General features: G+C 57.3%; 52 protein-coding genes, 8 tRNA genes and 1 pseudogene (1 of these 61 running past the window's edge). 23 read left to right on the plus strand and 38 right to left on the minus strand.

The window, feature by feature from the left end:
- Nucleotides 1-225: pseudogene (locus tag ACOTX7_RS05685) on the plus strand (secretion protein HlyD); the annotation flags it as partial.
- A 66-nt stretch (nt 226-291) separates the two neighbouring features.
- Here the strand turns inward: ACOTX7_RS05685 and ACOTX7_RS05690 are convergent.
- Together ACOTX7_RS05690 and ACOTX7_RS05695 are read right to left on the minus strand one after the other, a co-directional pair.
- On the minus strand, nt 292-1,473 hold the full coding sequence (locus ACOTX7_RS05690; protein WP_205921581.1) for a PLP-dependent aminotransferase family protein: 1,182 nt from the start codon (nt 1,471-1,473) through the stop codon (nt 292-294).
- A 20-nt stretch (nt 1,474-1,493) separates the two neighbouring features.
- Nucleotides 1,494-2,381, minus strand: coding sequence for a LysR family transcriptional regulator (locus ACOTX7_RS05695; RefSeq protein ID WP_221256361.1), 888 nt, complete (start codon nt 2,379-2,381; stop codon nt 1,494-1,496).
- A gap of 97 nt (nt 2,382-2,478) precedes the next feature.
- Here ACOTX7_RS05695 and ACOTX7_RS05700 point away from each other — a divergent pair, with 97 nt between their 5' ends.
- Nucleotides 2,479-3,081, plus strand: coding sequence for a short chain dehydrogenase (locus ACOTX7_RS05700; RefSeq protein WP_221256362.1), 603 nt, complete (start codon nt 2,479-2,481; stop codon nt 3,079-3,081).
- Between the two features lie 111 nt (nt 3,082-3,192).
- Here the strand turns inward: ACOTX7_RS05700 and ACOTX7_RS05705 are convergent, their stop codons facing one another.
- The 6 genes from ACOTX7_RS05705 to ACOTX7_RS05730 form a co-directional block, all read right to left on the minus strand.
- Nucleotides 3,193-4,572 carry an amidohydrolase family protein gene (locus ACOTX7_RS05705; protein WP_221813668.1) on the minus strand — a complete coding sequence of 460 codons (1,380 nt, stop codon included), beginning with the start codon at nt 4,570-4,572 and terminating at the stop codon, nt 3,193-3,195.
- 1 nt (nt 4,573) lies between these two features.
- Nucleotides 4,574-5,530, minus strand: a complete 957-nt coding sequence (locus tag ACOTX7_RS05710) for a carbamate kinase family protein (protein WP_214592154.1) — start codon at nt 5,528-5,530, stop codon at nt 4,574-4,576.
- Nucleotides 5,531-5,637: 107 nt separating this feature from the next.
- Nucleotides 5,638-7,182 (minus strand): hypothetical protein, encoded by a 1,545-nt coding sequence (locus ACOTX7_RS05715; protein WP_006811683.1) that lies wholly within the window; start codon nt 7,180-7,182, stop codon nt 5,638-5,640.
- Between the two features lie 11 nt (nt 7,183-7,193).
- Nucleotides 7,194-8,609 (minus strand): DUF1116 domain-containing protein, encoded by a 1,416-nt coding sequence (locus tag ACOTX7_RS05720; RefSeq protein WP_221256363.1) that lies wholly within the window; start codon nt 8,607-8,609, stop codon nt 7,194-7,196.
- Nucleotides 8,609-10,150, minus strand: coding sequence for an acyl-CoA synthetase FdrA (fdrA, locus tag ACOTX7_RS05725; RefSeq protein ID WP_221813667.1), 1,542 nt, complete (start codon nt 10,148-10,150; stop codon nt 8,609-8,611). Before fdrA ends, ACOTX7_RS05720 begins: the two co-directional genes overlap by 1 nt.
- Nucleotides 10,151-10,258: 108 nt before the next feature.
- Complete coding sequence (locus tag ACOTX7_RS05730; RefSeq protein WP_006811686.1) at nt 10,259-10,864, minus strand: ankyrin repeat domain-containing protein; 606 nt, start codon at nt 10,862-10,864, stop codon at nt 10,259-10,261.
- A 320-nt stretch (nt 10,865-11,184) separates the two neighbouring features.
- Between ACOTX7_RS05730 and ACOTX7_RS05735 the strand changes: the two genes are divergently transcribed.
- Nucleotides 11,185-12,114 (plus strand): LysR substrate-binding domain-containing protein, encoded by a 930-nt coding sequence (locus tag ACOTX7_RS05735; protein ID WP_221813666.1) that lies wholly within the window; start codon nt 11,185-11,187, stop codon nt 12,112-12,114.
- Here the strand turns inward: ACOTX7_RS05735 and ACOTX7_RS05740 are convergent.
- The gene (locus ACOTX7_RS05740) at nt 12,111-12,269 is read right to left on the minus strand and encodes a YqaE/Pmp3 family membrane protein (RefSeq protein ID WP_003862203.1); all 159 of its coding nucleotides are present in this window, start codon (nt 12,267-12,269) and stop codon (nt 12,111-12,113) included. The two genes, ACOTX7_RS05735 and ACOTX7_RS05740, sit on opposite strands and share 4 nt — an antisense overlap.
- Nucleotides 12,270-12,447: 178 nt before the next feature.
- Here ACOTX7_RS05740 and ACOTX7_RS05745 point away from each other — a divergent pair, with 178 nt between their 5' ends.
- Together ACOTX7_RS05745 and ACOTX7_RS05750 are read left to right on the plus strand one after the other, a co-directional pair.
- Entirely contained in the window at nt 12,448-12,966 is a 519-nt protein-coding gene (locus tag ACOTX7_RS05745) for a rhodanese family protein (RefSeq protein ID WP_213828342.1), read from the plus strand.
- A gap of 82 nt (nt 12,967-13,048) precedes the next feature.
- Nucleotides 13,049-13,228: a hypothetical protein gene (locus ACOTX7_RS05750; protein WP_006811690.1), complete on the plus strand. Its 180-nt coding sequence runs from the start codon at nt 13,049-13,051 to the stop codon at nt 13,226-13,228.
- Between the two features lie 37 nt (nt 13,229-13,265).
- Here the strand turns inward: ACOTX7_RS05750 and stpA are convergent, their stop codons facing one another.
- Nucleotides 13,266-13,670 carry a DNA-binding protein StpA gene (gene stpA / locus ACOTX7_RS05755; protein WP_006811691.1) on the minus strand — a complete coding sequence of 135 codons (405 nt, stop codon included), beginning with the start codon at nt 13,668-13,670 and terminating at the stop codon, nt 13,266-13,268.
- A gap of 496 nt (nt 13,671-14,166) precedes the next feature.
- On the opposite strand from stpA, the gene alaE reads away from it, so the two are divergent.
- Nucleotides 14,167-14,616, plus strand: a complete 450-nt coding sequence (alaE, locus tag ACOTX7_RS05760) for an L-alanine exporter AlaE (RefSeq protein ID WP_006811692.1) — start codon at nt 14,167-14,169, stop codon at nt 14,614-14,616.
- Nucleotides 14,617-14,648: 32 nt separating this feature from the next.
- On the opposite strand, the gene ACOTX7_RS05765 is transcribed toward alaE, so the two are convergent.
- Nucleotides 14,649-14,993: a DUF2002 family protein gene (locus tag ACOTX7_RS05765; RefSeq protein ID WP_006811693.1), complete on the minus strand. Its 345-nt coding sequence runs from the start codon at nt 14,991-14,993 to the stop codon at nt 14,649-14,651.
- A gap of 158 nt (nt 14,994-15,151) precedes the next feature.
- Between ACOTX7_RS05765 and ACOTX7_RS05770 the strand changes: the two genes are divergently transcribed.
- From ACOTX7_RS05770 to leuA, 13 genes are all read left to right on the plus strand, one after another.
- Nucleotides 15,152-15,478 carry a DUF883 domain-containing protein gene (locus tag ACOTX7_RS05770; RefSeq protein ID WP_032674019.1) on the plus strand — a complete coding sequence of 109 codons (327 nt, stop codon included), beginning with the start codon at nt 15,152-15,154 and terminating at the stop codon, nt 15,476-15,478.
- 243 nt (nt 15,479-15,721) lie between these two features.
- Nucleotides 15,722-15,961, plus strand: a complete 240-nt coding sequence (gene nrdH / locus ACOTX7_RS05775; protein WP_032674020.1) for a glutaredoxin-like protein NrdH — start codon at nt 15,722-15,724, stop codon at nt 15,959-15,961.
- Complete coding sequence (gene nrdI / locus ACOTX7_RS05780) at nt 15,958-16,368, plus strand: class Ib ribonucleoside-diphosphate reductase assembly flavoprotein NrdI (protein WP_221256366.1); 411 nt, start codon at nt 15,958-15,960, stop codon at nt 16,366-16,368. Before nrdH ends, nrdI begins: the two co-directional genes overlap by 4 nt.
- Nucleotides 16,341-18,485 (plus strand): class 1b ribonucleoside-diphosphate reductase subunit alpha, encoded by a 2,145-nt coding sequence (gene nrdE, locus ACOTX7_RS05785; protein ID WP_221256367.1) that lies wholly within the window; start codon nt 16,341-16,343, stop codon nt 18,483-18,485. The genes nrdI and nrdE overlap by 28 nt, the downstream gene beginning before the upstream one ends.
- Nucleotides 18,486-18,494: 9 nt before the next feature.
- Nucleotides 18,495-19,454, plus strand: coding sequence for a class 1b ribonucleoside-diphosphate reductase subunit beta (gene nrdF / locus ACOTX7_RS05790; protein WP_039274306.1), 960 nt, complete (start codon nt 18,495-18,497; stop codon nt 19,452-19,454).
- A 333-nt stretch (nt 19,455-19,787) separates the two neighbouring features.
- Nucleotides 19,788-20,990, plus strand: a complete 1,203-nt coding sequence (proV, locus tag ACOTX7_RS05795; RefSeq protein WP_006811701.1) for a glycine betaine/L-proline ABC transporter ATP-binding protein ProV — start codon at nt 19,788-19,790, stop codon at nt 20,988-20,990.
- Nucleotides 20,983-22,047, plus strand: a complete 1,065-nt coding sequence (gene proW, locus ACOTX7_RS05800; RefSeq protein WP_006811702.1) for a glycine betaine/L-proline ABC transporter permease ProW — start codon at nt 20,983-20,985, stop codon at nt 22,045-22,047. Before proV ends, proW begins: the two co-directional genes overlap by 8 nt.
- Nucleotides 22,048-22,056: 9 nt before the next feature.
- The gene (proX, locus tag ACOTX7_RS05805; RefSeq protein WP_006811703.1) at nt 22,057-23,052 is read left to right on the plus strand and encodes a glycine betaine/L-proline ABC transporter substrate-binding protein ProX; all 996 of its coding nucleotides are present in this window, start codon (nt 22,057-22,059) and stop codon (nt 23,050-23,052) included.
- Nucleotides 23,053-23,244: 192 nt separating this feature from the next.
- Entirely contained in the window at nt 23,245-24,429 is a 1,185-nt protein-coding gene (locus ACOTX7_RS05810; RefSeq protein WP_017382775.1) for an MFS transporter, read from the plus strand.
- A 314-nt stretch (nt 24,430-24,743) separates the two neighbouring features.
- Nucleotides 24,744-25,274: a multidrug efflux transporter EmrAB transcriptional repressor EmrR gene (emrR, locus tag ACOTX7_RS05815; protein WP_017694792.1), complete on the plus strand. Its 531-nt coding sequence runs from the start codon at nt 24,744-24,746 to the stop codon at nt 25,272-25,274.
- 129 nt (nt 25,275-25,403) lie between these two features.
- Nucleotides 25,404-26,576: a multidrug efflux MFS transporter periplasmic adaptor subunit EmrA gene (gene emrA / locus ACOTX7_RS05820; RefSeq protein WP_006811708.1), complete on the plus strand. Its 1,173-nt coding sequence runs from the start codon at nt 25,404-25,406 to the stop codon at nt 26,574-26,576.
- Between the two features lie 16 nt (nt 26,577-26,592).
- Nucleotides 26,593-28,140, plus strand: a complete 1,548-nt coding sequence (emrB, locus tag ACOTX7_RS05825) for a multidrug efflux MFS transporter permease subunit EmrB (protein ID WP_006811709.1) — start codon at nt 26,593-26,595, stop codon at nt 28,138-28,140.
- 199 nt (nt 28,141-28,339) lie between these two features.
- Nucleotides 28,340-29,995: a 2-isopropylmalate synthase gene (gene leuA / locus ACOTX7_RS05830; protein ID WP_221813665.1), complete on the plus strand. Its 1,656-nt coding sequence runs from the start codon at nt 28,340-28,342 to the stop codon at nt 29,993-29,995.
- Here leuA and ACOTX7_RS05835 read toward each other — a convergent pair.
- The 22 genes from ACOTX7_RS05835 to mltB form a co-directional block, all read right to left on the minus strand.
- Nucleotides 29,982-30,746 (minus strand): AraC family transcriptional regulator, encoded by a 765-nt coding sequence (locus ACOTX7_RS05835; RefSeq protein ID WP_221256369.1) that lies wholly within the window; start codon nt 30,744-30,746, stop codon nt 29,982-29,984. The genes leuA and ACOTX7_RS05835 overlap by 14 nt on opposite strands.
- 50 nt (nt 30,747-30,796) lie before the next feature.
- On the minus strand, nt 30,797-31,312 hold the full coding sequence (gene luxS, locus ACOTX7_RS05840) for an S-ribosylhomocysteine lyase (protein WP_003862180.1): 516 nt from the start codon (nt 31,310-31,312) through the stop codon (nt 30,797-30,799).
- 153 nt (nt 31,313-31,465) lie between these two features.
- The gene (gshA, locus tag ACOTX7_RS05845; protein ID WP_047353811.1) at nt 31,466-33,010 is read right to left on the minus strand and encodes a glutamate--cysteine ligase; all 1,545 of its coding nucleotides are present in this window, start codon (nt 33,008-33,010) and stop codon (nt 31,466-31,468) included.
- Between the two features lie 83 nt (nt 33,011-33,093).
- Nucleotides 33,094-33,522, minus strand: a complete 429-nt coding sequence (locus ACOTX7_RS05850) for a YqaA family protein (protein ID WP_017692791.1) — start codon at nt 33,520-33,522, stop codon at nt 33,094-33,096.
- On the minus strand, nt 33,519-34,085 hold the full coding sequence (yqaB, locus tag ACOTX7_RS05855; RefSeq protein WP_205921570.1) for a fructose-1-phosphate/6-phosphogluconate phosphatase: 567 nt from the start codon (nt 34,083-34,085) through the stop codon (nt 33,519-33,521). Before yqaB ends, ACOTX7_RS05850 begins: the two co-directional genes overlap by 4 nt.
- Before the next feature lie 117 nt (nt 34,086-34,202).
- Nucleotides 34,203-34,279, minus strand: a tRNA-Arg gene (locus ACOTX7_RS05860).
- Between the two features lie 64 nt (nt 34,280-34,343).
- Nucleotides 34,344-34,420 (minus strand) — tRNA-Arg (locus ACOTX7_RS05865).
- 29 nt (nt 34,421-34,449) lie between these two features.
- Nucleotides 34,450-34,526, minus strand: a tRNA-Arg gene (locus ACOTX7_RS05870).
- A 29-nt stretch (nt 34,527-34,555) separates the two neighbouring features.
- A tRNA-Arg gene (locus ACOTX7_RS05875) sits at nt 34,556-34,632 on the minus strand.
- A gap of 64 nt (nt 34,633-34,696) precedes the next feature.
- Nucleotides 34,697-34,773: transfer RNA gene (locus ACOTX7_RS05880), tRNA-Arg, on the minus strand.
- A gap of 29 nt (nt 34,774-34,802) precedes the next feature.
- Nucleotides 34,803-34,879 (minus strand) — tRNA-Arg (locus ACOTX7_RS05885).
- Nucleotides 34,880-34,943: 64 nt separating this feature from the next.
- Nucleotides 34,944-35,020, minus strand: a tRNA-Arg gene (locus ACOTX7_RS05890).
- A gap of 4 nt (nt 35,021-35,024) precedes the next feature.
- A tRNA-Ser gene (locus ACOTX7_RS05895) sits at nt 35,025-35,117 on the minus strand.
- A gap of 342 nt (nt 35,118-35,459) precedes the next feature.
- Entirely contained in the window at nt 35,460-35,645 is a 186-nt protein-coding gene (gene csrA, locus ACOTX7_RS05900; protein WP_000906486.1) for a carbon storage regulator CsrA, read from the minus strand.
- 241 nt (nt 35,646-35,886) lie between these two features.
- On the minus strand, nt 35,887-38,514 hold the full coding sequence (alaS, locus tag ACOTX7_RS05905; RefSeq protein WP_205924616.1) for an alanine--tRNA ligase: 2,628 nt from the start codon (nt 38,512-38,514) through the stop codon (nt 35,887-35,889).
- Between the two features lie 131 nt (nt 38,515-38,645).
- The gene (recX, locus tag ACOTX7_RS05910) at nt 38,646-39,146 is read right to left on the minus strand and encodes a recombination regulator RecX (RefSeq protein ID WP_221256370.1); all 501 of its coding nucleotides are present in this window, start codon (nt 39,144-39,146) and stop codon (nt 38,646-38,648) included.
- A 69-nt stretch (nt 39,147-39,215) separates the two neighbouring features.
- A complete protein-coding gene (recA, locus tag ACOTX7_RS05915) occupies nt 39,216-40,274 on the minus strand; it encodes a recombinase RecA (RefSeq protein ID WP_015571667.1) in 1,059 nt (352 codons plus the stop codon).
- An 89-nt stretch (nt 40,275-40,363) separates the two neighbouring features.
- Nucleotides 40,364-40,861, minus strand: a complete 498-nt coding sequence (gene pncC / locus ACOTX7_RS05920; RefSeq protein ID WP_006811718.1) for a nicotinamide-nucleotide amidase — start codon at nt 40,859-40,861, stop codon at nt 40,364-40,366.
- Between the two features lie 130 nt (nt 40,862-40,991).
- On the minus strand, nt 40,992-41,870 hold the full coding sequence (locus ACOTX7_RS05925) for a metal ABC transporter substrate-binding protein (RefSeq protein WP_214592142.1): 879 nt from the start codon (nt 41,868-41,870) through the stop codon (nt 40,992-40,994).
- A gap of 14 nt (nt 41,871-41,884) precedes the next feature.
- Nucleotides 41,885-42,745 (minus strand): metal ABC transporter permease, encoded by an 861-nt coding sequence (locus ACOTX7_RS05930; RefSeq protein ID WP_015571669.1) that lies wholly within the window; start codon nt 42,743-42,745, stop codon nt 41,885-41,887.
- Complete coding sequence (locus ACOTX7_RS05935) at nt 42,742-43,395, minus strand: metal ABC transporter ATP-binding protein (protein ID WP_214592141.1); 654 nt, start codon at nt 43,393-43,395, stop codon at nt 42,742-42,744. Before ACOTX7_RS05935 ends, ACOTX7_RS05930 begins: the two co-directional genes overlap by 4 nt.
- A 310-nt stretch (nt 43,396-43,705) precedes the next feature.
- Nucleotides 43,706-44,806, minus strand: coding sequence for a lytic murein transglycosylase B (gene mltB, locus ACOTX7_RS05940; RefSeq protein WP_006811722.1), 1,101 nt, complete (start codon nt 44,804-44,806; stop codon nt 43,706-43,708).
- Nucleotides 44,807-44,995: 189 nt separating this feature from the next.
- On the opposite strand from mltB, the gene gutQ reads away from it, so the two are divergent.
- Nucleotides 44,996-45,961, plus strand: a complete 966-nt coding sequence (gutQ, locus tag ACOTX7_RS05945) for an arabinose-5-phosphate isomerase GutQ (RefSeq protein ID WP_221813574.1) — start codon at nt 44,996-44,998, stop codon at nt 45,959-45,961.
- Here the strand turns inward: gutQ and norR are convergent.
- The gene (gene norR / locus ACOTX7_RS05950) at nt 45,958-47,472 is read right to left on the minus strand and encodes a nitric oxide reductase transcriptional regulator NorR (protein ID WP_221256372.1); all 1,515 of its coding nucleotides are present in this window, start codon (nt 47,470-47,472) and stop codon (nt 45,958-45,960) included. The two genes, gutQ and norR, sit on opposite strands and share 4 nt — an antisense overlap.
- A gap of 187 nt (nt 47,473-47,659) precedes the next feature.
- On the opposite strand from norR, the gene norV reads away from it, so the two are divergent.
- A complete protein-coding gene (gene norV, locus ACOTX7_RS05955; protein ID WP_221256373.1) occupies nt 47,660-49,108 on the plus strand; it encodes an anaerobic nitric oxide reductase flavorubredoxin in 1,449 nt (482 codons plus the stop codon).
- Complete coding sequence (gene norW, locus ACOTX7_RS05960) at nt 49,105-50,238, plus strand: NADH:flavorubredoxin reductase NorW (RefSeq protein ID WP_221813573.1); 1,134 nt, start codon at nt 49,105-49,107, stop codon at nt 50,236-50,238. Before norV ends, norW begins: the two co-directional genes overlap by 4 nt.
- Nucleotides 50,239-50,351: 113 nt before the next feature.
- Here the strand turns inward: norW and ACOTX7_RS05965 are convergent, their stop codons facing one another.
- From ACOTX7_RS05965 to ACOTX7_RS05980, 4 genes are all read right to left on the minus strand, one after another.
- On the minus strand, nt 50,352-51,374 hold the full coding sequence (locus tag ACOTX7_RS05965; protein ID WP_221256375.1) for a HoxN/HupN/NixA family nickel/cobalt transporter: 1,023 nt from the start codon (nt 51,372-51,374) through the stop codon (nt 50,352-50,354).
- A gap of 1 nt (nt 51,375) precedes the next feature.
- Nucleotides 51,376-53,592: a carbamoyltransferase HypF gene (hypF, locus tag ACOTX7_RS05970; RefSeq protein WP_221813572.1), complete on the minus strand. Its 2,217-nt coding sequence runs from the start codon at nt 53,590-53,592 to the stop codon at nt 51,376-51,378.
- Nucleotides 53,593-53,598: 6 nt separating this feature from the next.
- Nucleotides 53,599-54,144 (minus strand): electron transport protein HydN, encoded by a 546-nt coding sequence (hydN, locus tag ACOTX7_RS05975; protein ID WP_017382793.1) that lies wholly within the window; start codon nt 54,142-54,144, stop codon nt 53,599-53,601.
- 133 nt (nt 54,145-54,277) lie between these two features.
- Nucleotides 54,278-55,315: a LacI family DNA-binding transcriptional regulator gene (locus ACOTX7_RS05980; RefSeq protein ID WP_350363980.1), complete on the minus strand. Its 1,038-nt coding sequence runs from the start codon at nt 55,313-55,315 to the stop codon at nt 54,278-54,280.
- 189 nt (nt 55,316-55,504) lie between these two features.
- Between ACOTX7_RS05980 and ascF the strand changes: the two genes are divergently transcribed.
- A protein-coding gene (gene ascF, locus ACOTX7_RS05985; RefSeq protein ID WP_006811731.1) for a PTS cellobiose/arbutin/salicin transporter subunit IIBC crosses the window boundary here: on the plus strand, nt 55,505-56,690 show its 5' portion. Its footprint extends 266 nt past the window's final position; the window shows 1,186 of its 1,452 coding nt (coding positions 1-1,186); its start codon is at nt 55,505-55,507; its stop codon lies beyond the right edge, outside the window.

The following is a 56,690-nucleotide window of genomic DNA, read 5'->3' on the forward strand; positions in this document are numbered from 1 at the left end:
AAGATGCGTGATCTGATCCTTCAACTCAGCAAAAGTTCGATTTATTCAACAAAGTCGGTGTTTATCCGTACCAGCCAGGATTATCTGGTGAATAAGGCGGGCAGACACTTTTCGATCGTGCCGGGGATGATAGCGACGGTGGATATTAAGACCGGGGAGAAAACGGTGCTGGATTATATGATCAAGCTGTTTAACCGGGCGAAGGAGGCGCTGCGGGAGCGGTAGTCAAACGCCGGGTGGCGGCTACGCCTTACCCGGCCTACTTCTGAGAGCTGACGCTGCTGTATCAGGTTACAGCGATATCTTCAAACGTCGAACCGCTTCTTTAAGCTGCTCATCCGTTGGAGTAACGAAAGACATGCGCAGCGTGGTGTGGTCCGGCTCGTTGCAGTAGAAGAACTCACCCGGCACAAACACCACGCCGTTGCTCAACGTTTTTTCCAGCCATTTTGTCGTATTGATGCCGTTGTTCATTTTCGCCCACAGGAACATGCCGCCCTTTGGCTTGTGGAACGACATCACATCGCCCAGCTCGGCTTCCAGTTCCGTTGCGAACGTCTGGTATTTCTGGCGATAGGCTTCGCGGATCATTTTAATCTGATTCGCCAGACGACCGGTTTTCAGATACTCGTACGTCATTAACTGCGACAGCGTGCTGGTGTGCAGATCGGTGGTTTGCTTGAGGTTCACCACCGCGCGCTTCAGCCACTCCGGCACCAGCACCCAGCCCACGCGGGTGCCCGGCGCAAGGATTTTAGAGAAGGTGGAGGTGTAGACCACGTTATCCTCATTGCCGATATCTTTGGCATGGGCAATCAGCGGGCGGAACACTTCATCGGTGTAGTTAATTTCGCTGTACGGGTCGTCTTCGATAATCACGAAGTCATGGCGCTTCGATAATTCCACCAGCTGTTTACGACGCGCTTCGGAGAGCGTCACGCCGCCCGGGTTACCAAAGGTTGGCACGATATAAACCGCTTTGATGGTTTTGGTTGCCACCAGCGCTTCAAGTTCATCTACCTTCATGCCGTCGCCGTCGGTGCCGACGGATTCAAAATTCGCCTGCGCCAGGCCAAAGACCTGCAACGCGGCGAGATAGGTAGGACGCTCAACGACGACCGTATCGCCCGGGTTGATTAATGCCCGCGCCAGCACATCCAGAGACTGTTGAGAGCCGGAAGTAATGACCACGTCATCGGCTTTACAGGCGATGCCGCGACCTTCACAGATGCGTTGGATCTCTTCGCGCAGCCCCGGCACGCCTTCCGTCAGGCCGTACTGGAACGCTTCGCCAAAATGCTGAGACAGCACGGCATCAGCGGCGATTTTTAATCCTTCGTGATCGAACAGGTCCGGGTTTGGAATACCGCCACCCAGCGAAATCACGCCCGCCATTTTGCTATGTTTTAATAATTCACGGATGGCAGACGATTGCAGGCCCTGCGCGCTGCTGGCGAGTTTGTTTGCAGACATTCTTTGCGTACCTTCTTTTTTTATATTGTGCCCAATCTTAGCAGAATATGGGCAATAAATTCCGTTAGCTTAGGCAGCGGACGCAAATCCTGACGCCACAATAAATGCACCGGCCTCGGTGCCGGGGTGAACGGCTCCAGCACCCGTATCAGCCTGCCGCTTGCCAGCTCTTCCGCTACCAGCACTTCCGGTTGCAGCAAGAGTCCTGCCCCGGCGCGCGCCGCCATGCGTAAGCCGTAGCCGTCATTGCATCGTAAGACGGCATCACGCTTCCAGCGCACCTCGCCTTCCACTCCCGGCAGCCGCCACTCGTTACGCGCCGTCCATACCGTGTGCGACAGACACAGGTGATCCACCAGGTCGGCTGGCGTTTGCGGCGTACCGTGACGCGCCAGATAATCCGGCGCGGCGCAGATCACCATGTTGTAGGGGCACAGGTATTTCGCCACCAGATCCTCATGACGGATCTCACCGATGCGAATGGCCAGATCGACCCCTTCCTCAACAAGATCCACCATTCGGTTGGTGAGATCCAGTTCGATGCGTACTTCCGGGTAGTGCTGCAAAAACGTGGCCGTCAGAGGCGCGATAACGCAGCCGCCAAACGAGGTGGGCGCCGTCACGCGCAGGGTGCCAGCAGGCGTGGCGCGCAGGCGCTCCACCGCGCGTTCCGCAATCGAGACCTGCTCCAGCACGCGCCTGGCCTCTTCGAAATAAACGCGTCCGGCATCTGTCAGGCTCTGGCGACGGGTATTGCGCTCCAGCAGCCGCGTGCCAAGCTGCGACTCCAGCAGCGCAATATACTTTCCGACCATCACCGCCGACATCTCCAGCCGGGCCGCCGCGCCGGTAAAGCTGCCGCTTTCCACCACCGCGATGAACGTCTCCATCCCGCGAAGCTTATCCATATTACAAACCTCTGGTTAGCAATCATCTAACATTTGCCCAGTTTATCTGAATTTTTATTTATTAAAGAATGAAGGCTCACAACATAAGGAGTCTGCTATGAAAATCGTGATTATTGGTGCCAGCGGTACGGTCGGTCGTGCAGTAACGGAAGAGCTAAGCCGTCGCCACGAGGTGATCCGCGTGGGTCGCACGCAGGGTGACTATCAGGTGGATATCACCTCGCAGGCGAGCGTACAGGCGCTGTTTGAGAAAATCGGCCCGGTAGATGCGATCGTCTCCGCCAGCGGAGGGGTGCACTTTGGCCCGCTTGCAACCATGACCGACGGCGAGTTCAACCAGGGTTTGCAGGATAAGCTACTGGGGCAGGTGCGTCTGGCGCTGACCGGCCAGCGCTACCTGAACGAAGGCGGCTCGATTACGCTGATAAGCGGCATTGTGGCGCACGAGCCGATTGCTCAGGGGGTCAATGCCACTACGGTGAATGCGGCGCTGGAAGGGTTTGTGCGCGCCGCGGCCTGTGAACTGCCGCGCGGTATTCGCATTAATCTGATCAGCCCGACGGTGCTGACGGAATCTGTCGACGCCTACGATGGTTTCTTCCCCGGCTTTGAAAGCGTCCCCGCCGCGACCGTTGCGCAGGCCTACCGCCGCAGCGTGGAAGGGGTGCAGAGCGGGCGGGTGTATAAGGTGGGTTATTAAACCCTACGGGCGGCGAGTATATGGCATTGCCGGGTGGCGCTGCGCTTACCCGGCCTACGATTTGAGGTTTTTTGTAGGCCGGGTAAGGCGAAGCCGTCACCCGGCTCGCTTTTACCCCACCGTACCCCAGACCAGATTTCCCTTATGGAACGTCGCGGTGCGCGGTGAAATACGCGCCACGGCCTCGGCGGAACAGGAGGCGTCTACCAGCACAAAGCTGGCGTCGTCCTGCGCTTTCGGCCACACGCGTTCACCTTTATCGTTCAGCGGCAGCACGTCGCCGGTGGCGATGCCCAACGCGCGCGAAAGCGTCTGCTCGTTCGGGCGAATATAGAGCTGGGCGTAAAGATTGGCTTTTTCCAGCATGTCCCCCAGACCGTACGGCGACCAGTGGTCGATCACGCTGTCGGTGCCCGTCATCACAAACACGCCCTTTTCACGGAGTTGCTTCAGCGGCATGTGCAGGGTGCCAATCGGCACGGTGGAAGCGATCGTCACCTGCTGCGCCGCCATGCGGGTGGCGATCTCATCCACCTGCTGTTCGTTGAGTGTTGCCAGGGCGAAGGCGTGGCTGATGGTCAGCTTGCCCTTCAGCGCCGGGGTTTTCTCCACGGTTTCCACCATGTAGTTCACCGCCGCCACGCCCGCCGGACTGGTTTCGTGCAGGTGAATGTCCACCCCTTTGTCGTAATCCAGCGCAATCTGGAACATGGTGTCGAGGGATTTTTCCATCGCGCCGTCGACGCTGGTCGGGTCCAGCCCGCCCACGTAGTGCGCCCCGGCCTGCATCGCCTCGCGTATCAGCTTTTCAGCGTTGGACAGCAGCAGGCCGTGCTGCGGGAAGGCAACAATTTCACAGTCAAAACCTGGCTTACGGCGCGCCAGTACCGCCTGCAAATTTTCCAGGTTTTTCAGGCCGGAAACCGGCTCTATGTTGCAGTGGCTGCGGGCAATGGTGGAGCCTTTGGACTGGATCAGGTCGATCAGCTTTTCGGCGCGTTCTTGCGTGTAGGGCTGTAATTCCGGCAGCAGCTTCTGCTCCAGGCGGATCATGTCCTGAATGGTGGTGCCCGCCGGACGGTTGAGCGACCGCCATGGACCGCCATAGAAGGTTTTATCCAGATGGATGTGCATGTCGCGCATCGCCGGAAGCATCAGCTTTTTACCCGCGTCGAAGTGCGGCAGGGTCGCGTCGGCATGGCTGTTGTTATCGCGCAGGGCGACGATCTTTCCGTCTTTAATCTCCAGCGTTTTCAGCTCGGTGCGGGTACTCGTCGCCACGCTGCCGTCGACGTTAAACCCGGCCTCCAGCAGCACGTTGTCGAGATAGTAATGTTTTGCGGTGATGTTCATCGGTTTACCCGTCTCGCAGGTTGCCTTTGCGGTATCCGCAGCATACGCGACGGAACCCGTGACGCCAAACAGCGCGCAGGCGGTAACCATTTTGCCGCTCTGGCTGATAAACTCGCGGCGGCTTTTATTCTCACTCATCTTATCTTCCTTCATTAACAATGTGGGTGCCGTTTTCGCCACGCAGCGCGGCGGGCAGGCAGTCCGGCGCGGTGATGATCACGCGCTTGCCGCCGTGGTGTAAAAACTCCAGCGAGGCGACGATTTTGGGTAACATGCTGCCCGCCGGGAAGTGGCCTTCGTCCATGTAGCACGTCATTTGCGCCACGTTCACGGTGTCCAGCGCCTGCTGGTTTGGCTTGCCGAAGTTAATGCACACTTTCTCCACGCCGGTGGTGATCACCAGCACGTCGGCGCCGATCTCACGCGCCAGCAGCGCGGTGGAGAGATCTTTATCAATCACCGCGTCCACGCTCTGATAATCCCCCTGTTCACTGCGCACCACGGGAATGCCTCCGCCGCCCGCGCCGATCACCACAAACCCTTTCTGCGTCAGCGCCTTGATCGCATCCGCCTCAACGATGCGCCGCGGCTGCGGTGAGGCCACCACGCGACGATAGCCCCGGCCTGAATCCTCAACAAAATGCCAGTCCGGGTGTGCGAGTTGCAGTTCATCGCGCTGTGCCTCGCTGAAGAACGCGCCGATCGGTTTCGTCGGGTGCGTAAAGCCAGGATCGTTTTTATCCACCTCCACCTGGGTGACGACCGTGACCGCTTTCTGCTCCCCGCGCGCCGCCAGACGGTTGTTAAGCGCCTGCTGGATCAGGTAGCCGATGCCGCCCTGGGTGTCCGCCACGCAGTTCGCCAGCGGGGTCAGCGGCAGCCCTTCCCGCTCGTGGGCGATCTCGGCGCGGCGCAGATCCAGCCCCACCTGTGGGCCGTTACCGTGGGTAAGCACGATGTCATAGTCCGAGGCCAGCATTTCGAGCACTGACTCTGCCACCGCTTTCACCGCCTGCGCCTGATGTTCAACCGACTGGCTGGCGTTGTCTTTGATAATGCTGTTGCCGCCGATGGCGACGACCATAAGCTCTTTCATACGTTTTCCTTCGCAATGGTGCGGTATGTTCCCCTCACCCTAACCCTCTCCCCAAAGGGGAGAGGGGACGATTACACCCTCTCCCTTTTGGGGTGAGGGGCAATGCCTTAAGCTTCAGATACCGGTGCAGCAGCGCTCGCCGCTTCCCGGCTGTCGAGGAAATGCTTCACCACAAACATCCCGCCCATCATCAGGTAGGCCGTGACGAACATCAGGGAACTGCCTTCCGCAAAGCCCACCACCGGGGCGTGGATCACGCCAAACAGCGCCAGCAGCGCTCCACCGGCGGCGGCGACAGCCCCGCGCAGCGGTTTGTTGATGATGGCGAAGATGGCGATACAGCCCCAGAGCATGCTGGCGAGCGGCGCGCCGTTGCCGAGATGCATCAGGCCTTCGTAGTAGATCCCTTTGCTGTGCAGCACGTCGGTGCCGATTTTCGCCGCGCTGGTGCCCGCCGCGCTCATCACGCTGTTCATCATGGTCAGCGCCCAGTTAGCGATCCACGGGAACAGGCAGATGAAGATGACGGGCACTTCCACTTTGGGGGTTTCCCGCACCACCTGGTTGGCGGTGACAACGCCGATAAACACCAGAATCGGCACGATGGCGGTCATCGGAATGATGGCGAGCATAAACGCCCCCAGCCCGAATAGCGGCACGATGAACATGGTCACGCCGGACGCCAGCGTGTAGCCGATGCTGGCCCCCATCGCTTTCCAGCCGGGATGGCCGACGTAAACCGTGACCGGGAACGGATTGCCCATCAGACAGCCGAGCATGGAGGCCAGACCGTTCGCCAGCATTACCTTGCGGGTCGGGTACTCATCCCCCGCCGCGTGGGCGCTTTCGATGTTCTCCAGGTCAAAGATGTAGTTCGCCAGCCCCAGCGGAACGGCGGACGCCAGGTACGGCAGCGCGTGCGGCAGCCCCTGCATAAAGCTGTCCACGTGCACTTCCGGCGGGTTAAAGCCGAAGGAGGACATGGACGCTTTAATCGCCTCCGGGCTTTGCAGGCCAGAGATCCACGCCAGCAGAGTACCGGCAATCAGCAGCAGCAGGCCGGTCGGGATACGGGCGAAAATCGGCTTTTTACCGAACCAGTTGATAAAAATCAGCAGCAGAACAATGAACGACACGGTGGGCGCTTCGAACGCCTGCAACATCGGGTTCATCGCCAGCAATAGCAGGCCAAGACCGGACAGGCACGACAGCAGCACGGTGCGCGGGATCATCTTGCGGATGGTCTCCCCGAGGAAGGAACCGCCCGCGAGGATCATCGCTTCCACAAAGCACCACACCAGGCCAATCTGAATCGCGAAATCTGCATCGCCGGTTTGCTGGTAGACGGGCATTAAGACCAGGAAGGTCACGGTAAAAATCGACGGCGCGCTCGGGCCGGACGGCAGCGCAGTGACGTCCGTTCGTCCGGTGGCGCGCGCCATTTGCAGGCCAAACCAGGCATAGCACACGCTCGCCACCAGCACCGCCAGCCCGAAGGCTGGCGCGATGCGTCCATAAACAATCTCCTTCGGGATGCCGACGACAAAAATGAGCAACCCCATCATGGTCAGCAAATTGGTCAGGTTGTTGGTCATCAACCCGAAATACGCCGCCCAGTCACCTCTTTTCCACTCCAGTTTCATGTTTTTCATGGATGCAAGCCTTATAAAAAGTAGCGATCGCGGAAGGTCAACAGCGCCTTTTCAAAACAGCTAAACGGCGGGTGAACGATGCCCGCCCCAATCATGCCGATGCCCGCATCTTTATGGGCAATGGCGGTATTGATGACCGGCAGAATGCCGCTGCCCGCGACTCTGGTGATGTCGATCGCGGTCGGGATGCCCATAAACGACAGCAGCGGAATGGTGACGTTCGGGTTTTCACCGAGGGTGATCTCGCGCATCTGGCGGGAAAAGTCGATGGCTTCCTCCACCGTGCCGCCCACCAGCGCCACGATGGCCGGGGCCGTCGCCATCGCAAAGCCGCCGATGCCGTAGGTTTCGGTAATCGCGCTGTCGCCGATATCCAGCCCGGAATCTTCCGGCTTATAGCCCGCGAACATCGGGCCGATCACCTGCTGCGCCGGGCCGGTGAACCACTGCCCCGGCAGGCCGGAAACGCGCAGGCCGAATTCGTAGCCGTTGCGCGCCATGGTGGTGACGACGGTGCTGTACTCAATGCCGTGCGCGGCGTCCAGCGCGGCCTTACACATCGCCATCCACGTCGGGCCGGAGAAGTAGTCGCTGCTGGCGACAAACTCGAACACCTCACGCTGCTGCGCCACCGGATAGCCCGCCTGGATCAGCCCCGGCGTCAGCGCCTGGATCAGCAGCGTGGTGCCCGCGTTGTTGCGGTTGTGGCACTCGTCGCCCATATGCAGCGCCTGGGCCAGCATCAGGCGCAGGTCGATTTCGCCGATAATCTTCATCGCGTCGCGCAGCATCGGGCCGAGCACGTCGCGCATCCAGTTCAGACGGTCAATCACGCTCTGGTCGTTAGCGCCCATGCGCAGGATCTTCGCCATCTGCTCGCTGAGGTTGGTGAAGGCGCGGTTGCCGTACGTTTTGTTCTCAACAATGTGCATAAACATTGAGGCAGAGGTAACGCCCGCCATGGAGCCGACGCAGTCGTGCTCGTGGCAAGGCGAGAAGGTGATGTCGCCGGAAGCCGCCAGCCTTGCGGCGTCCTCCAGATCCGTCGCCAGCCCTTCAAACACCAGCGCGCCAGTCACCGCGCCTTTCATCGCCCCGCACATGTTTTCCCAGGTGACAGGCGGACCGGCATGCAGAATGGTCGTACGGGTCATGCCCGGCACCACGTTAATGGCCTGGTCATAGCCCACCAGCACCGGATGGGACTGAATAATGCGCTCAAGGGCAATTTTGTTCGCGGCGGCAATTTTCTCCGCCAGCGGTTTTTCCCCCAGCTGGTCGAGCGCCTCCACCACCTGCATATTGCCCTGCCCCGGCGGCGTCCAGTCGAGCTGGGTCACGGGAACGTGCTGTTTTTTGAGGTCGTCGCTGAACATCGCAATGCCGACGTTAATCACGTTCAGCGGCTGGTTGAATAAGGTGGTCATTATGCTCTCTCCCCTTTGCAGACAAATTCGCGTGCCAGTAATCCGGTATTGGTGCTGCTGCTGGCCCAGATGACGCCTGCGTCAGTCAGCAACTGGCACTGCTGCGCCAGCGACTGCGGATCCTGGTCGGTGCCGAGCACGTAGCCGAGGATCTCCAGCGGACGGTTATCGGCCTTCGCGATGGCCTGCGCCTCTTTGATCGCCTCGATCATCACCCCCACCGGATCCTCGTGCGCGCCAAAGCCGAGCACGAAGTCCATGACGATGACGCCCACCTGCGGATCGCGCGCTTCCTGTAGCAGGCGGCTGATGCGGTTGGTCGGGTCGATCATCGGGTGTGGTTTGCCGTTGGTGAAATCGTCGTCACCGAAATCAAGGAAGGTGTGGGCCTGGCTGACGCTGATGTCCTTCAGACGCCTGGCCGGATCCGGCTGGATGTTGCTGTAAACGTCATCAAACTTCTCCAGCGCGGCAAACATCGCTTCGTCGCACAGGGTGCCGCCGCAGAACAGGCCGCGAATGTACTTCTGCTGCGGCGTCAGGCGGGCGCGCACCTCTTCGATCAGCGGCCAGTTGAGCGGGTGTAAATCCAGCGACTCTTTTTTAATGCCGGTAAGCAGCACCGCTTTCAGCGCCGCCTCTTTGGTACCGCGAGCAAACTGCAAGCCGTCTTCATCGGCAGGCGGTTCGTTGCGGCCCAGGAAACAGACGACAACAGGCTTGCGGCAGGCGCGCGCCCGGGCCAGCACGTTCTCTGCCACCGCGGGTGCAGGCGGTTTGGAGATGAGCGCTATCACCTGGGTCGCGTCGTCCGCTTCCAGCATGTCGATGGCATCGAGCATCATCAGGCCACCAATCTTTTCGCTGAGATCGCGCCCGCCAGTGCCAATCAGCTGCGACACGCCGCCGCCGAACTCGTGAATGCGCACGCTCAGCTCCTGGCTACCGGTGCCGGAGGCGCCAACGATGCCAATCGGCCCGCGACGCACCGCGTTGGCGAAGCACAAGCCCGCACCGTTGATGATGGCGGTCCCGCAGTCCGGCCCCATCATCAGCAACCCTTTCTCATGCGCCAGCTGCTTCAGCGCCAGTTCATCGTCCAGCGACACGTTATCGGAGAACAGCATCACGTTAAGATCGTTTTCCAGCGCCTGACGCGCTTCGCGGGCGGCAAAGGTGCCGTTGACGGATATCACCGCAAGGTTGCTGTCCGGGCGATGGGCTTTGGCGCTGGCAAGCGTCGCGTAGCGTGCTTCATGGGACCCCGCGCGCTCTTTACGCGTGAATAACGCTTCAATGGCGGCAAGGGTTTCATCATTCGCCGCGTCGCCTTTAATCACGATCATCAGGTCGCCGTTTTTCGCGTCCGCTAATTCCGGCGTAAGCAGCCCGAGATTTTTTAATACGCCTTTGTTCATTTCCGTCGCCATCGCCACAAATGCCTGCTCGACGCCCGGCAATTTATTGGCTTTGGTGGAAACCGACATTAAGGAAACCGAATCGAAATACGTATTCTTTTTTATGACGATTTTGGTTGGCATTATTTTCACCTGTTTACGATAAAAGGGGGCCGCCGTCGTGCTAAATGCACGTCGGTAACAATGCGTTTTTTGATTAACGGCCAGCCAGGGGCAGGCTGGCCGAATGCGCTATGCGCCTGCCGCCAGCAGCAGGTCTGCGATCGCGTTGAAGCCTTTTTCCCGCGCCAGTTCGAGCGGGGTTTTGCCGTATTTATCGGTCATGTGCGGGTTCGCGCCGTGATCCAGCAGCAGCTTCACAATTTCCTGCTGCGTTGCGCCGCCGTCGTTGAGCACGATGGCTTCCAGCAGCGGCGTCCAGCCGACAAAATTGGTGTGGTTAACGTTGATGTCGGTTTTTTCCAGCAGCTCACGCACGATTTCAACGTGCCCTTTTTCACTGGCAGGGGTAATGCCCACGCCGCCAAAGCGCGTCAGGCGGTCGAGATCCGGATTTGCCGGAAGGACAATGCGCAGCAGGGTTAAATCATTGGTCAGGCAGCTGATCAGGAAGGGGTTAAAACAGGTCTGGTCCTGTTTATCAATATCCGCCCCGGCGGCAATTAAAAATTCAACACAGGCGTAATGCTTTTTCAGGCTGGCAATAATAATGGCGGTTCTTTTCTGGCGGTTGGTGGCGTTAATATCCACGCCTTTCTCCAGGCAGGCTTTTAGCGCGTCGATATTGCCCTCTTCTGCCGCCAGCAGAAATTCTGTAACCAGTGCAGTTGCAGACATATTCAGACTCCCTCTATTTCACTTCTGATGAGCTGAGAATAGCAACAGCCTGGTCATAAAAGAATCCGCTTAAAAATGATTCATCGACACGCAATTGATTGTTGAGTTAAATTCAACAGTCCGGCAAAAACGTGCGTCTGTGCAACCTTTTTCTTATGGTTTACCGCTTTTACGCGCCTCAGGCTGCATTATCCTTATGGCTGAAAAAGCCTTGCACAGCGCAGGTCTACGTAAAAAGACAGAACTGTGATCGGCATCAACTCTGATGTAACGTCGCTGTTAAAATATGTTCAAAACTGATGATGGCCAGGAGGCGTAATATGAATTCCATCTTTACCGAAGAGAATTTGCTGGCCTTCACCACCGCGGCACGTTTTGGCAGTTTTAGCAAAGCGGCTGCCGAGCTGGGCGTGACCACCTCCGCCATCAGTTACACCATCAAACGCATGGAGACCGGGCTGGACGTGGTGTTGTTTGTGCGCAACACGCGCAGCATTGAGCTGACCGAATCCGGTTTTTATTTTTATCGTAAAGCGACCGACCTGCTGAATGACTTTCATGCTATCAAGCGCGGGATTGATACCATTTCGCAGGGCATTGAGACGCGGGTGCGCATCTGCATAAATCAGCTTTTGTATACGCCACGCCATACCGCGCGTTTGCTCCAGGTGCTGAAAAAACAGTTTCCCACCTGCCAGATCACGGTGACGACCGAGGTGTATAACGGCGTCTGGGATTCCATCATTAATAATCAGGCCAATATCGCCATTGGCGCGCCGGATACGCTGCTGGACGGCGGCGGCATCGATTACACCGAAATAGGCGCGATCCGCTGGGTATTTGCCATCGCACCCACCCATCCGCTGGCGTTTGCCCCGCAGCCCATTTCAGAAAGTCAGCTGCGTCTGTATCCCAATATCATGGTCGAGGACACCGCGCATACCATCAACAAGAAAGTCGGCTGGCTGCTTCACGGGCAGGAGGCAATTCTGGTGCCGGACTTCAACACCAAATGCCAGTGTCAGATCCTGGGGGAAGGTATTGGCTTTTTACCGGAATATATGACGCGTGAGGCGGTGGAGGACGGGCTGTTGGTAACGCGGCGGATCAATAATCCGCGTCAGGATTCGCGCATGCTGCTCGCCACGCAGCATGCGGCGACCGGTCAGGTCACGCGCTGGATCAAACAGCAGTTTGGCCCTGAGGGCCTGCTGACCCGGATCTACAGCGACTTACTGTGGCGTACCTAGCTCTTCGTCTGAACCCAAAACGCGTGGATAAGACCCGGGAAGTAGCCCAGGATGGTCAGAAGAATGTTCAGGATAAATGCCCAGCCCAGCCCCTTGCCAAGCAGCACGCCCAGCGGCGGGAGAATAATCGTAAAGACAACACGCCAAAAACCCATAAAGACTCCGTGCAAGCTAACCAATTGAAAATTATAAGAGACACTTCTCTAAGCGTAGCCAGTTTACGGGTAACTGCCATTCCTCTCTCGCGCTTTTACCAGCCTTTACCCTCTTTACACTGGCTTAAACCCTGCCTTAAATGCTCTACTGTACGGAACATAACCGTAAGGAAACACAATGTCTCTTCCTCTTATTTCGCCGCAACAGGCAGACGCGCTGATTGCTGAAGGCGCCAAACTTATCGATATTCGCGACCCCGACGAGTATGCCCGCGAACATATTCCGGCGGCGCACTCCATTCCGCTGGATTCGTTACCCGGTGGGCTTAACGCAGCGCCGGGAGAAACGGTGATTTTCCACTGTCAGTCCGGCGCACGAACTTCAAACAATGATGCGCGTCTGGCGCAGGCCGCGTCCCCTGCGCACGCCTTCGTGGTGGAGGGAGGCATTCAGGGCTGGAAACAGGCCGGGCTGCTGACCGTTGAGGATCGATCGCAGCCGCTTCCGCTGATGCGTCAGGTGCAGATCGCCGCCGGGCTGTTAATCCTTTGCGGCGTGGTGCTCGGTTACAGCGTCTCCAGCGGCTTTTTCCTGCTGAGCGGTTTTGTGGGCGCCGGGCTGGTGTTTGCCGGTGTGACGGGCTTTTGCGGTATGGCGCGACTGCTGAAAGTGATGCCGTGGAACCGACGTACCTGATAAGGAGTATCTGAAAGATTAGGCTGTACCCCGTTCCGGACGTGGGCTATGGTGAAGATCGTTAAAACAATGAGGAGGTGCTATGTTTTCTGTCGGTGATTATGTCCAACCGCGTCAGGGCGGTCCGAAACTGAAAGTGCTCGAAGTGAATGGTGAAAACATTGTGGCTGTACAGGCCAGCAATGAGCAGGGTGAGAAATATCACCTGAAAGCGGCGGACGTGGTGCTGTACTCCGAAGAAGGTGACTTTGGCGTCTGCTAAGGCAATAATCGGGCGGAATACACCGCCCGAATAATCATCAGATCAGGAAATCATCAAGAGATTTACCGTTTGCCAGTGCGGTCGCAATTGGCTTTGGCGTACGTCCCTGACCGGTCCACGTTTTCTCTTCACCGTTCGCGTCAATAAAACGATACTTCGCCGCACGCGCTTTACGTTTTTTCGTCGGCTGACCCGCCTGCGCCAGGTCACTGCCTAACAGATCGCTCGGAGAAATACCGTCAGCTTTCATCAGTTCCAGCAGAGCATTAATTTTATCCTGCTGTTCAGCGCGTTGACGCTCTAATTCAGCCTGCTCGCTGCGTTTTTCTTCAGTGACCATCCGGAATTTTTCCAGCACTTCTTCCAGAACGTCCATGGATAATTCACGAGCCAGCGCCCGGAGGGTACGAATATTATTAAGATTCTGTAACGTTAAAGCCATAATAATGAAAAACCTTTCTTCGCGTGTATAACCTGAATCAGGCAACAGAATAATTGATTTTGGTTCTGATATCTACCCACCCTGTCGTTTTGACATTATTGTAAATGTTTTAGAATATCCCGTTAATATAACCCCGAAATATCTGCCTGTTTTAAGGCGTAATATACCGCCCGTTGCCTGGCCAAAAACCCCTGTTTAAAACTGTTCAAGAAATAGTCTCCAATCCCCCATGCAACAGACGATCCACGTACGCACAGGCTAACTAATGGCTTGATTTCTATTAACAAAATAGCGTCGGGGAGAGAAAATAACGAAGCGTGCAAAAACCACACAACTTTAGAGAGTTTTATGGCTAAAGCGCCTGTAAATAAAAATTAATCACTACTTGTTAGATAAAAGCCAGAGAGATACGCTATACACTCAAAACACACCAACCTAAAGCACTAAAGGCCGCAGGTAAAACGCCACTTTTTTGTCCTGTTCGAGGAGTTCAGACATGTTCTCACCGCAGTCTCGCCTGCGCCATGCGGTAGCGGATACGTTCGCGATGGTCGTTTACTGTTCCGTCGTGAATATGCTGATTGAAATTTTCCTGTCGGGAATGTCCTTTGAGCAATCCCTCTCGTCGCGCCTGGTGGCCATTCCGGTGAATATCATGATTGCCTGGCCGTACGGACTGTACCGCGATGCAGTGATGCGTGTAGCCCGGCGTATTAGCCCGGCGGGTTGGGCAAAAAACCTGGCGGATGTGCTGGCCTACGTGACGTTCCAGTCGCCGGTGTATGTGGTTATTTTGCTGACGGTGGGCGCAGACTGGCATCAAATCGCCGCCGCGGTAAGTTCAAATATCGTGGTATCGATGCTGATGGGCGCGGTGTACGGGTACTTTCTTGACTACTGCCGCCGCCTGTTTAAAGTCAGTCCTTATGCTCAGGCAAAAGCGTAAGGTAAGGCGACTGGCTCATGCCAGTCGCGGAGTTATTGTACGTCGCCAAACAGCCCTTTCAGGAACCGCTCCAGCGCCATACGCGAGCTGAAACCGTGCGGAATACCATAATGCTCATGCGTCTCGCCGCCTAAATAGAGCGGAAATTGCTGATAATGATCGCAGGTTTTAATATCCGAGGCTGGCTCAGCAAATGACAGGCTTCTGTCTTTAAGTGTCGGGTGAATAATGAGAGCCGTACGCCCCATTCTTGCTTCACGGTTGACGTAAACATAATTCTCACCACGGCGATATCCGTACGCTTTTGATGTTACCTCATCCATGGTGAACCCTTCTTTTTCAAGAACGCGCGCCACCTCATCGGGTCGTAAATACATATCTTTTCCTCATTATCATTCCTGCCCGGCAACCTTACAGTATTCAGCATTAGCAGGGCTTTCAGAATATTCCATAAACTGCCCGATAAGCCGTGACTCGCTTCAGATATTACATTTCTGAACTAAACTAAACGGGAACGCAAATTATGGAGGATCGTATGTTTAACAGACCGAACCGAAACGATATGAATGACGACACACAGGATATTCGTAACGATGTCAGCCAATTAGCGGACACGCTGGAAGCCGTATTGAAATCCTGGGGCTCTGATGCGAAGGACGAAGCAGATGCCGCGAAACGTAAGGCTCAGTCTCTGCTGCGTGAAACGCGGGCAAGAATGAATGGGCGCTCACGTACCACTCAGGCGGCCTGCGACATGGCCAGCTGCGCCACCACCTTCGTGCGTGAAAAACCGCTCTGTACGCTGGGAACGGTCGCGGCGGTCGGCATTTTTGTCGGCGCCCTGCTTAGCCTGCGTAAATAAGCGCGCGTTCTCAGCCCCGGTAGCCTCAGGCGCCGGGGCTTTTCTTTGCCTGAAAGCCTGAAAAACCCGCGCAGCCCGCCCTGCCCCGCCAGGCTCATCATTGGGGCCTTATCAATCTGAATTTCCCATATCTTGTGTGGTTGAAACTTATCGTAACTACATCTAGTATTCCCTTTAGCAAGACACACACAACATGACGCGTTTACTCGCGCCGTTCTCTCATTCTAAATGGAAATACGAATCATGAGCATTATTATTTACACTCGTAACGATTGTGTTCAGTGCCACGCCACGAAACGGGCGATGGAGAGCCGCGGCGTGGCATTTGAGATGGTCAATATTGATCACGTGCCCGACGCGGCAGACCTCCTGCGCGCGCAGGGTTTCCGTCAGCTTCCGGTGGTGGTTGCCGGTGAGACCAGCTGGTCGGGCTTTCGCCCGGACATGATCAACCGTCTTGCCGCGCAGGGCGTCAGTGCATGAGCAGGCTGGTCTACTTTTCCAGCAGCTCGGAAAACACGCTTCGGTTTATGGAGCGCCTCGGGCTGCCCGCGATACGCATTCCGCTAAATGAGCGGGAGCGGATTCAGGTAGAGGAACCCTACATTCTGGTGGTGCCCAGCTACGGCGGTGGCGGCACGGCGGGGGCTGTGCCCCGTCAGGTGATCCGCTTTCTGAACAATCCCCATAACCGGCAGCTGATTCGCGGCGTGATCGCGGCAGGCAATCGCAACTTCGGCGAGGCCTTTGCCCGCGCCGGGGATGTCATCTCTCAAAAATGCGGCGTGCCGTATCTCTATCGTTTTGAACTGATGGGGACACAGCAGGACGTAGAGAACGTGCGTAAAGGAGTGAACGAATTTTGGCAACGACAACCGCAGAACGTGTGATTCAGGCGACGCCGGATTACCACGCATTAAACGCCATGCTAAACCTCTATGACCGGGAGGGGCGCATTCAGTTTGATAAAGATCGTGAGGCGGTGGATGCCTTTTTTGCCGCTCACGTACGCCCGAACAGCGTCGTCTTTGGCAGCCAGCAGGAACGTCTCGACTGGCTGGTAAAAGAGGGTTATTACGAAGAGCGCGTTCTGACCCGCTACGATCGCGCCTTCGTGGTGGCCTTGTTTGAACGGGCGCACGCCAGCGGTTTTCGCTTCCAGACGTTTCTCGGCGCATGGAAGTATTACACCAGCTACACCCTGAAAACCTTCGACGGCAAACGCTATTTAGAAAGCTTTGAAGATCGCACCGTGATGGTGGCGCTGACGCTGGCGCAGGGCGATGAAGCCCTGGCCGAAAGACTGACGGAGGAGATCCTCTCCGGCCGCTTCCAGCCCGCCACGCCAACCTTCCTTAACTGCGGCAAAGCCCAGCGCGGCGAGCTGGTCTCCTGCTTCCTGCTGCGTATTGAAGACAATATGGAGTCGATTGGCCGCGCGGTGAATTCGGCACTACAGCTTTCGAAACGCGGCGGCGGCGTGGCGTTTCTGCTCTCGAACCTGCGGGAAGCGGGCGCGCCGATCAAGCGCATCGAAAACCAGTCTTCCGGCGTCATCCCGGTGATGAAGATGCTGGAAGATGCCTTCTCATACGCCAACCAGCTAGGCGCGCGTCAGGGCGCGGGCGCAGTTTATCTGCACGCGCACCACCCGGACATTCTGCGTTTTCTGGATACCAAACGTGAAAACGCCGACGAAAAAATCCGCATTAAAACCCTGTCGCTCGGCGTGGTGATCCCGGATATCACGTTTAAGCTGGCTAAGGAGAATGCCGAGATGGCGCTCTTCTCGCCGTATGACATTGAACGTATTTACGGCAAAGCCTTTGGCGACGTGGCAATAAGCGAGCTGTACGACGAGCTGGTGGCTGACGATCGCATCCGCAAGAAAACCATCAACGCCCGCGATTTCTTCCAGCGGCTTGCTGAAATTCAGTTTGAGTCCGGCTATCCGTACATCATGTATGAGGACACGGTGAACCGCGCCAACCCGATTGCCGGGCGCATCAACATGAGCAATCTGTGCTCGGAGATTTTGCAGGTCAACAGCGCGTCCAGCTACGACGAGAACCTCGACTACGCGGACGTGGGTAACGATATCTCCTGCAACCTCGGGTCACTGAATATTGCCCACACCATGGATTCGCCCGATTTTGGCCGCACGGTGGAAACCGCCATTCGCGGGCTGACGGCGGTATCGGACATGAGCCACATCCGCAGCGTGCCGTCCATTGAGGCGGGCAACGCCGCGTCGCACGCCATCGGCCTTGGGCAGATGAACCTGCACGGCTATCTGGCACGGGAAGGCATCGCCTACGGCAGCCCGGAAGGGCTGGATTTCACCAACCTCTATTTCTACACCATCACCTGGCATGCGCTGCATACCTCGATGAGGCTGGCGCGCGAGCGCAACCAGCGGTTCGCAGGCTTTGAGCAGTCGCGCTACGCCAGCGGAGAGTATTTCAGCCAGTATCTGGAAGGCGACTGGCAGCCGAAAACCGAAAAAGTACGCGCGCTGTTTGCCCGCGCCGGTGTCACTCTGCCGACGCGCGAAATGTGGCACCAGCTGCGTGAGGATGTGATGCGCTACGGCCTCTATAACCAGAACCTTCAGGCGGTGCCGCCGACCGGCTCCATTTCCTATATCAATCACGCCACGTCGAGCATTCACCCCATCGTGTCGAAGATTGAGATCCGTAAGGAAGGCAAAACCGGGCGCGTCTACTACCCCGCCCCGTTTATGACCAACGAGAATCTGGCGTTATATCAGGACGCCTATGAGATCGGGCCGGAGAAGATCATTGATACCTACGCCGAGGCGACCAAACATGTGGACCAGGGGCTGTCGCTGACGCTCTTCTTCCCGGATACCGCCACCACGCGGGATATCAATAAAGCGCAGATCTACGCCTGGAAAAAAGGCATTAAAACGCTGTACTACATTCGCCTGCGCCAGCTTGCGCTGGAAGGTACCGAAATTGAAGGCTGCGTGTCCTGCGCGCTGTAAGGAGAAAGGATGAAACTATCACGCGTAAGCGCCGTTAACTGGAACAAGATTCAGGATGATAAAGACCTGGAGGTATGGAACCGTCTGACCAGCAACTTCTGGCTGCCGGAAAAGGTGCCGCTTTCCAACGATATTCCGGCCTGGCAAACCCTGAGTCATGCCGAGCAACAGCTGACAATCCGCGTCTTTACCGGCCTGACGCTGCTGGACACCATTCAGAATACCGTGGGTGCACCCGCCCTGATGAGCGATGCGCTGACGCCGCACGAAGAGGCGGTGATGTCGAACATCAGCTTTATGGAGGCGGTCCATGCCCGCTCCTACAGCTCCATTTTCTCTACCCTGTGCCAGACCAAAGACGTGGACGCCGCCTACGCCTGGAGCGAAGAGAGTACGTCATTACAGCGCAAGGCCGACCTGGTGCTGGAATATTATCGCGCCGACGAGCCGCTAAAGAAGAAGATCGCCAGCGTGTTCCTGGAATCTTTCCTCTTCTATTCTGGCTTCTGGCTGCCCATGTACTGGTCGAGCCGGGGCAAGCTCACCAACACCGCCGATTTGATTCGCCTCATCATCCGGGATGAAGCGGTACACGGGTATTACATCGGCTATAAGTATCAGAAAGGGCTGGAAAAAGTCAGTCCGGAAAAACGCGAGGAACTCAAAGGTTTTGCCCTCGATTTACTGATGGATCTGTATGACAACGAGCTGAGCTATACCGAAGAGCTGTACGCCGGAACGGGCTGGGAAGAGGACGTAAAAGCCTTCCTCTGCTACAACGCCAACAAGGCGCTGATGAACCTGGGCTACGAAGCGTTATTTCCACCCGAAATGGCGGAGGTGAACCCGGCGATCCTCGCGGCGCTGTCGCCCAACGCCGATGAAAACCACGACTTCTTTTCCGGGTCCGGCTCGTCGTACGTCATGGGTAAAGCGGTGGAGACGCAAGACGAGGACTGGGATTTTTAATGAATGAATTAACGTTCATTAATTAACTCCACATTTCATTATTTCCAGTCGAATATTCCACGACGGACTACACTGTAATTGCCACGTCATATTCGCCTGAATCACACCGATTCAGGCGAAATTTCCCCATGCCGCAGCAAAAAATTGAGAAAAATTCAAACTGCCCTCAGCCCTTTATTCATGGGAAATTCAGCCGTTTCGCTTGCAGCAAAATTCTGACCTCTGGCCGGTCCAGGGTTGTCTCAGATTCTGAGTATGTTAGGGTAATGCCAGTTAACTATTTACCATGGTAATCATATCGACATAAACAAATAACAGGACACTCTCTATTGCATGGCAATTAAATTAGAAGTGAAGAATCTTTATAAAATATTTGGCGAGCACCCGCAGCGCGCATTCAAATATATTGAGAAAGGCCTTACGAAAGAGCAAATTCTGGAAAAAACCGGGCTATCGCTTGGCGTTAAAGACGCCAGTCTGGCCATTGAAGAAGGCGAGATTTTTGTCATCATGGGATTATCCGGTTCGGGTAAATCCACTATGGTTCGCCTTCTCAATCGCCTGATTGAACCCACCCGCGGACAGGTACTGATTGACGGCGTTGATATCGCCAGAATATCAGACGCAGAACTCCGCGAGGTGCGCAGAAAGAAAATTGCGATGGTGTTTCAGTCATTTGCGCTGATGCCGCACATGACGGTACTCGATAATACCGCCTTTGGCATGGAATTAGCCGGCACGCCCGCGCAGGAACGTCAGGAAAAGGCCCTTGATGCGCTGCGTCAGGTCGGGCTGGAAAATTATGCTCATGCGTACCCGGATGAACTTTCCGGCGGCATGCGTCAGCGCGTGGGATTAGCGCGCGCATTAGCGATTAATCCGGACATATTATTAATGGACGAAGCTTTCTCGGCGCTCGATCCGTTAATTCGCACCGAGATGCAGGATGAGCTGGTAAAATTACAGGCCAAACATCAGCGCACCATTGTTTTTATTTCTCACGATCTGGATGAAGCCATGCGTATTGGCGACCGTATTGCCATTATGCAAAATGGTGAAGTGGTGCAGGTCGGCACACCGGATGAAATTCTCAATAATCCGGCGAATGATTATGTGCGCACCTTCTTCCGCGGCGTGGATATTAGCCACGTATTCAGTGCGAAAGATATTGCCCGTCGAACGCCAAACGGCATTATTCGAAAAACGCCGGGATTTGGCCCGCGCTCCGCGCTGAAGCTGTTGCAGGACGAAGACCGTGAATACGGTTATCTGGTTGAACGCGGCAATAAATTTGTCGGCGTTGTCTCCATCGACTCCCTGAAAACCGCCCTGAGCGAAAACCAGGGAATCGATGCGGCGTTGATTGACGCTCCGCTTGCCGTGGACGCCGAAACGCCGCTCAGCGAGTTGCTCTCTCACGTGGGCCAGGCGCCGTGCGCCGTACCGGTCGTCGGTGAAGAACAACAGTACGTTGGCATCATCTCAAAACGGATGCTGCTACAGGCTTTAGATCGCGAGGGGACAAACAATGGCTGATCAATCTAACCCATGGGGCACCACTGAAGCAGCGGACAGCGCGGCGCAATCTGCCGATGCGTGGGGTTCCACGCCTGCACCTGCCGATGGCGGCGGCGCGGCAGACTGGCTCAACAGCGCACCTGCGCCTGCCCCAGAGCATTTCAATATTATGGATCCGTTCCACAAGACGCTGATCCCGCTGGACAGCTGGGTCACGGAGGGGATCGACTGGGTCGTTACCCACTTCCGTCCGGTGTTTCAGGGGATCCGCATCCCGGTGGATTACATCCTGAACGGCTTCCAGCAGCTGATGCTGGGCATGCCCGCGCCGGTGGCGATTATCCTGTTCTCGCTGATTGCGTGGCAGTTCGGCAGCGCGGGTATGGGGGTCGCCACGCTGATCTCCCTGATTGCCATCGGCGCGATTGGCGCATGGTCTCAGGCGATGATCACCCTGGCGCTGGTGCTGACCGCCCTGCTGTTTTGCGTGGTGATCGGCCTGCCGATGGGGATCTGGCTGGCGCGCAGCCCCCGGGCCGCGAAGATTATCCGCCCGCTGCTGGATGCGATGCAGACCACCCCAGCGTTCGTTTACCTGGTGCCTATCGTGATGCTGTTCGGCATCGGTAACGTGCCGGGTGTGGTGGTGACCATTATCTTCGCCCTGCCGCCGATTATCCGCCTGACCATTCTGGGGATTAACCAGGTACCGGCGGATCTGATTGAGGCATCGCGCTCGTTCGGCGCCAGCCCGCGTCAGATGCTGTTTAAGGTTCAGCTTCCGCTGGCGATGCCGACCATCATGGCAGGCGTTAACCAGACGCTGATGCTGGCCCTGTCGATGGTGGTCATCGCCTCGATGATCGCCGTAGGCGGACTGGGCCAGATGGTACTGCGCGGTATTGGCCGTCTCGATATGGGACTGGCGACCGTCGGCGGCGTCGGGATTGTGATCCTCGCCATCATTCTTGACCGCCTGACCCAGGCTGTCGGTCGTGATTCACGCAGTCGCGGCAACCGTCGCTGGTACACCACCGGCCCTGTCGGGTTACTCACCCGCCCATTTACAAAATAAGGAACAACGATGCGACATAACGTACTTTTTGCCACAGCGTTTGCGACCCTTGTCTCCACCAGCGCAGTTGCCGCTGACCTGCCGGGCAAAGGCATTACCGTGCAGCCGGTGCAGAGCACCATTTCGGAAGAGTCCTTCCAGACCCAGATTGTCAGCCGTGCGCTGGAGAAACTGGGCTATACGGTGAATACCGCCAGCGAAGTGGACTACAACGTGGGCTATACCTCGATTGCCTCCGGTGATGCCACCTTTACCGCCGTAAACTGGCAGCCGCTGCACGACGACATGTATGCCGCCGCAGGGGGTGACAAGAAATTCTACCGCGAAGGCACCTTTGTGACCGGCGCAGCGCAGGGTTATCTGATCGACAAGAAAACCGCCGATAAGTACCACATCACCAATATTGAACAGCTGAAAGATCCGAAGATCGCCAAATTGTTCGACACCAACGGTGACGGTAAAGCGGACATGATGGGCTGCTCGCCGGGCTGGGGCTGCGAAGCGGTGATTAACCACCAGAACAAAGCGTTCGATCTGGCGAAGACCGTCGACGTGAGTCACGGCAACTACTCTGCAATGATGGCCGACACCATCGCCCGCTTTAAAGAAGGCAAGCCGGTGATCTACTACACCTGGACGCCGTACTGGGTGAGCGACGTGCTGAAGCCGGGCAAAGACGTGGTGTGGTTACAGGTGCCCTTCTCCTCCCTGCCTGGCGAGCAGAAAGATATCGACACCAAACTGCCGAACGGCATGAACTATGGCTTCCCGGTGAACACCATGCATATCGTGGCGAACAAAGCCTGGGCTGAGAAAAACCCGGCGGCGGCGAAGCTGTTCTCGGTAATGAAACTGCCGCTGGCAGACATCAACGCCCAGAACGCGATGATGCACGCGGGTAAATCCTCCGAAGCAGATATTAAAAACCACGTGGATGGCTGGATCAAAGCCCACCAGCAGCAGTTTGATGGCTGGGTGAAAGAGGCGCTTGCGGCGCAGAAGTAAAAACAACACCCCTCACCCTGCCCTCTCCCCAAAGGGGAGAGGGTGTATAAAGTCCCCTCTGCCCTTTGGGGAGAAGGTTAGGGTGAGGGGGATAACCGCACAAACACACACATAACAATTCCCCAACATTCACAATCATTGGTTATTATGTTTCCGGAAAAATAATCACTTAACTCACGATTCCTGAAACTAATGACAAAAACAACTCAAGGGCTTAGCCCCGCACTCATCCTTTTAATGTCCGTGGCAACGGGTCTGGCCGTCGCCAGCAACTATTACGCACAACCTCTTCTCGACACCATCGCACGCGCCTTCGATCTTTCAGCCAGCTCCGCCGGATTTATTGTCACTGCCGCACAGCTCGGCTATGCGGCCGGGCTGCTGTTCCTGGTGCCATTAGGCGATATGTTTGAGCGCCGGATGCTTATCGTGTCCATGACCCTGCTGGCGGCAGGCGGGATGTTGATCACCGCCAGCAGCCAGTCGTTAACGATGATGATTATTGGCACCGCGCTGACGGGGCTGTTCTCGGTGGTGGCGCAAATTCTGGTTCCCCTCGCCGCGACGCTGGCTTCCCCGGAAAAACGCGGCAAAGTGGTCGGCACCATCATGAGCGGCCTGCTGCTGGGCATCCTGCTGGCGCGAACCGTTGCCGGGCTGCTGGCGAGCCTCGGCGGATGGCGCACCGTTTACTGGGTGGCGAGCGTGCTGATGGTTATCATGGCGCTGGCCCTGTGGCGCGGCCTGCCAAAGGTGAAGCAGGAGAATCACCTGAACTATCCGCAGCTTCTTGCCTCCGTTTTCAGCCTCTTCACCCGGGACAAACTCCTGCGCACGCGCGCCATTCTGGGATGTCTCACCTTCGCCAACTTCAGTATCTTATGGACGTCGATGGCGTTTCTGCTTGCCGCACCGCCGTTTAACTATTCAGAAGGGGTGATTGGTCTGTTCGGGCTGGCAGGCGCCGCTGGCGCACTGGGCGCACGCCCGGCCGGTGGGCTGGCCGACAAAGGTAAATCGCATATGACCACCTCCGCCGGGCTGGTGTTACTCCTGCTCTCCTGGGCGGCAATCTGGTACGGACACGTCTCAGTGCTGGCGCTGATTGTCGGTATTCTGGTGCTCGACCTCACCGTGCAGGGTGTGCACATCACCAACCAGACCGTGATTTACCGCGTGAAGCCGGACGCCCGTAACCGTCTGACGGCCGGGTACATGACCAGCTACTTTATCGGCGGCGCGGCAGGCTCGCTGATTTCAGCCTCCGCCTGGCAACATGCGGGCTGGACGGGCGTGTGCGCTATCGGCGCCATTGTGGCGGCGATCAATCTGCTGGTGTGGTGGCGCGGCTATCACCGTCAGGAAGCAATTCACTAAGTTTTACATTGCTTTGGGCCCCCTGGGGTGTAAAGGGGGCCTGCATCTGTTAATGTAACGGTAATCATTTATCCCAGAAATTTTACTGTGGGTGACATATTTACTACCGGCATGAATAGTTCAGACCCCTGTCCTCACATCCCCTCTTTCGCGGGTACACACCCCACGCTCTCTGTGCTCACCGGGTCACGGATTTACCCGGCGCTTTCTGATGGTGATATACGTTTGGCGGATATAACCGCACAAATAATTCATTTACATTATTTGTCACTATCGTTACTATATCGGCTGTAATTAATGAGGTTATGCCCAAAATGGATAGTTCGTTTACGCCCATTGAACAAATGCTTAAGTTCCGCGCCAGTCGTCATGAGGACTTCCCGTATCAGGAAATCCTGCTGACCCGCCTGTGCATGCACATGCAGGGTAAGCTGCTGGAAAATCGTAACAAGATGCTGAAAGCACAAGGGATTAACGAGACGTTGTTTATGGCGTTGATTACGCTGGAGTCTCAGGAAAATCACAGCATTCAGCCGTCTGAACTGAGCTGCGCGCTGGGTTCATCCCGTACCAATGCGACCCGTATTGCAGATGAGCTGGAAAAGCGCGGCTGGATCGAACGCCGTGAAAGCGATAACGATCGCCGCTGCCTGCATCTGCAACTGACCGAGAAAGGTCACGAATTCCTGCGCGAAGTGCTGCCACCGCAGCACAACTGCCTGCACCAGCTCTGGTCTGCCCTCAGCACCGCCGAGCGCGACCAGCTTGAGCACATTACTCGCAAGCTGCTCACCCGTCTGGACCAGATGGATGAAGATGGCGTCATTCTTGAGGCGCTGCGCTAACGCGACGATCCGCTCAACATTCCAGATTGCTAAAAGAAAAACTGACAGGCCAGCACGTGAAACTGCTGGCCTTTCTGACAACAGGTCGGCTCAGCCGATGTGAAAATAAAAAGATCGTGGAGAACAACAATGAGCGCAAATGCGGAGAACACCCCCCCGCAGCAACCGGTCAACAAGAAGGGCAAACGTAAGAGCGCCCTTATTCTGCTGACCTTGCTCTTTATTATTATTGCCGTGGCATATGGGATCTATTGGTTTTTAGTCTTGCGTCATGTTGAAGAGACAGACGATGCATACGTGGCAGGGAATCAGGTTCAAATCATGGCCCAGGTGTCAGGCAGCGTGACGAAAGTCTGGGCTGACAACACCGACTTTGTGAAAAAAGGGGATGTGCTGGTCACGCTCGACCCGACCGACGCCCAGCAGGCCTTTGAAAAAGCACAAACGGCGCTGGCCTCCAGCGTTCGCCAGACCCGCCAGCTGATGATCAACAGTAAACAGCTTCAGGCCAATATCGACGTGCAGAAAACGGCCCTGGCTCAGGCGCAGAGCGACCTCAATCGTCGTGTTCCTCTCGGCACCGCCAACCTGATTGGCCGTGAAGAGTTGCAGCACGCCCGCGATGCGGTAGCCAGCGCACAGGCACAGCTGGACGTGGCGATCCAACAGTACAACGCCAACCAGGCGATGGTGCTGGGCACGTCTCTGGAAAACCAGCCAGCGGTGAAACAGGCGGCGACCGAAGTGCGTAACGCATGGCTTGCCCTGCAACGTACCAAAATTGTCAGCCCGATGACCGGCTATGTTTCCCGTCGTTCCGTACAGCCAGGCGCGCAGATTAGCACCACTACGCCGCTGATGGCGGTCGTTCCGGCGAACAATCTGTGGGTCGATGCGAACTTCAAAGAGACCCAGCTGGCGCATATGCGTATCGGCCAGACCGCGACCGTGGTCAGCGATATTTACGGCGATGACGTCAAGTACACCGGGAAAGTGGTCGGTCTGGATATGGGGACCGGCAGCGCGTTCAGCCTGCTGCCTGCACAGAACGCCACCGGCAACTGGATCAAAGTGGTACAGCGCTTGCCCGTGCGTATCGAGCTGGATCCTCAGCAGCTGGCAGACCATCCGCTGCGAATTGGCCTCTCCACGCTGGTGACGGTCGATACCGCCAACCGCGACGGTCAGATCCTCGCAAGCCAGGTGCGCAGCACGCCAGCTTATGAAAGTAACGCCCGTGAAATTAGCCTCGATCCGGTCAATAAGCTGATCGATGACATCGTGAAGGCAAACGCCGGTTAAGCCGAAGGTGAGCGTTATGCAACAGCAAAAGCCGCAAAAACCGCTGGAGGGGGCGCAGCTGGTCATTATGACCATTGCGCTGTCTCTGGCGACATTCATGCAGGTGCTGGACTCCACCATCGCAAACGTGGCGATCCCCACGATCGCCGGGAACCTTGGCTCATCGCTGAGCCAGGGGACCTGGGTCATTACCTCGTTCGGGGTGGCGAACGCCATCTCCATTCCCATCACCGGCTGGCTGGCAAAGCGCGTCGGTGAAGTGAAGCTGTTCCTCTGGTCGACGATCCTGTTCGTGCTGGCCTCCTGGGCCTGCGGCATGTCCAGCAGCCTGACGATGCTGATTTTCTTCCGCGTCATCCAGGGGATTGTCGCCGGGCCGTTGATTCCGCTGTCGCAGAGTTTACTGCTGAACAACTATCCGCCCGCCAAACGCTCCATCGCGCTTGCGCTGTGGTCGATGACGGTGATTGTCGCCCCGATTTGCGGGCCAATCCTCGGCGGCTATATCAGCGATAACTATCACTGGGGCTGGATCTTCTTCATCAACGTGCCCATCGGTGCGCTGGTGGTGCTGATGACGTTACAGTCTCTGCGTGGTCGCGAAACGCGGACCGAACAGCGGCGGATCGACGGCATCGGGCTGGCGCTGCTGGTTGTCGGCATCGGCAGCCTGCAAATCATGCTCGACCGCGGTAAAGAGCTGGACTGGTTCGCCTCTACGGAAATCATTGTGCTGACGGTGGTCGCCGTGGTTGCCATTAGCTTCCTGATTGTCTGGGAACTGACGGACGATAACCCGATAGTCGATCTCTCGCTGTTTAAATCCCGAAACTTCACCATCGGCTGTCTGTGTATCAGCCTCGCCTATATGCTCTACTTCGGTGCGATTGTTCTGCTGCCGCAGCTGTTGCAGGAGGTGTATGGCTATACCGCAACCTGGGCGGGGCTGGCCTCCGCGCCAGTGGGGTTAATTCCGGTTCTGCTGTCGCCGATTATTGGTCGTTTCGCCCATAAGCTCGATATGCGCAGGCTGGTGACGTTCAGCTTCATCATGTACGCCGTGTGCTTCTACTGGCGCGCGTATACGTTCGAACCGGGAATGGACTTTGGCGCCTCCGCGTGGCCGCAGTTTATTCAGGGCTTTGCCGTGGCGTGCTTCTTTATGCCCCTGACCACCATTACGCTTTCCGGCTTGCCGCCAGAGCGGATGGCGGCGGCATCAAGCCTGTCGAACTTTACCCGTACGCTGGCGGGTTCCATCGGGACGTCGATCACCACCACACTGTGGACCAACCGGGAATCAATGCACCATGCCCAGCTGACCGAAGCGGTGAACCCGTTCAACCCTAACGCTCAGCAGATGTATAGCCAGCTTGAGGGGATGGGGATGACGGAGCAGCAGGCGTCCGGCTGGCTCGCCCAGCAGATCACCAACCAGGGGCTGATTATCTCGGCAAACGAGATTTTCTGGATATCGGCGGGGATCTTTATCGTCCTGCTGGGGCTGGTGTGGTTTGCCAAACCACCGTTTGGGGCCGGTAGCGGGGGTGGTGGGGCGCACTAGCCCTGTGCACGGGTTGCCGGGTGGCGGCTACGCCTTACCCGGCCTACGATAACCGGCAAATCCGTAGGCCCGGTAAGGCGTATCCGCCACCGGGCAACAATTGCCACCCTTGTCCAGAACGCGACAGCGATTGTCAGTTCCGATAAAGCAGCGCGCCTGAAATCGATTCACGATAGTGAAAAGACAACAGGAGCGCATCATGCTGAACACCCCCGCCGACAAATACCAGCCTTACCCCACCCTTTCGTTGCCCGACCGCCGCTGGCCGGAGCGGACGATCACCCGCGCCCCGCGCTGGCTCTCAACCGATTTACGCGACGGTAATCAGGCGCTGGCCGAGCCGATGGACAGCGCGCGCAAGCTGCAATTCTGGGATCTGCTGCTGAATTGCGGGTTTAAAGAAATAGAAGTCGCTTTCCCGTCCGCCTCGCAGACGGACTTCAATTTTGTGCGTCAGCTGATTGAGGAGAACCGCATCCCGGATGACGTCACCATTCAGGTGTTAACGCAGGCGCGGGACGATCTTATCCATCGCACTTTCGACTCCCTGCGCGGCGCCAGGCTGGCCACCGTTCACCTGTATAACGCCACCGCCCCGCTGTTCCGCCGTCTGGTGTTTGGCATGGAGAAAGCGCAAATCGTCGAGCTGGCGACGCGCGCCACCCGCCTGATTCGCCAGCTGTGCGAAGAGAACCCAGAAACCCGCTGGCAGTACGAATACTCCCCGGAAACCTTCTGTTTTACCGAGCCTGAGTTCGCGCTGGAGATTTGTGAAGCCGTGGCGGAGATCTGGCAGCCGTGCGCGGCGCGTCCAATGATCATCAATCTACCGGCTACCGTCGAAGTGAGCACGCCGAACGTCTATGCCGACCAGATCGAATATTTCTGCCGCCACTTCAGCCGCCGCAGTGACGTCTGTATCAGCGTGCATCCGCATAACGATCGCGGTACCGGCGTTGCCAGCGCGGAGCTGGCCGTCATGGCCGGGGCTGACCGCGTGGAGGGCTGCCTGTTTGGTAACGGTGAGCGTACGGGCAACGTCTGCCTGGTGACGCTGGCAATGAATCTCTACAGCCAGGGCATTAGCCCGAATCTGGATTTCAGCGATATGAATCGGGTGGTTGAAACGGTAGAGACCTGCAACCAGCTGCCGGTACATCCGCGCCATCCGTGGGCCGGTCGGCTGGCCTACACCGCCTTCTCCGGCTCGCACCAGGATGCCATCAAGAAAGGTTTCGATGCCCGTAAGCCTGACGAGCGATGGGAGATGCCCTATCTGCCCGTCGACCCGCAGGATATTGGCTGTACCTATGAAGCGGTGATCCGCGTGAACAGCCAGTCAGGAAAAAGCGGAAGCGCCTGGCTTATTGAGCAAAACCACGGCCTTAAGCTGCCTCGCGCCCTGCAACAGGATTTTAGCCAGCACGTGCAGCAGGAAACGGATAGCCATGGAAAAGAGATGACGCAGAATGCGCTCTGGCAGCTGTTCCGTACCCGCTACGGTCTGGTAACTGCACCACAGTTTGCGCTGCAATCCTACCGCAGCGACAGCCAGCAGGACGGCCAGCTGCGGCTGACGGCAAGCGTCGCCACGCAAGGGGGCACCCGCCAGCTGGAGGGTCAGGGTAACGGTCTGCTCTCCGCCGCCGCACACGGTTTAAGCCGCTGGGTTAACGCGCCGTTTGTGATTAAGGATTATCACGAGCATACGTTAGGCGAACGCAGCGACAGCCGCTCGGTGGCCTATATCCGCTGCCTGTTCCAGGATGGCACCAGCCACTGGGGCGTGGGCATCGACAGCGACGTGGCGCGCGCGTCGATTCAGGCGCTTTTCAACGCGGTCAGTCGTTCCTGAAGTAATCGCTGGGTGAGAGGCCCATCACCCGGCGAAACATTGCCGTAAAAGCGCTGTGGCTGCCATAACCCAGATCCAGCGCCACGCGTAATACCGGCTGGCCCTGTGCCAGCCGCACTAAGGCCTCAAGCAGTCGCGCCCTTCTCACCCACTCGCCATAGCTCACGCCCGTCTGCTGCTGGAAATGGCGGTTCAGCGTGCGTTCGCTCATCCCCACAATACCTGCGGCCTGCGTGCTGCTCCAGCTGTCTCCTGGAACCTCCCGAATCTGCTGGCAAAGACGGCGCAGCGCTTCGCTTTCCGGCTCGGGCAGGTGAAAAGGCAGTACCGGCATAAGGCGAATTTCATCGAGGATCAGCTCATAAACACGTTCATCGCGGCTTCCGGGTGCGTAAGATTCAGGAAGCGTCAGGGAGGTCAGGATCAGCTCGCACAGCAGGGGCGAGATCTGCACGATCTGGCAGGTCGCCGGGAGATCGGCGCGCGCCAGCGGATCGATAAACAGCGTGCGGGCAGCAACGTTGCCGGTGATGCGCAGGGCGTGCTGCGTACCCGCAGGTAGCCAGACGCCGCGACCGGGCGGCACTACCCAGCAGCCGGATGCGGTATCCACCCGCACGACACCGGTAAGGCTGTGCAGAAGCTGCGCGCAGTCGTGCTGATGCCACGGCTCGCTGTCGCCATGAACATAATCATGGGAAAACGGCACAAGCGGGCGATGGGTAAAGGAGAAGGTGGTGGTTGTCGTCATCAGAATTGTAGGCCCGGTCAACGAAGCACCGGGCATCCACAGGCACGATACTAAATGTGCAGTTCCTGAAGTTTTTCTTTTGGCAGGGCCAGCTCGTCGTTGCTGTTTACACGCACATCACGTTCGATGATATGACGGGCAATCTCCTGGGCTTCTTCCAGAGAGTGCATCTGGTAGGTGCCGCACTGGTAAACGTTCAGCTCAGGGATCTGGTTCTGCTCTTTCACCTTCAGCACGTCTTCCATGGCCGCTTTCCACGCATCGGCAACGCGTTTCTCTTCAGGCTGACCAATCAGGCTCATGTAAAAACCGGTGCGGCAGCCCATCGGAGAGATATCGATGATCTCCACGCCGTTGCCGTTCAGGTGGTCGCGCATGAAACCAGCGAACAGATGTTCCAGCGTGTGAATACCTTTCTCTGGCATCACTTCTTTATTGGGCACGCAGAAGCGCAGGTCGAAAACGGTGATCGTGTCGCCGTGCGGCGTGTTCATGGTCTTCGCCACGCGGACTGCTGGTGCTTCCATACGGGTATGGTCGACAGTAAAGCTATCTAATAACGGCATACGTCACCTCCGGTAGTGATTTTTTTTTAAATAAACTGAACTCTTCTACAGAATGCGCGTCTGAGTATATGAAAGACGCGCATTTGTTATCATCATCCCTGAATTCAGAGATGTATATTTTGGCCACAGCGATGTGGCCTTTTTCTTTTCTGCTTAAGCCTGCTTCGCCAGAAACGCCTCAAACGACTCCGTATCCGCCGCTTCAACCTCTTTCTGACGCACAACGGACGCATCGCGCTCTGCCACAAAATCCGCTTCGCTCAGGATCTCTAACGGCTCCTGCATCAGCATCTCACGGTACTCCGCTGCGAGTGAACGCCCTGTGCCACCAATTCCCTGCTCAATCATAGAACGCAGAATGCGAGCTGAGAATGTCAGTTCCGGGTTATCAAAGCTTTCAACCAGTTCATCACAGACCTTCTGGTAAGCTTCGCCGCCGTACACGCTATCCAGCGTCTGGGCAACGCGCTTCAGGTCGTGGAACAGATCTTTCCCCACCTTAGCCAGCGGGAACTGGGCCGTTTCACAGCCAATCCCTAACGTCAGGCCCGGCTTGCGCCCTTCCAGAATCACGCGATTCCAGTTGGTACGGGTACACAGCAGTTCGTCGGAACTCATTTCCGGCGCATCCGCCAGTACGCACCAGACCATAAACAGGTCGAGGAAGCGAACCTGCTGCTCGTCAACGCCAATCGGTGAGAACGGGTTGATATCCAGCGAGCGCACTTCAATGTATTCAATGCCGCCGCGCTGTAGCGCATCCGACGGCGTTTCACCGCTGCGCGTCACGCGCTTCGGACGAATCGGCGCATACAGTTCATTTTCAATCTGCAACACGTTGCTGTTAATTTGCAGGCGTTTACCGTCTTTTTCGAGGCCGATTTTTTCGTACTCTTCCGACGGGGTTTTGATCGCCCGCTTCAAGCCTGCCACATAATCGTGCAGATCGTTAAACGTAATTCCGAGATTGCTTTGCGATTTATTGGTATAGCCAAGATCGCTCAGACGCAGGGAGGTCGCGTACGGCAGGTAATACATGCCACACTCGGTCTTCTCGAACGGCAGCGCGGTCGGCTTCCCTTGCAGGAACGATGAACAGATGGCTGGCGATGCGCCGAACAGATACGGAATAACCCAGCCAAAACGGTAATAGTTGCGGATCAGGCGGAAGTAGCCCGCGGAGATCGCCTCTTTATCCGTTTCACCGCATTTCGCCTGCCAGAACGCCATCGGCAGAGAGAAATTGTAGTGCACGCCAGAGATCGTCTGCATTAGTGCGCCGTAGCGATTTTTCAGGCCTTCGCGGTACAGCGTTTTCAGCCGACCGATATTCGAGGTGCCGTACTGCGCCAGCTCAATATCCTGCCCCTGCTCGATATAGCACGGCATGCTGAGCGGCCACATGCGCTCGTCGCCGAGGTTGCGGGCGGTGAAGCGATGCACATCGCGCATGATCGTCAGCATATGATCAATATCACCGTCGACTGGCGTGATGAACTCCAGCAGCGCTTCGGCGAAATCGGTTGTGATCCATTTATGTGTCAGCGCCGAGCCTAACGCCTTCGGGTGTCCCGTTGTCGCTAAGCTACCATCCGCATTTACGCGCAGCGTTTCGCGCTCAAGCCCACGCTGAATCCCCTTCAGTGCCTGAGGGTGATTTTCCAGCCAGGCCAGCGCCTGTGATACGTCCGGGATCAATTTGACCTCCCGCCTGTCAAAAAATTGTCACTCAGCATAATTGTAATGGTTGACGATTGAAGGTCGCGAATTCATTCCACCAATTAGTGCCACCACGTCATACCCTGTAGTGTTACCCATGCCAGTAAAACATAGCGTAACGCCTTGCCAAGGCACAAAAAAAAGAGCACTGGTCCCCAGGAGATGCGCATCCATCCCGCCAGCAGACACAGTAAATCGCCTATTACAGGCATCCAGCTTAATAACAGCGTGGCAGCGCCATAGCGTTTTAGCCAGCCCACTGCCTTTTCCTGCCAGCGAGATTTTTCGCGTAGCGGAAAGAAACGTCCAAGAATAACGTTAGTCAGCCCTCCAAGGCTATTACCCATTGTTGCTATTAAGACCAGCAACCAGGGCTGACTCACGCCGGACAACAGCATCGCCACCAGCACCACTTCCGAATTCCCCGGTAAGAGGGTGGAGCTTAAAAAACTGCTGGCGAATAATGAAGCGAGTGACAGCGCGTCACTCACAGTAAGCGAACATCCACCGCCGCCATTCCGGCATCACGCGCAGCCTGGATGCCAAAGTCGGCATCTTCAAAGACAACGCATTTTGCAGGCTGGACACCCATTAATTCTGCGCAGAGCAGGAAGGTGTCTGGTGCGGGTTTGTGATGTTTAACATGATCGGCGGCAACGACGGCAGAAAAATAGTGGCGCAGGCCGAGGTGGTTGAGGAGCGCTTCAGCAATCGCGCTCTCGCTGCCCGTGCCGACAGACATAGGACGACGCCCATGCCACTCTTTGACGACGTCGATGAGCGGTAAAGGCTGCACGGTGTCTAACAGTATGGCTTTTACCGCATCGGTTTTTTCACGCGCGAGCTGGTGTGGATCGAGATCGGCCTGATTCAGCTCAATCACGGCCTGTGCGATACGCCAGGTGGGCGATCCGTTGAGGGCAATCATCGCCTGCAAATCGAAACGCATGCCGTAACGGGCCAGGACGTCGGTCCAGGCCTGACGATGCGTGGGTTCGGTATCCAGGAGGGTGCCATCCATGTCGAAGATCAAACCGTCATACTGTGCGTACATCGTGCTCTCGCTAAACGATTAACAAAGCATTACTTTATCGTAAAAGGGGATTTTTGTCGCTGACAGAGAGTGTGATTGCTGACGAAACGTCGAAGGAATAAACAAAGGGGGAGAAGATGGTGCATCCGGGAGGATTCGAACCTCCGACCGCTCGGTTCGTAGCCGAGTACTCTATCCAGCTGAGCTACGGATGCATCGGGATTTACTGCTGTACTGCTCGATACTCATATCACTTCAAAAGCAATATGAAGTAAAAGATGGTGCATCCGGGAGGATTCGAACCTCCGACCGCTCGGTTCGTAGCCGAGTACTCTATCCAGCTGAGCTACGGATGCATCAGGGAACTGCTTTCAGAAATAGTAAATGGTGCATCCGGGAGGATTCGAACCTCCGACCGCTCGGTTCGTAGCCGAGTACTCTATCCAGCTGAGCTACGGATGCATCAGGGAACTGCTTTCAGAAATAGTAAATGGTGCATCCGGGAGGATTCGAACCTCCGACCGCTCGGTTCGTAGCCGAGTACTCTATCCAGCGGAGCTACGGCTGCATCGGGATTTACTACTGTACTGCTCGATAGTCATATCACTTCGAAAGCAATCTGAAGTAATAGATGGTGCATCCGGGAGGAATCTAAACTCCGAACTCGAGGATCGTAGACGAGTACTCTATCCAGCTGAGCTACGGATGCATCAGGGAACTGCTTTCAGAAATAGTAAATGGTGCATCCGGGAGGATTCGAACCTCCGACCGCTCGGTTCGTAGCCGAGTACTCTATCCAGCTGAGCTACGGATGCATCGGGATTTACTACTGTACTGCTCGATATTCATATCACTTCGAAAGCAATATGAAGTAATAGATGGTGCATCCGGGAGGATTCGAACCTCCGACCGCTCGGTTCGTAGCCGAGTACTCTATCCAGCTGAGCTACGGATGCAAAATGGCGGTGAGGCGGGGATTCGAACCCCGGATGCAGCTTTTGACCGCATACTCCCTTAGCAGGGGAGCGCCTTCAGCCTCTCGGCCACCTCACCACACAACGCCTCTTTCGAGTGCTTCGAGCAACTCGTTAAGAGCTTCTCGTCGCTGCGTGGCGCATATATTACTTTCTGGGACTTATAAGTCAAACAATTTTCCACATGCTTTTTTCGTTTGCACAATTCGCACGCAATTCGCATGTAAAAGCCGCAAAGAGAGTGTTTTATAAGCGGATTTTGCAGGCATCTTCACAGAAATCTGTTGAGAGAAGCGCGTCATTTGGATGAGATAAGATTATGAGAGTGGTCAAAAACGAAGCGTTTGAAATAGAACGGTAACTTTATGCAGGAAAAATAGCAGGAGGGTTGCGTCTCGCCCGACAGCGAGACGCGACAATATCAGTAACTGGACTGCTGGGATTTTTCAGCCTGGATACGCTGGTAGATCTCTTCACGGTGGACAGATACTTCTTTAGGAGCGTTAACACCAATACGTACCTGGTTACCCTTTACCCCTAAAACTGTCACGGTGACCTCATCCCCAATCATGAGGGTCTCACCAACTCGACGAGTCAGAATCAGCATTCTTTGCTCCTTGAAAGATTAAAAGAGTCGGGTCTCTTGTATCCCGGCATTATCCATCATATAACGCCAAAAAGTAAGCGATGACAAACACGTAAAGTGTAAGCAGTCACGGCATCACATTCTGTTAAACGTAAGTTTAGCCGATATACACAAACTCAACCTGACTTTATCGTTATCGATAGCGCAGTGAGCAAGACGCCATAACGTTACCGCTATGGCGTCTGCTTGTGCTTTGTAGTTATTACAGTTTCGCGCTTACCCAGCTTTCAACGCTGGCTAATGCCGCGGGAAGTGCCGCCGCATCCGTACCACCGGCTTGCGCCATGTCCGGACGACCGCCACCTTTGCCCCCCACCTGCTGGGCGACCATACCAATCAGTTCCCCTGCTTTAACACGATCCGTCACATCCTTAGAGACGCCCGCAATCAGAGAAACCTTACCCTCTGCGACCGTTGCCAGCACGATAACCGTTGAACCAAGCTGGTTCTTCAGATCGTCGACCATCGTACGCAGCATCTTAGGCTCCACGCCCGCCAGATCGCTGACCAGCAGTTTGACGCCCTTAATGTCTACCGCTTTGCTGGAGAGGTTTGCGCTCTCCTGCGCCGCAGCCTGTTCTTTCAGCTGCTGAAGTTCTTTTTCCAGCTGACGAGTACGATCCAGTGCTACACGCACTTTCTCGCCCAGGTTCTGGCTATCGCCTTTCAGCAGCTGCGCAATCTCGTGCAACTGGTCGCTCTGCGCATGCAGGCTGGCGATTGCGCCTTCCCCGGTCACCGCCTCAATACGACGTACGCCTGCCGCCGTACCCGACTCGGAAACAATACGGAACAAGCCGATGTCACCGGTGCGGGATGCGTGAGTACCGCCACACAGTTCGGTAGAGAAGTCGCCCATGCTCAGCACGCGAACGCGGTCGTCATATTTCTCGCCAAACAGCGCCATCGCACCTTTCTTCTTCGCGTCCTCGAGATCCATAACGTGGGTTTCGATTGGCAGGTTACGGCGGATCTGGGCATTCACCAGGTCTTCCACCGCACGGATTTCAGAGGGCTTCATCGCTTCAAAATGAGAGAAGTCGAAACGCAGCACTTTGTCGTTAACCAGAGAACCTTTCTGGGCAACGTGGGTACCCAGCACGTCGCGCAGAGCAGCGTGCATCAGGTGGGTTGCCGAGTGGTTCAGACGAATGCGCGCACGGCGAGCTTCGTCAACGTTGGCCTGAACGCCCTCGCCCACTTTCAGAGAACCGGAAACCAGTTTGCCCTGGTGACCAATTGCCTGACCGTATTTCTGGGTATCGCTTACGGTGAAGCTAAAGCCATTGCCTTTCAGTTCACCTTTATCGCCAACCTGACCGCCAGATTCCGCATAGAACGGCGTTTTATCCAGAATGACGACGGCTTCCTGACCCGCGCTGATACTGTCTACGGCTTTACCGTCCACAAACAGGGCGGTGACGTTGCCGGTCAGTTCCAGCGCTTCATAACCTTTGAATTCAGACGCGCTATCCACGCGGATCATCGCGTTGTAGTCCGCGCCAAAACCGCTGGATTCACGCGCACGACGACGCTGCTCTTCCATTGCGGCTTCAAAGCCTGCTTCATCAACTTTGATGTTGCGCTCGCGGCAAACGTCAGCCGTCAGGTCAACCGGGAAGCCGTAGGTGTCGTACAGGCGGAAAGCGGTTTCGCCATCCAGCGTGTCGCCCTTAAGCTTCGCCAGTTCGTCGTCCAGCAGCGCCAGACCGCGCTCCAGCGTACGGGCAAACTGCTCTTCTTCGGTTTTCAGAACCTGCTCAACCTGCGCCTGCTGGCGTTTCAGTTCATCGCCGGCAGAACCCATCACGCCAATCAGTGGCCCAACGAGTTTATAGAAAAAGGTGTCCTTCGCGCCCAGCATGTTGCCATGACGGATCGCACGACGAATGATACGACGCAGCACATAGCCACGGTTTTCATTCGACGGGATAACGCCGTCAGCAATCAGGAACGCACAGGAACGAATGTGGTCAGCGATAACGCGCAGTGATTTGTTGTTCAGATCGGTTGCGCCCGTTACGTCAGCAACGGCTTTGATCAGGGTGCTGAACAGGTCAATCTCGTAGTTGGAGTTAACGTGTTGCAGAACAGCCGCGATACGCTCCAGACCCATACCGGTATCGACGGACGGTTTTGGCAGCGGCTCCATGGTGCCATCAGCCTGACGGTTGAACTGCATGAAGACGATGTTCCAGATCTCAATGTAGCGATCGCCATCTTCTTCCGCGCTTCCCGGAGGGCCGCCCCAGATGTGGTCGCCATGATCGTAGAAGATCTCGGTGCACGGGCCGCACGGCCCGGTGTCGCCCATCTGCCAGAAGTTATCAGACGCGTAAGGTGCGCCTTTGTTGTCACCGATACGAATGATACGTTCGCGAGGGATACCCACTTCTTTTTCCCAGATGTCGAACGCTTCGTCATCGGTCTCGTACACGGTCACCCACAGACGCTCTTTCGGCAGATTAAACCAGTTTTCACCGGTCAGCAGTTCCCACGCGTACTGAATGGCGTCGTGTTTGAAATAGTCGCCGAAGCTGAAGTTACCCAGCATTTCGAAGAAAGTGTGGTGGCGCGCGGTGTAACCGACGTTTTCCAGATCGTTGTGTTTACCGCCCGCACGCACGCAACGCTGTGAGGTTGTGGCGCGGGAATAATTACGCTTGTCGAGACCAAGGAACACATCCTTGAACTGGTTCATCCCGGCGTTGGTAAACAGCAGAGTCGGGTCATTGTTCGGTACCAGGGAGCTGCTGGCAACAACCTGGTGTCCCTTACTATGGAAAAAATCGAGAAACGCCTGACGGATCTCAGCGGTGCTCTTGCTCATAATTATCCTGAAATCAAGCTAACGAAATGTCGCAGCAGATCTGTATCTGTAAACAGTTGGACGGACCAGCTACTGGAAAAAGTGGGAATAAGATAAGTTTTCTTTAGTGGGAAGTAAAATCCCGCATGCGTTCAATCGGTAAAATTACGCCAGATATCCTGAATATCTTCCATCAGGAAGCCGCGGTAGAGCAAAAAGCGCTGGATTTTGACTTTTTCTGAAAATTCACGCGGCAGCGGCTCACCGTACTTTCTTACCGCCTGCTCACGCGCCAGTTGGCACCAGTCAATTTCACTTTCGCGCATGGCTTTTTCAATTGATTCACGGGCTACGCCTTTCTGGTTCAGCTCCTGGCGGATACGCGCTGGCCCATAGCCTTTGCGACCACGGCTGGCGAGAAAGCGAGCGGCAAAACGGCCATCATCCAGATAGTGATGTTCATAGCACCAGGCAACCACGCGGTCATAATCTTCCGCGGTGGCATCAATGTCTTCCGGACCGTTTTTACTCATGACAGGCGCTGACAGTTTCCGCCGCAGCTCCTGTTCGCTATGGTCACGCACGGCAAGAATACGCACGGCCCGATCCAGCAAGCGTGAGTAGGCTGGTCGGCGCGATGTCGGTTCACTCATAAAAAAACCTGTCGATTCAGAAATGCAAAAAGGGCCGCATCAGCAGCCCTTCATTTTTATCCGAGAGGATTAAAAGTCTTCGTTGGTTTCTTCAGCATCCGCGCCGTCGACCACGAAATCAGGTTTAGAGTCCTGGTTGTTCAGCAGGAGTTCACGCACCTTCTTCTCAATCTCTTTCGCCGCCGCCGGGTTCTCTTTCAGCCAGGAGATAGCATTCGCTTTACCCTGACCAATTTTGTCACCGTTGTAGCTGTACCATGCGCCCGCTTTTTCAATCAGCTTCTCTTTCACGCCCAGGTCAACCAGCTCGCCGAGGAAGTTGATACCTTCGCCGTAGAGGATCTGGAACTCAGCCTGTTTGAACGGTGCTGCGATTTTGTTCTTCACCACCTTCACGCGGGTTTCGCTACCGACCACGTTATCTCCCTCTTTCACCGCGCCGATACGGCGGATATCCAGACGGACAGAAGCGTAGAATTTCAGAGCGTTACCGCCGGTGGTGGTTTCCGGGTTACCGAACATGACACCAATTTTCATACGGATCTGGTTGATGAAGATCAGCAGCGTGTTGGACTGCTTCAGGTTACCCGCCAGCTTACGCATCGCCTGGCTCATCATACGTGCCGCGAGGCCCATGTGAGAGTCACCGATTTCACCTTCGATTTCCGCTTTAGGCGTCAGCGCCGCAACGGAGTCGACGATGATCACGTCAACCGCACCTGAACGCGCCAGCGCGTCACAAATTTCCAGTGCCTGCTCGCCGGTGTCCGGCTGGGAGCACAGCAGGTTGTCGATATCAACGCCCAGCTTACGGGCATAGACCGGATCCAGCGCGTGCTCGGCATCGATAAACGCACAGGTTTTACCTTCGCGCTGTGCCGCCGCAACAACCTGCAACGTCAGGGTGGTTTTACCCGAGGATTCCGGGCCGTAGATTTCTACGATACGGCCCATCGGCAAACCGCCAGCGCCCAGTGCGATATCAAGAGAAAGCGAACCCGTGGAGATAGTTTCCACATCCATGGAACGGTCTTCACCCAGGCGCATGATGGAGCCTTTACCGAATTGCTTTTCGATCTGGCCCAGTGCTGCCGCCAACGCTTTCTGTTTGTTTTCGTCGATAGCCATTATTACTCCTGTCATGCCGGGAGAAGCAACTGCGCTTCACCATGGACTTCTGTTCTGTTGAGGCAATTATACTGTATAGTCATACAGTATCAAGTATTTTGTAGAAATTGTTGCCAGAGCGTTTTTAACGCGTATTCCGTTGCCTGACGACGCACGCTTTCGCGATCGCCGCTGAAGCATTCCCGGCGGGTGATCCCTTCCCCTTTTGAGGTGGCAAAGCCAAACCAGACGGTGCCGACAGGCTTCACGTCGCTGCCGCCGTCCGGCCCCGCGATACCGCTGATGGAGATAGCGTAATCTGCGCGCGCCTCTTTCAGCGCGCCAATCGCCATCTCGATCACCACCGGCTCGCTGACCGCGCCATGCTGCTCAAGCGTGGCTTCACGCACGCCAATCATCTGCGCTTTAGCTTCGTTACTGTAGGTCACAAAGCCGCGTTCAAACCAGGCGGAACTGCCAGCAATATCGGTAATTGCTTTCGCCACCCAGCCGCCGGTGCAGGATTCTGCGGTCGTGATAGTCGCGCCGCGCTGTTTCAGCGCCAGCCCCACCACTTCGCTAAGCTGCATCAATTCATGGTCAGTCATTCTCGCTCCAGGCCTTAGAAAAACATGCAGCACAAGATAGCACTTTCTCGTCAGATATGGGGATGCGCGTCGGGTTTTACGAGGGGGCTTCAGAAAAAAGCCGATGCGGGCGCACCGGCTGTAGCGAGGCTTATTTCATGCTGTTAGCAAGAGTCTTCACATTGTGGCGAAACGCCTTAACGTAGGTGTCCGCCACGCCGCCCTTCGCAGACAATGCTTCCGGGTAGAGTTCACCGCCCGGCTGGGCACCCGTGGCGGTCGCAATCTGCTTGACCAGGCGCGGATCGAGCTGGTTTTCCATAAACCAGGTGTGCACGCCGTCAGCTTTAATCTGATTGATGATTTCGGCTACCTGCGCCGCGCTGGCTTCGCTTTCAGACGACAGCCCCTGCGGCGCCATAAACGTCACGCCGTAGGCGCGGCTGAAATAGCCGAAGGCGTCGTGGCTGGTCAGCACTTTACGCTTTGCCTGTGGGATATCGCTGAAACGCTTTTTAGCCCAACTGTCCAGCTGAAAGAGCTGCGCAATATAGGGTTTGCCGGAAGCCTCAAGCGCGGCTTTATCTTCAGGATCGGCCTTCACCAGCCCTGAGAGAATATTTTGCGCATACAGCGCGCCGTTCGCCGCGCTGTTCCACGCGTGCGGATCGGTCACGGTTTTACCGTCCTCTTCCAGCGTGTGCGTTTTCACGCCGTCCGAGGCGATCACCAGTTGCCCTTTGAATCCGGAGGCTTTCACCAGACGGTCGAGCCAGCCCTCCAGCCCCAGCCCATTGACCACCACCACGTCAGCTTTACTCAGCGCCGCGCTGTCTTTGGGCGAAGGTTCGAAGGTATGGGGATCACCGTCCGGCCCCACCAGCGTCGTCACCTTCACACGATCCCCGCCAACCTGCTGCGTGATGTCTCCCAGTATGGAAAAGCTGGTCACCACATTCAGCGTTTTCGCCATTACGCCGTGCGTCATCATGCCGAGCGCGAGCGCGACGGCTAACCCTGTACGTTTCATCGTTTCCCCTTGCGTTAAAAAAGCGCCCGCAGGCTATCCGCCAGCCTGCTGCGCGTGCCAAACAACACTGAAATAAAGAACAACGCGCTGGCGGTCAGCACAATTGAGGGTCCGGCAGGCAGACTCACTGCCCAGGAAAGGCTTAAGCCCAGCCACGCGCAAAAAATACCGCTGATACCCGCCATCAGAAGTAACCCTGGTAGGGTGCGCACCCAGCAGCGTGCCGCCACGGCGGGTAACATCATCAGCCCGACGGCCATCAATGTGCCGAGCACCTGAAAACCGGCCACCAGGTTGAGCACCAGCAGCGCCAGAAACAGACCGTGTAACATCCCGGGCAGCCAGCGCGCGTTCACCTGTAACCACGCGGTATCAAACGCTTCGCTGACCAGTCCCCGATAAAAAATCGCCAGCGTGAGGAGCGTGAACATGCAAACGCCCGTCACAAACAGGGCTGACGCGCTATCCACGGCGAGAATGGAGCCAAACAGAAGGTGAAGCAGGTCGACATTTGAACCGCGCAGCGACACCAGCGTGACGCCCAACGCCAGCGAGCCAAGATAGAAACCGGCAAAGCTGGCATCCTCTTTAAGGGGCGTGCGACGGCTGACCAGCCCGGCCACCAGCGCCACGGCGATCCCGGCAATAAACCCGCCAACAGTCATTGCCAGCAGCGACATCCCGCTGAGCAGATAGCCCACCGCGACGCCCGGCAAAATGGCGTGAGAAAGGGCATCCCCCATCAGGCTCATCCGCCGCAGCTGAAGGAATACGCCCAGCGCAGTGGTGCTGACCGAGAGCGCCAGACAAACCACCAGCGCGCGTCGCATAAAGCCGTACTCAATAAACGGCTGGAAGAAGAGATGCCAGATCATGCCACCCTCACCCGCCCGGTTTTCCACTGGGGAATATCAGCATCCAGGCGTAACGTCTGCGGGAAGTGGCGCGCCACGCGTTCGCTGTCATGCAGAACCGCCAGCAGAGTCTGGCCCTGCATATACATCTCCATCATCAGATCCATCAGCACGTTGCAGGTCGCTTCATCGACGCCGGTGAAAGGCTCATCCAGCATGATCAGCGGCGCCTGCTGCACGAAAACGCGGGCAAACAGCATGCGCTGGAACTGGCCGCCGGAAAGTTCATCAATGGTGGAAAACGCCATCGATGCCAGCCCCACGCGCTCCAGCGCGTCGGCAATACGCATCCGGGTATCCCGACGAAAACCGGCAAAAAGTGAGATTTCAGGCCAGCAGCCCATACTCACCACGTCCTGCACGGTAAGGGGAAATTGCGCCTCCAGCGCGTGACGCTGCGCCAGCCAGCCCACCACCGGACGTCTCCCCTGCCAGCGAAACCTACCGCTGACGGGCGGAATAAATCCGGCGAGCGTTTTCAGCAGCGTGGATTTGCCGCAGCCGTTGGCCCCGACGATGGCGGTCATGCTCCCGCGTTCAATCACGCCGGACAGCGCGCGCGTAACGGGCTGGCGATCGTACCCCGCCACCAGGTCGTTCATCACGATCATGGCAACGCCACCGCCCAGCGCACGGCCAGGCCGAGAAACAGAATGAGCACCAGCGCCAGCAGCAGCCGGACCGGGGATGAGAGAGAAAACAGGGACATGGATATCTCAATTCAAAATTATGTTATAACATAACAATATCGAAAGGCGATTATGATGTAAACGGCGGGAGTGAAATGGGAGTGTGGCGAAATGTTTCTGCAAACGCCCCTCTCCGGTGGGAGAGAGGCAGAATAAGGGCATCAGGCCGCACCGTGCGTACAGCCATGCCGGGTGGCGGCGTTGCCTTACCCGGCCTACCCGCTGGAACGAATTACTGACTAAACGGTGACGCTGCTGGCACGCGCGCCTGCGACACCGCCAGGCCCAGCTGCCATACCGCCATCGCATAGTGCGTGCTGTGGTTGTAGCGGGTAATGGTGTAGAAGTTCGGCAGCCCGAACCAGTATTGATAACCGGTTCCGACATCCAGACGCAGCAGACTCACCTGGTCAACATTACCCAGCGGCTGCGATGGCGTTAAGCCTGCCGCTGCCAGCTGCGCCACGCTGTATTTGGTTTTAAATCCGTTTTCCAGACCAAACGCTTCGCCGTTCGCCTGCACCGCCACCTGGCCGCCCGGGGTCCAGCCGTGCGCTTTGAAGTAGTTCGCCACGCTGCCGATGGCGTCTTCAGGATCCCACAGGTTGATGTGGCCATCCCCGTTAAAATCTACCGCGTACTGCTTATAGGAGGACGGCATAAACTGGCCGTAGCCCATCGCACCGGCAAACGACCCTTTCAGATCCAACGGATCGTCCTGTTCGTCTCGCGCCATCAGCAGGAAGGTTTCCAGCTCGGAAGAGAAATACTCGGCGCGGCGCGGGTAGTTAAAGGAGAGCGTCGCCAGTGCATCGAGGATGCGGGTTTTACCCATAATGCGTCCCCAGCGGGTCTCCACCCCAATAATACCGACGATAATTTCCGGCGGCACGCCGTAGACCTGCCACGCACGGTTCAGGGCGTCTTCATACTGATTCCAGAACACCACGCCATTCTGCACGTTGTCCGGGGTAATAAACTGTTTGCGATAGCGCAGCCATGCGCCGTTTGGCCCGGTCGGCACCTGGGCCGTCGGTGCCTGCCTGTCCATCAGGCGCAGCACGTAGTCCAGACGCTTCGCCTGGGACAAAATGGCATGCAGTTGCTGGCGGTCAAAACCGTGTTTGCTCACCATTTTATCGATGAACTGTTCGGCCGCAGGGTTATTCGCGAAGTCGCCACCCATCTGCATCATATTGTGCTGCGGCTCAAGCAGGAACCCGCCGGAAGGCGCGCCCGCCGTTTGCTGAACGGCTTCGGTCTTAGGTTTGCTGCTACAGGCGGACAGGAGAATAAGCGCAGGTAACAGCGCTGCATAACGACGCTTGAACATGTGGCATCCATTTAACGAGTTCGGTAAGAACCCAGTATGGTAAAGCATCCGCAACACCTCAAGGAAGCGGTTATGTGGCCGTAAGCAAAATCTTTATCATTGACCACGGTCGGCGCAGGGAGAATGCATTATGATGAGCGCCCCTTCTGTTGGAGCGGGGGATCGGAACGATCGTAACCGGAGAGTAAAATGAGTGATTTTCTGTTAAACGCAGGCCGTCAGACCCTGCTGCTGGAGCTACAGGAAGCCAGCCGCCTGCCGGAGCGTCTGGGCGAGGATTTTGTTCGTGCAGCCAACACCATCATCCACTGTGAGGGCAAAGTGATCGTGGCGGGTATCGGTAAATCCGGTCATATCGGCAAGAAGATTGCCGCGACGCTTGCCAGCACCGGCACCCCGGCGTTCTTCGTGCATCCTGCCGAAGCGCTGCACGGCGATCTGGGGATGATCGAAAGCCGCGACGTGATGCTGTTTATCTCCTACTCCGGTTCCGCCAAAGAGCTGGATCTCATCATCCCTCGCCTGCAAGAAAAATCGGTAGCCCTGTTAGCGATGACCGGCAAATCCCGTTCGCCGCTGGCGCTGGCCGCGAAAGCCACGCTGGATATTTCCGTTGAGCGCGAAGCCTGCCCGATGCACCTGGCACCGACCTCCAGCACCGTCAACACGCTGATGATGGGCGATGCGCTGGCGATGGCGGTGATGCAGGCGCGCGGCTTTAATGAGGAAGATTTTGCCCGCTCCCACCCCGCGGGGGCGCTCGGTGCACGGCTGCTCAACAAGGTTCACCACCTGATGCGCACCGACGATGCCATTCCGCAGGTTAAGCTCGACACCAGCGTGATGGACGCCATGCTGGAGCTGAGCCGCACCGGTCTGGGTCTGGTGGCGGTATGCGATGACGGCGGAAACGTCAAAGGCGTGTTCACCGACGGCGATCTGCGTCGCTGGCTGGTGGGCGGTGGCGGGCTGGAAACTCAAGTGTCTGACGCCATGACCAAGGGCGGGCTGACGCTGAACGCCGACAGCCGCGCCATTGAAGCCAAAGAGGTGCTGATGAAGCGTAAAATCACCGCCGCACCGGTGGTGGACGAGCACGGCAGGCTGTGCGGCGCGATCAACCTGCAAGACTTCTACCAGGCGGGGATAATTTAACCCTTAAGCCCCAGACGTTTCGCCAGCCTGTGGAGGTTGGCGACGTCCATCTCCAGCGTCCGCGCGCATGCCGCCCAGCTGCGGTTATTCTGCTCCAGCGCGCGGGTGATCATCTGGCGCTGGAACGCATCCGTCGCCTCGCGCAGGTTCTCGTTCACGCTCTCAGGTATCACCGGCTTCACGGGCGGCATCGTTTCCTCATGCAGCGCAAAATGGTGCGCATGAATAACCACTTCATCCCCCGAACGCGTTGCCCGCGCCAGCACGACCGCACGGTGGATCGCATGCTCCAGTTCACGCACGTTACCCGGCCAGCCGTAGCTCAGAAGGTGCGTCCTCGCACCGGGGCTTAACACCACGCGGGAAAGCCCCATTTTGAGCCGACACTGTTCGCAGAAAAAGCCCGCCAGCAGCACCACGTCATCGCCCCGCTCGCGCAGCGGCGGCACCGTGAGCGGGAACACGCTCAGACGGTGGAACAGATCGGCGCGGAAATTACCTGCCAGCACCTCTTCGCGCAGATCGCGGTTCGTCGCCGCCAGCACGCGCACATCCACGCGTAAGCTGCGATCGTCACCCACGCGTTGAATATCGCCGTACTGCAACACCCGCAGCAGTTTGGCCTGGAGCGAAAGGGAAAGCTCACCAATTTCATCCAGGAACAGCGTGCCGTTATCGGCCATTTCGAACTTGCCGCTACGGTTGCTGATCGCCCCGGTAAACGCCCCTTTGACGTGTCCGAACAGCTCACTTTCCGCCACGCTTTCCGGCAGCGCCGCGCAGTTGAGGTACACCAGCGGGTTCACCGCACGGGGCGAGGCTTCATGGATCGCTTTCGCCACCAGCTCTTTACCGGTGCCGGTTTCACCGAAGATCAGCACGTTCAAATCAGACGCGGCGACAATCTCAATCTCTTTTTTGAGCTGTTCCATGCCCGGCGAAAGGCCAATCATTTCGGTGTGCGCTACTTGCTCAAACACCGTCGGGCTACCCGGAAGGATATTCTGGCTCTCCAGCTGTTCTATCAGCAGGGCGTTGTTCAGCGCCCCGGCTGCCAGCGCGGCAATCAGCCGTAGCGCTTCGTCGCTGAAGGTATCGAACTGATCCGGCGACATGCCATCGAGGGTTAATGCGCCAATCAGGTTCTGCCCGGCAAACAGCGGCAGGCCAATACAGGCGTGCACCTTCAGGCTCTCCTGGCCGGGGATCAGGCCGTCGTACGGGTCGGGCAGATCGCTGTCCGCCGGGAAACGCACCACGTCCCCCGCGCGGGCGATAGTTTCCAGACGCGGATGGCCCTCCAGCGTAAAGCGCCGCCCGAGTACGTCCTTCGCCAGCCCGTCGATGGCCAGCGGAATAAACTGCCGCCCTTCGTAACGCAGCAGCGCTGACGCATCGCAACCCAGCACGTGGCGCAACGTGGAGATCAGCCGTTGAAAACGGTCCTGATGACCAATACCGGTTTGCAGTTCTATGGCGATCTTCGCCAGCACGTCTACGGAAAAGCTCATCTCTGCCTCACTGTCATTTTGACAATGCATAGTGTCATATTGACAATTTTTTAGATAGTCAAAATGACTACTTATTTGGGATCATGAAAACATAAACCCTTACCTTTCAATAAATTAAAAAATTGGCACGCAACTTGATATAAGCAAACCATCTTATTTGAAAACGCTGTATTACGTTGAGGTTGCTATGTCTATTCTGGTTAAAAATAACATTCATTGGGTGGGTCAACGTGACTGGGAAGTGCGCGATTTCCACGGGACGGAATATAAAACGCTGCGCGGCAGCAGCTACAACAGCTATCTCATCCGCGAGGGTAAAAACGTCCTGATCGATACCGTCGATCACAAATTCAGCCGCGAGTTCGTGCAGAACCTGCGCAGCGAAATCGATCTGAACGACATCGACTACATCATCATCAACCATGCGGAAGAGGATCACGCCGGGGCGCTGACCGAGCTGATGTCTTACATTCCGGACACCCCGATCTACTGCACCACCAACGCTATTGACTCCATCAACGGTCACCACCACCATCCGGAGTGGAACTTCCACACCGTGAAAACCGGCGACACGCTGGATATCGGCAACGGCAAACAGCTGATCTTCGTGGAAACGCCGATGCTGCACTGGCCGGACAGCATGATGACCTACATGACCGGTGACGCGGTGCTGTTCAGTAACGACGCCTTCGGTCAGCACTACTGCGACGAACGTCTGTTCAACGACGAAGTGGATCAGACCGAGCTGTTCGAACAGTGCCAGCGCTACTACGCCAACATCCTGACCCCGTTCAGCCGCCTGGTCACGCCAAAAATCACCGAGATCCTCGGCTTCAACCTGCCGGTGGATATGATCGCCACCTCCCACGGCGTGGTATGGCGTGAAAACCCTACCCAGATCGTCGAGCTGTACCTGAAATGGGCGGCGGATTATCAGGAAGATCGCATCACGATTTTCTACGACACCATGTCCAACAACACCCGCATGATGGCGGACGCGATTGCCCAGGGCATCAACGAAGTTGACCCGAACGTGGCGGTGAAAATCTTCAACGTGGCGCGCAGCGATAAGAATGAGATATTGACCAACGTCTTCCGCTCCAAGGGCGTGCTGGTGGGCACCTCCACCATGAATAACGTGATGATGCCGAAGATTGCCGGACTGGTGGAAGAGATGACCGGCCTGCGCTTCCGTAACAAACGCGCCAGCGCCTTTGGTTCACACGGCTGGAGCGGCGGCGCGGTAGACCGTCTTTCCACCCGTTTGCAGGATGCCGGTTTTGAGATGTCCCTGAGCCTGAAGGCGAAATGGCGTCCGGATCTCGACGCGCTGGAAATCTGTCGCCAGCACGGTCGCGACATTGCCCGTCAGTGGGCGCTTGCGCCGCTGCCGGAAACCGCCCCCGCTCCGGCTGTTGCGCCAGGATCCGTAGCAGAAGCCGCCCCTGCCACTGCCGACCTCGGCCCTTGCATGCAGTGCAGCGTCTGCCAGTGGATTTACGATCCTGAACTGGGCGAACCGTTGCAGGATGTCGCGCCGGGTACGCCGTGGAGCGAGGTGCCGGACAACTTCCTCTGCCCGGAATGTTCCCTCGGGAAAGACGTCTTTGATGAACTGGCAACGGAGGCAAAATGAGCCACGGCATCGTCATTATCGGCTCGGGCTTTGCCGCCCGCCAGCTGGTGAAAAATATCCGCAAACAGGATGCTAACGTGCCGTTGACGGTGATCGCCGCCGACAGCATGGACGAGTACAACAAGCCTGATTTAAGCCACGTCATTAGCCAGAATCAGCGCGCCGACGATCTCACCCGCCAGACGGCGGGGGAGTTCGCAGAACAGTTTAACCTGCGTCTGTTTCCGTATACCTGGGTCACTGATATCGACGCCGATGCCCACGAGGTGAACGCGAAAGATAAAACCTGGCAGTACGACAAGCTGGTGCTGGCGACGGGGGCATCGGCGTTTGTGCCGCCGGTTGAGGGCCGCGAGCTGATGGTCACGCTCAACAGCCAGCAGGAGTATCAGGCCAGCGAAACCCTGTTACGCGACGCGCAACGGGTGATGATTGTCGGCGGCGGACTGATTGGCACCGAGCTGGCGATGGATTTCTGCCGGGCGGGGAAATCCGTCACCCTGGTTGACCACGCGGCCAGCATTCTGTCAGCGCTGATGCCGGCAGAAGTAAGCAGTCGCTTACAGCATCGTCTGACCGACATGGGCGTGCATCTGCTGCTGAAATCGCAGTTGCAGAGTCTGTGCAAAACCGACACCGGTATTCGTGCGACGCTCGATCGCAACCGCAGCGTGGAAGTGGATGTGGTTATCGCGGCGACGGGGCTGCGCCCGGAAACCGCGCTGGCGCACCGTGCAGGCGCAGAGATCAATCGCGGCGTGAAGGTGGACAGCTACCTGCAAACCACCCAGCCGGACATTTATGCCCTGGGCGACTGCGCGGAAATTAACGGCCAGGTGCTGCCGTTCCTGCAACCGATACAGTTAAGCGCCATGTTCCTGGCGAAAAACCTGCTCGGTGGCAACGCACCGGTGAAATTACCCGCCATGCTGGTGAAGGTAAAAACGCCGGAACTACCGCTGCATCTCGCAGGTGAAACGCAGCGTCAGGATCTGAACTGGCAAATTACCCTCGAACCGCAGGGAATGGTCGCGCGAGGTGTGGACAGCGAGGGTCAGATGCGCGCCTTTGTCGTCAGTGAAGACCGGATGAAGGAGGCGTTCACGCTGCTGAAATCGCTACCTGCTTAACCCTCGCAATGCCGGGTGGCGCTTCGCTTACCCGGCCTACTCAACCCCAAAACGGTAAACCTTGTAGGCCCGCGCAAGCGTAGCGCCGCCGGGCAAAAACAGGGCTGGGTAGTTCAGGACCGCACCACCAGCGCGTCATAACCGCGCCAGCGGTAGTTCGCCATCGAGATCAGCCAGCAGGCGACAAACAGCCCGACCACCACAAATCCGGCATCGCCCAGGTTATCATTCACTGCGCCAATCAGATCCCACACGCCGCCGCTGAGGGCGAACTTGTCCATCAGCAGACCCAGCGCTTCCAGCCCGCCGATAAACAGCGCCACCACTACCGAGGTGCCGGTGATGGTCATGTTGTAGTACAGCTTGCGCTGCGGCTTGTTGAACGCCCAGCCGTAGGCCCCCACCATCAGCAGGTTATCAAGCGTATCCACCAGCGCCATGCCGCTGGCAAAGAGCGCCGGGAAGATCATGATCGACCACACTGACATCCCGCTGGAGGCGCTGGCGGCGGAGATCCCCAGCACGCCAATCTCGGTGGCCGTGTCAAAGCCGAGGCCAAACAGGAAGCCCACCAGATACATCTGCCAGCTTTTATTCACCAGGCGGAAGGTTTTGCCGAACAGCCAGTTCATGACCCCACCCTGCGCAGGCAGCGTGATATCACCCTGCACGGGCCTGCCGTGTTTCAGCGCCTGAAAACTGCGCCAGACGCCGCGGAGGATCACCATATTCACCAGCGCCATCGCCAGCAGGAAGGTTGCCGACACCGCCGTACCGATCAGGCTGCCGGTCTCGTGAAACCACGCCATGTTTTTCTGGAACGCCGTGGCGGTCGCGGCAATGGCAATGGAGGCCAGCACCACGATGGTGGAGTGTCCGAGGGAAAACCATGCGCCCACGCCGGACGGACGCTTGCCCTGCTGCATCATCTTACGCGTCACGGTATCAATCGCGGCAATGTGGTCAGCGTCCACCGCATGACGCAGTCCATAGCACCATGCCAGCAGGCTGGCGGCCATCAGCGCCGTGCTGCCGCTAAAGGTTTGCCATGCCAGCCCCCAGGCCAGCAGGTTCGCCATCACCAGAGCCAGCAGCAGGCACGCTGCACGAGGTTCATTGCGTAAAAGTCGTAACATTTTAAATCCTTTGTGAACATGATCGGGCGGCAGCAACCATCGCCTGCCCGAAGGAGATCGCTCCGTCGCCTGCGGGCAGGCGCGAAGGAAAAAGAAGCGTAAAATCAGAAAGGTAGTAACGAAGGCGCGCGCGCAGCAGGCGGTTGTGCAGGACGCCGCCGCTGAAACACACCGTCGTGAGCGACAGTCGGCGGGCATGCGATGCCGCCAGTTCACTTAGCCCTTTTGCCAGCGCATCGTGAAAGGCCCAGGCGCGCTCGCCGGGTTCCGCCCGCCAGGTAAGCCACTGTTGCCAGAACAGCGTAAGGTTATCCGCCTGTAGCGTCACCGGATGCTCAACCCCTGCACCGCGTTCGGCCAGCGCCTCCAGCCTGCATGCGGCTTCGCCCTCGTAGCGTTGCGTTTCAATGCCCAGCGCACAGGCCACGGCGTCAAACAGACGACCACAGGACGACGCCCGCGGCGCGTTGATACCGCGTGACACCGCCGTGGCCAGCAGCGGCCAGTTTTGACGCTGTACCGCCTCTGTTTCCGGGTACTGCTGCCAGTCAGGTACGAACGCCAGACAGTGGGCGAGCAAATTGCGCCACGGCTGTTTCGCTGCCAGATCGCCCCCCGGCAGCGCAACGGCTGGCAGACCGCCAAGCCGCTCGCAGTCGAGATAGTTGACCCGCAGGCACTCCCCGCCCCACAGCGCACCGTTCTCGCCCATGCCGATGCCGTCAAGCGTCAGGGCGATAACGTCTCCGCCGTCGAGCGGCCAGCCGTTCTCCGCCAGACACGCTGCCGCATGCGCGTGATGATGCAGCACGGTCTCAACGGGCAGCGCCTGCTCAAGCGCCCACTGGCGGGCGTGATAGCCCGGATGCGCATCACACACCACGCGCTCAGGCTGGAAGGCGTAGATGTCCTGCATCGTCGTGAGCGCGCTGCGCCACTGCGCCTCTACGCCCTCGTCGCTCAGATCGCCAAAATGCTGGCTCAGCACCGCCTGGTTCCCACGCACCAGGCAGAAGGTGTTTTTCATCTCCGCGCCAGTGCACAGCATGGCGGGGATATTCTCAAAACCAGCGGGCAACGTGATGGCATCCGGCACAAAACCGCGGGCGCGACGCAGGAGGGCGCCATCCCGATCCATCACGGAATCATCCATGCGTTGCAGGATGTCCCGGTTGTGCAGCAGAAAACCGTCAGCAATATCGCCCAGTTCCTCCATCGCCTGCGGGTTGGTGATGGCGGGCGGTCTGCCGCTGAGGTTCCCGGAGGTCATCACCAGCGGACGCTGGCATGCCATCATCAGCAAATGCTGGATCGGGTTCGCGGGTAACATTACGCCGACCGTATTCAGCCCGGGCGCAATCTCCTCAGGAAACGCAGGAAGACAGGCTTTTGGCGTCAACACTATCGGTGCCGCGGAGGAGCGTAACCGCGTCTGGATGGTCTCCGGCAGCTCATCCGCATCGGGGATCATCACCGCCAGCGGCTTCGTCGGGCGCTGCTTGCGTGTCCGCAATGTCAGTATCGCCTGCGGGTTAAGCGCATCGCAGACCAGGTGAAATCCCCCCAGCCCTTTGACCGCGACAATACCGCCGCCTTTCAGCATCGCAACCGCCGCGCTTAACGCCGATTCGCGGGTGGCACCAGCCTCCCCGGCGCGCCACTCCAGCTGGGGTCCACAGTCCGGGCAGGCCACCGGCTGGGCGTGAAAACGTCGGTCAGCGGGATTGCGGTACTCCGTTTCGCAGGGCATACAGAGCGGGAATGGCGCCATTGACGTGGCCGGGCGGTCATACGGCATGGCGCGAATGATGGTAAAACGCGGCCCGCAGTGGGTACAGTTGATAAACGGGTAGCGGTAGCGACGTTCGCGGGGATCGTGCATTTCCGCCAGGCATGCGGGACAGGTGGCGGCATCCGGGACGATTTGCGTGTCCATCGCCCCGCCCGCGCTGTGGCGGATGGTAAAGCCCTCCGGCAGGTGTGCCCAGGTAAACGGCTGCGTTTCAACGTGGTCAATGCGCGCCAGCGGTGGGCAGTCCTGGCGCAGTCTCGCGGTAAAGTCACCCCCACTGCCCGCGAGACGCACCAGGACACCCTCTCCGTCGTTGCACACGTCGCCCGCCAGCCCCAGCTGGTGTGCAAGCTGCCAGACGAAGGGACGAAACCCGACGCCCTGCACTTTGCCGCGCACCCGCAACTGTACGCCGTTAACGCACATTGCCGCTTAAAACAGCAGCGATGACGAGGTGTCGAACGCCGCGCGACGGCGTTTTTCGGCACTCATCTGTTCGAGCTTGTCGCGATCGACGCAGACCAGCGCATGCGTCGGACAGGCTTCCATACACGCCGGACCGGCATCGCGGTGGTAGCAGAGGTCACATTTGTTGGCTTCGGCTTTCTCCGCGCGTACGCTCAGCCCGATACCGCTGTTACGCACCACCGGGCGAACCACCACCTCCATCGCGCCATACGGACACGCCACCACGCAGGTTTTGCACCCGATGCAGCGCTCCTGCATCACGTGTACGAAGCCTTTTTCACGCTTAATCGCCCCGTTCGGGCAGACGTTGGCGCACGGCGCGTCTTCACACTGGCGACAGATAGCAGCGGTGGAAATATTCACGCCTTTAATGACGTGGATGCGCGGCAGGAAGGTGTCAGGGGTGAGAGAGGCGCAATCCTGCTCCGCCTGGTGGGACACCACGCACGCCACTTCACAGGTACGGCAACCAATGCATTTGCTGGCATCGGCCATAATAAAACGGTTCATCTGCTTCTCCGGCATAACTGTTATGCGCGAAGCTATTCATAAACCGTGCCAATATTTAATGCATTGATTTTATAGGTAAATTAAAAAGAGAAGGATCTGTCATCGTCATTAGTGACGATGACAGATGTCGACGTCAGCGATGCGGGCCGTCAATGACGGAGTCGCGCAGGATAAGCTCGCCGGAGAAGGTTTGCTGATATTTAAACTCACCGCCGTCGAGCATGAAGATCAGGCGGCTGATGGTCTCCTGGATCATCTCCGTTACCGGAATACGCACGCTGGAGAGGGAAGGCACAATGTAGGGCGCGATCGCCACGTCGTCGAAGCCGATGACCGACACCGCGCCCGGCGTGGCAACGCCGCTCTCGTGCAGCTGCTTGATGGCGCCAATCGCCATATCGTCGTTACTCGCCACCAGCGCGGTAAACGGTTCGCCGCGGGCAAGCAGCTGAGTGACCGCCGCCGCGCCGCTGGCCGGGTTCCACTTCCCTTCGGCGATAAGCGCGTCACGCACCGCAATGCCGTGCTGCGCCAGCGCGTCCCTGTAGCCGGAAAGACGCTCCACCCCGGTGGGGGAATCCAGTGAACCGGTGATAAACGCAATCTCCCGGTGGCCTTTCGCAATCAGCTGCGACACCGCCTCCTGACACGACGCTTTATGATCGGACCAGACGCTGTGGCTGCTGTTTTTCCGCAGGCGGCGGTTGAGCACCATAATCGGCTGCTCGCATTTCTCGACGAGCGCGTCCAGTTCTTCCACGTTCAGAAAACGCGGGTAGATAATCACCGCGTCGCAGCGCATGTCGAGCAGGTACTGGATCGCCTCGCGCTCCTCTTCGGCGCTGTGTTTACCATCCGCGAGGATCAGCTGCCGCCCTTTTTCTTCCGTCATCCGCGCAGCGTTAAACAGCAGTTCGCTGAAGTAGACGCCGTGGTACAGGGTGTTCGTCACCACCAGCCCCAGGGTCTGGGTGCGTTTGGTCGCCAGGTTTCGCGCCAGCAGATTGGGGCGATACCCGCTCTCTTCAATGGCCTGAAACACCCGGTCTTTGGTCTCCTGACTGACGTAACCGTTCCCCGACAGCACCCGTGAGACCGTCGCTTTCGACACGCCTGCCCGCTTCGCCACTTCCAGCATCGTGGTCATATTCTTATTCCGTGTGAACCTGATGGGCGCAGTGTACTGCACCGCAAAAAAATTGTCGCAGCGGCGTTATCACGCTTTTACCACCCCACCGCGATCTGCATCACGAAACGAAAAAATGTAAACAAAGCGATCTTGTTTCATTCATAGAAACTCATAATGATTATGTGAAACCGGTTTCCTACACTTCTCACAACGATAACAGGATCACATCCGATGGCAAAAAATTACGCTGCGCTGGCGACCGACGTCGTTAGCGCGCTGGGCGGCAAAGAGAACATCGTCGCCGTCACCCACTGCATGACGCGCCTGCGCTTCGTTCTGAAAGACGAAAGCCTTACCGACGCCGCGCGCCTGAAAAGCATCAGCGGCGTGCTCGGCGTGGTGCGCAACGACAACCAGTGCCAGGTGATCATCGGCAACACCGTGTCCCAGGCATACCGTGAAGTGGTGAGCCTGCTGCCCGCTAACCTGCAACCTGCCGTACCGGAAGGTCCACAGAAGATCACGCTGCGCCGGATTGGCGCCGGGATCCTCGACGCGCTGATCGGCACCATGTCGCCGCTGATCCCGGCGATCATCGGCGGGTCGATGGTTAAGCTGCTGGCGATGATCCTTGAGATGACCGGCGTACTGGGCAAAGGCGACCCGACGCTGACGATCCTCACCGTTATTGGCGACGGCGCGTTCTTCTTCCTGCCGCTGATGGTGGCGGCTTCCGCAGCGGTGAAGTTCAAAACCAACATGTCGCTGGCGATTGCCATTGCGGGCGTGCTGGTGCACCCGAGCTTTATCGAGCTGATGGCGAAAGCGGCGCAGGGCGAGCACGTAGAATTTGCCCTCATTCCGGTCACGGCGGTGAAATACACCTATACCGTTATCCCGGCTCTGGTCATGACATGGTGCCTGTCCTATATCGAGCGCTGGGTGGATCGCATCACCCCGGCGGTGACGAAAAACTTCCTGAAACCGATGCTGATCGTGCTGATTGCCGCCCCGCTCGCCATCGTGCTGATAGGCCCGCTGGGGATCTGGATCGGTAGCGCCATCTCCGCGCTGGTCTACACCATCCACGGCTATCTGGGCTGGCTCTCCGTCGCCATTATGGGCGCGCTGTGGCCGCTGCTGGTGATGACCGGGATGCACCGCGTCTTTACCCCGACCATCATCCAGACCATTGCCGAAACGGGCAAAGAAGGGATGGTGATGCCGTCGGAAATCGGCGCCAATCTGTCACTCGGCGGTTCATCGCTGGCGGTGGCGTGGAAAACCAAAAACCCGGAGCTGCGCCAGACGGCGCTGGCCGCGGCGGCCTCCGCCATCATGGCGGGGATCTCTGAACCGGCCCTGTACGGCGTGGCGGTACGCCTGAAACGTCCGCTGATTGCGAGCCTGATCAGCG

Origin of the sequence: Enterobacter cloacae complex sp. IR5418 (assembly GCF_049238105.1) — a bacterium.
GTDB lineage: Bacteria > Pseudomonadota > Gammaproteobacteria > Enterobacterales > Enterobacteriaceae > Enterobacter > Enterobacter hormaechei.

Coding starts and splice junctions, on each gene's coding strand:
- ACOTX7_RS05690 (WP_205921581.1), bottom strand. CDS start 1,473: ATGTCTGCAAACAAACTCGCCAGCAGCGCGCAGGGCCTGCAATCGTCT.
- ACOTX7_RS05695 (WP_221256361.1), bottom strand. CDS start 2,381: ATGGATAAGCTTCGCGGGATGGAGACGTTCATCGCGGTGGTGGAAAGC.
- ACOTX7_RS05700 (WP_221256362.1), top strand. CDS start 2,479: ATGAAAATCGTGATTATTGGTGCCAGCGGTACGGTCGGTCGTGCAGTA.
- ACOTX7_RS05705 (WP_221813668.1), bottom strand. CDS start 4,572: ATGAGTGAGAATAAAAGCCGCCGCGAGTTTATCAGCCAGAGCGGCAAA.
- ACOTX7_RS05710 (WP_214592154.1), bottom strand. CDS start 5,530: ATGAAAGAGCTTATGGTCGTCGCCATCGGCGGCAACAGCATTATCAAA.
- ACOTX7_RS05715 (WP_006811683.1), bottom strand. CDS start 7,182: ATGAAAAACATGAAACTGGAGTGGAAAAGAGGTGACTGGGCGGCGTAT.
- ACOTX7_RS05720 (WP_221256363.1), bottom strand. CDS start 8,609: ATGACCACCTTATTCAACCAGCCGCTGAACGTGATTAACGTCGGCATT.
- fdrA (WP_221813667.1), bottom strand. CDS start 10,150: ATGCCAACCAAAATCGTCATAAAAAAGAATACGTATTTCGATTCGGTT.
- ACOTX7_RS05730 (WP_006811686.1), bottom strand. CDS start 10,864: ATGTCTGCAACTGCACTGGTTACAGAATTTCTGCTGGCGGCAGAAGAG.
- ACOTX7_RS05735 (WP_221813666.1), top strand. CDS start 11,185: ATGAATTCCATCTTTACCGAAGAGAATTTGCTGGCCTTCACCACCGCG.
- ACOTX7_RS05740 (WP_003862203.1), bottom strand. CDS start 12,269: ATGGGTTTTTGGCGTGTTGTCTTTACGATTATTCTCCCGCCGCTGGGC.
- ACOTX7_RS05745 (WP_213828342.1), top strand. CDS start 12,448: ATGTCTCTTCCTCTTATTTCGCCGCAACAGGCAGACGCGCTGATTGCT.
- ACOTX7_RS05750 (WP_006811690.1), top strand. CDS start 13,049: ATGTTTTCTGTCGGTGATTATGTCCAACCGCGTCAGGGCGGTCCGAAA.
- stpA (WP_006811691.1), bottom strand. CDS start 13,670: ATGGCTTTAACGTTACAGAATCTTAATAATATTCGTACCCTCCGGGCG.
- alaE (WP_006811692.1), top strand. CDS start 14,167: ATGTTCTCACCGCAGTCTCGCCTGCGCCATGCGGTAGCGGATACGTTC.
- ACOTX7_RS05765 (WP_006811693.1), bottom strand. CDS start 14,993: ATGTATTTACGACCCGATGAGGTGGCGCGCGTTCTTGAAAAAGAAGGG.
- ACOTX7_RS05770 (WP_032674019.1), top strand. CDS start 15,152: ATGTTTAACAGACCGAACCGAAACGATATGAATGACGACACACAGGAT.
- nrdH (WP_032674020.1), top strand. CDS start 15,722: ATGAGCATTATTATTTACACTCGTAACGATTGTGTTCAGTGCCACGCC.
- nrdI (WP_221256366.1), top strand. CDS start 15,958: ATGAGCAGGCTGGTCTACTTTTCCAGCAGCTCGGAAAACACGCTTCGG.
- nrdF (WP_039274306.1), top strand. CDS start 18,495: ATGAAACTATCACGCGTAAGCGCCGTTAACTGGAACAAGATTCAGGAT.
- proV (WP_006811701.1), top strand. CDS start 19,788: ATGGCAATTAAATTAGAAGTGAAGAATCTTTATAAAATATTTGGCGAG.
- proW (WP_006811702.1), top strand. CDS start 20,983: ATGGCTGATCAATCTAACCCATGGGGCACCACTGAAGCAGCGGACAGC.
- proX (WP_006811703.1), top strand. CDS start 22,057: ATGCGACATAACGTACTTTTTGCCACAGCGTTTGCGACCCTTGTCTCC.
- ACOTX7_RS05810 (WP_017382775.1), top strand. CDS start 23,245: ATGACAAAAACAACTCAAGGGCTTAGCCCCGCACTCATCCTTTTAATG.
- emrR (WP_017694792.1), top strand. CDS start 24,744: ATGGATAGTTCGTTTACGCCCATTGAACAAATGCTTAAGTTCCGCGCC.
- emrA (WP_006811708.1), top strand. CDS start 25,404: ATGAGCGCAAATGCGGAGAACACCCCCCCGCAGCAACCGGTCAACAAG.
- emrB (WP_006811709.1), top strand. CDS start 26,593: ATGCAACAGCAAAAGCCGCAAAAACCGCTGGAGGGGGCGCAGCTGGTC.
- leuA (WP_221813665.1), top strand. CDS start 28,340: ATGCTGAACACCCCCGCCGACAAATACCAGCCTTACCCCACCCTTTCG.
- ACOTX7_RS05835 (WP_221256369.1), bottom strand. CDS start 30,746: ATGACGACAACCACCACCTTCTCCTTTACCCATCGCCCGCTTGTGCCG.
- luxS (WP_003862180.1), bottom strand. CDS start 31,312: ATGCCGTTATTAGATAGCTTTACTGTCGACCATACCCGTATGGAAGCA.
- yqaB (WP_205921570.1), bottom strand. CDS start 34,085: ATGTACGCACAGTATGACGGTTTGATCTTCGACATGGATGGCACCCTC.
- csrA (WP_000906486.1), bottom strand. CDS start 35,645: ATGCTGATTCTGACTCGTCGAGTTGGTGAGACCCTCATGATTGGGGAT.
- alaS (WP_205924616.1), bottom strand. CDS start 38,514: ATGAGCAAGAGCACCGCTGAGATCCGTCAGGCGTTTCTCGATTTTTTC.
- recX (WP_221256370.1), bottom strand. CDS start 39,146: ATGAGTGAACCGACATCGCGCCGACCAGCCTACTCACGCTTGCTGGAT.
- recA (WP_015571667.1), bottom strand. CDS start 40,274: ATGGCTATCGACGAAAACAAACAGAAAGCGTTGGCGGCAGCACTGGGC.
- pncC (WP_006811718.1), bottom strand. CDS start 40,861: ATGACTGACCATGAATTGATGCAGCTTAGCGAAGTGGTGGGGCTGGCG.
- ACOTX7_RS05925 (WP_214592142.1), bottom strand. CDS start 41,870: ATGAAACGTACAGGGTTAGCCGTCGCGCTCGCGCTCGGCATGATGACG.
- ACOTX7_RS05930 (WP_015571669.1), bottom strand. CDS start 42,745: ATGATCTGGCATCTCTTCTTCCAGCCGTTTATTGAGTACGGCTTTATG.
- ACOTX7_RS05935 (WP_214592141.1), bottom strand. CDS start 43,395: ATGATCGTGATGAACGACCTGGTGGCGGGGTACGATCGCCAGCCCGTT.
- mltB (WP_006811722.1), bottom strand. CDS start 44,806: ATGTTCAAGCGTCGTTATGCAGCGCTGTTACCTGCGCTTATTCTCCTG.
- gutQ (WP_221813574.1), top strand. CDS start 44,996: ATGAGTGATTTTCTGTTAAACGCAGGCCGTCAGACCCTGCTGCTGGAG.
- norR (WP_221256372.1), bottom strand. CDS start 47,472: ATGAGCTTTTCCGTAGACGTGCTGGCGAAGATCGCCATAGAACTGCAA.
- norV (WP_221256373.1), top strand. CDS start 47,660: ATGTCTATTCTGGTTAAAAATAACATTCATTGGGTGGGTCAACGTGAC.
- norW (WP_221813573.1), top strand. CDS start 49,105: ATGAGCCACGGCATCGTCATTATCGGCTCGGGCTTTGCCGCCCGCCAG.
- ACOTX7_RS05965 (WP_221256375.1), bottom strand. CDS start 51,374: ATGTTACGACTTTTACGCAATGAACCTCGTGCAGCGTGCCTGCTGCTG.
- hypF (WP_221813572.1), bottom strand. CDS start 53,592: ATGTGCGTTAACGGCGTACAGTTGCGGGTGCGCGGCAAAGTGCAGGGC.
- hydN (WP_017382793.1), bottom strand. CDS start 54,144: ATGAACCGTTTTATTATGGCCGATGCCAGCAAATGCATTGGTTGCCGT.